Below are 43047 nucleotides of genomic sequence, written 5' to 3' on the forward strand. Positions count from 1 at the left end.
GGCGGCGGTACCGCCCTCGGCCGCGTTGGCGGCGAGACGGTCGCGCAGCGCGTCGAGGTCGCCGGGCGGCACCTCCTGGGTGAAGCGCAGCGCCTGCTCCGGGATGCCCGCCGCCTCCAGTGCGCCGGTGCCGGGGATGCGCAGGCCGTAGACGAGCTGGTCGGACCAGCCGTGGTAGGCGCCGCCGACCTTGATCACGTGGGCCTTGCCGGTGTGGGTGCGGGCGGCGCGGATGGCGGCCATGACGCCCTCGGTGCCGCTGCCGAGCATGCGGAACCGCTGGACGCTGGGGACGAGGTCGTGGATGAGCTTGGCGAGCTTGACCTCGTAGGAGTGGAGCATGCCGGTGACGGGGCCGCAGGTGGCCAGCAGCTCGGTGACCTTCTCGCGGACGGCGGGGTGGTTGCTGCCGAGCACGGTGGGGCCGCCGGCGGCGAGGAAGTCGATGTAGCGGTTGCCGTCCACGTCCGTGAGGTGGGCGCCCTCGGCGCGGACGATGTCCAGCGGCCAGGGCTCGTTGAGCGCGAGGTTGTGCTGGACGCCGCCGGGTATGTACGCGGCGGCCTCGGCGGCGGTGGCGCGCGAGCCGGCGGCGTTCTTGTCGTACCAGGCGCGGTAGTCGGCGAGCGCGGCGGCGGGCAGGCGGCGGGGCGGGGCGTGGACCAGGCGGTCGAGGTCGCGTTCGATGGCGTCCACGTCGGGCCAGGCGGAGATGGCGGCAGTGGTGCCGGTGGCGGTCTCGGCGGTCTCGGCGGTCATAGTCGTGTCACCCTCACAGCTTCTTGGTGGTGCCGTAACCGCCCGCGAGGGCCTGCATGATGACCGCCTCCTGCTCGCGCTGGTCCAGGGCGCGGGGCGTGCCGAGGGCCAGGCAGCGGGCGTACAGCTCGGCGACCCACTCGGCGAGTTCGAGGTTGGCGACGGCCTTGGCGAGGGTGGGGCCGACGGCGATCGAGCCGTGGTTGCGCATGAGCGCCGCCTGCCGCCCCTCCAGCGCCTTGACCACGTGCTCGGCCAGCTCGTCGGTGCCGTAGGTGGCGTAGGGCGCGACGCGGAGGGAGCCGCCGAGGCTGAGCATCGTGTAGTGCACCACCGGGACCTCGGCCAGCTCCTCCGTGCAGGCGATCGCGCCGGACGCCACGGCGTGGGTGTGGGTGATGGCGGCGGCGCCCGTGGCGCGGTAGACGGACAGGTGCAGCGGCACCTCGGAGGTGGGGGCCAGCTCGCCCTCGACGATCTCGCCGCTGTTCAGGTCGAGGACGGTCATCATCCCGGCCGTCAGCTCGCCGATCTCGCCGCCGGTCGGGGTGACGGCGACGAGGTCGTCCACGCGGGCGGAGAGGTTTCCGCTCGTGCCGATGACCAACCCGCGGGCGGCGAGCCGCCTTCCCGCGGCGGCCAGTTCCTCGCGTTCTCGTTGCAGCAGCACTCTTGCCCTCCACGCGCCGATAGATGAACATATCTCATGTTCACGTTACTCCCCACCTCCCCACGATGTCCCGGGAGTTCCGATGGCACTTCCCCCACCCAGCCCCTTCCCGAACTGGGGGCCCCGCCCCCAGACCCCTCCGGGGAGTGCGTGGTCCGTCGGTTCCGGGAAACGCCTGCCCACGCCCCCGGATGGGCAGGTTCGCGGGGCGCGGGGGGCCGGGCCCCCCAGCGGGGTCCGGGGCGGCGACGTCCCGGTTTCGGGAAGGGGCGGGGGCGGGAGCGTGAGCGGTGCCGGTGCCGGTGCCGGTGAACGCCCCGCCCGCAGGAGCGTGCTGCGGGGCGGCGCCGCGCTGGCCGGGCTCGGGGCGTTCGGCGGGTTCGGCGGGTTCGGCGGCCTGGCGTACGGCGCCTCCTCGGCGTACGCGGACGACGCGGACAGCCCGTACCTCGTCGGGCGCGGCATCGCCGACGTGACCGGCGAGATCGCCGAGGTCGGGATGATGGGCTACGGCCGGGTCGACCAGCAGGCCGAGGGCCTGCACGCCCGCCTGCGCGCCCGCGCCTTCGTCGTCGTGGACCGGGCGGGCGGCGAGCGCGTGGCGCTGGTCGTCGCCGACCTCGGGATGATCTTCGACAGCGTCCACCGGGCCGTGCTGCGGCGCCTGGCCGAGCGCTACGGCGGGCTCTACACCGCCCGCAACGTGCTGCTCGCCGCCACCCACACCCACGCCGGGCCCGGCGGACACGCCCACCACGTGCTCTACAACCTCACCACCCTCGGCTTCCACCGCCAGACCTTCGCCGCGATCACCGACGGCATCGTCGAGGCCCTCGCCCGCGCCCACGACGACCTCGCGCCCTCCACCCTCCGCCTGAGCCACGGCGAGCTGCGCGACGCCAGCGCCAACCGCTCGCTCGCGGCGTTCCGGCTCAACCCCGCCGACATCACCGGCCAGTTCCCCGACGGCATCGACCCGCAGACGACGCTGCTGCGCGTCGAGCGCGGCGGCCGGGCCGTGGGCGCGGTCAACTGGTTCGCCACGCACGGCACCAGCATGTCCGGCGACAACCGGCTGATCGGCGGCGACAACAAGGGATACGCCGCCTACCACTGGGAACGCCTCGTCGCGGGCGGCGACTACCTCTCCCCCGGCGGGCCGGACTTCGTCGCCGCCTTCGCGCAGACCAACGCCGGTGACATGTCCCCCAACCTCTCCCTCACGCCCCCGACCCACCCCGAGGACATCGCGGCCGCGCGCGCATGCGGCCTGCGCCAGTACGAGGCCGCCGCCGGCCAGCTCGCCGCCGCCGGGGCACCGGTGACGGGCCCGGTCGACTCACGCCTGGTGCACGTCGACCTCTCCGCCGTCACCGTGGGGCCCGCGTTCACCGGTGACGGGCGCGCGCACACCACCGCGCCGCCGGCCGTGGGCGCGGCCATGGCGGCGGGCAGCATGGAGGACGGCCCGGCGTTCCCCGGCTTCGTGGAGGGCGAGAACCCGCTGTGGGACGCGATCTCCGACGCCGTCATCTACGAGGTGTCGCCCGAGCTGCGCGAGGCGCACGCGCCCAAGGACATCGTCGTGCCGATCGGCGCGATGAACGACCTCTTCCCGTGGGTGCAGGAGATCGTGCCGGTGCAGCTGCTGCGCGTCGGGCAGCTGTATCTGGTCGGCGTCCCGGGCGAGGTGACGATCGGCGCCGGGCTGCGGCTGCGGCGCACGGTCGCGGAGGCCGTCGGCGCCGGGGTGCGCGACGTGCTGGTCGCCGGGTACGCGGGCGCCTACTTCCACTACCTCACCACGCCGGAGGAGTACGACGCCCAGCAGTACGAGGGCGGCAGCACGCTCTTCGGCCGCTGGCAGCTCCCCGCGCTCCAGCAGACGGCCGCCGGGCTGGCGCGCGCGATGGCCGAGGGGCGCGAGGTGCCGACGGGCCCCGGCTCGCCGGACATCGCGGACAAGGCGCTGTCCTTCCAGCCGGGCGTGGTGTGGGACACCCCGCCCGCCGGGTCCGACTTCGGCGACGTGCTCACCGAGCCGGAGGCGGCGTACGCCCCGGGCCAGCGGGTCACGGCCGTCTTCGCGGGCGCCCACCCCTCCAACGACCCGCAGCGGGGCGGGACCTACCTCCTCGTCCAGCGTCGGAGCGGCGACGGGGACGCCTGGGAGGCGGTGGCCGACGACGGGGACTGGTCCACCGTGCTGCGCTGGGCGCGGGAGGGCGTGGCCGCCTCGCGCGTGACGATCACCTGGGACGTCCCCGAGGACGCCGCGCCCGGCACGTACCGCATCCGGTACACGGGCGACGCCAAGGCGCTCTCGGGCCGGCTCCGCGGCTTCTCCGGCACGACGCGCGCCTTCGCGGTCGCGGGCTGACCACGCGGCCGGTTCAGGCCGGCTCGATGGACAGGCTGTGGCGGAAGGCGTTCGTGGGGTCGTACTGGGCCTTGACCTGCTGCAGGCGCCGGTAGTTCTCCTTGTAGTAGAGGTGGTGCCACGGCGTGTCCGAGGTGTTCCAGGCCGGGTCCCGCACGTCGGCGTCGGGGTAGTTGATGTACGCCCCGTCGTTGATCTCGTTCGGCACCGGGACGCCGCCGGTGTCGGCGTACACCGCCCGGTAGAAGTTCCTGACGCCCGACTCGAAGGCCTCGGCGTCCGAGGGGCCGGCCCAGGCCGTCACGTACCCGATCTTGAAGCGGGCCTCCCGGTGGGCGTACGCGGTGGCGTCCTGGGCGACGTCCCCGACCCGGCCACCGTACGTCGACACTGTCATCACGCCCGCCACGCTGCCCGGGTCGGTGCCGGTCAGGTGCGAGTGCGCCACCTCGATCTGGTCGCGGCTGAGCGTCTTCTTCGCGTAGGCCGACTTCATCTTCTGGTAGCGGCGGCTCGAGCCGTCCCCGGTGCCGATCTGCGCGGCGAGCAGCCAGGGCATCTCCTTCCTCAGCTCGGTGACCGAGTAGGCCGCGGTCCCCGCGCTGATCGCGTCGAGGTGGTCGCGCATCAGCCGCTCGGCGTTCGACTCCGCGGAGACCTGGCCCATGATGAACGGGGCGCCCAGCTGGGCCGACATCAGGAGGAAGTCGGAGTGCAGCGCCGTGGCGGGCGAGCCGGCGTCGCTGTTGGCCTCGACCCAGGCGCCGTGGTTCTCCATCAGCCGGACGAACGCCGCCTGGTCGAGGTCCTCCCAGCGCCACGCGGCCCGGAACGTCAGCACGTGCCGCGGCGGGTTCGGCAGCAGCCGCGCCGGGTCCGAGCCGCCCGCGCCGGGGGAGCGGAACCAGTAGCGGGTCACCACCCCGAAGTTCCCGCCGCCGCCTCCGGTGTGCGCCCACCACAGATCCCGGTGCGGGTCGCCGTCCTCGCGGGTGGCCACGACCGTGCGCACCTGCCCGTCGCCGTCCACGGTGACGACCTCGACCGCGTACAGGTGGTCGACGGTGAGCCCGTGCAGCCTGCTCAGCGTGCCGAAGCCGCCGCCCTGCACGTGGCCGCCGACGCCCACCGCGGGACACCAGCCGCCGGGGATGGTCACGCCCCAGCCCAGGTACAGCCTGCGGTACACCTCCCCGAGCGTGGCGCCCGTCTCGACCGCGAAGGCGTTGCGCTCCGGGTCGAAGTAGACGCCCGTCATCCCGGACATGTCGATGATCATCCGGACCTCGGGATTGTCGACGAAGTCCTCGAAGCAGTGCCCGCCGCCGCGCACCGCGACGCGCAGGCCGGCGCGCACCGCGTCCCGCAGCGCGTCCTCCACGTGCTCGGTGCTGCCCACGACGCGCACCTCATCGGGCGTGCCGGTGAAGCGCGCGTTGGTGCCGCGACGCACCAGCTGGTAGTAGCGCCGGTCTCCGCTGCCGACCTGGACGGGGCCCATCGGCGGCGGGCAGGCGGCCTCCTGGCCCGCGGCCGCCGCCCGTGCCCCCGCCTGTTCACCGGCCTGTGCCCCCGCCGCGCCCGCGGTCCCGGCGGCCGAGACGCCGATCCCGGCCCCGACCACCGCCGCCGAGCGCAGCACGGAACGCCTGGTCTGCTTCTCCCGATTCTCCGGATTCTCCCGCGTCTCCCGCATCGTCCCCGCTCCCCTTTTCTCCCCGTTTTCCGCGACTCTTGTAGATATGAGATAGGGACCAAAGATGCCGGAGGGCCGTTAAGCAGATCTAAAACCTTCCGGGTGAGCCTCCCGGAACCGGCCCCGGCCGACGGGCGCCGGGCGGCGGGGCGGGCGGCGGAAAAGCGTTCGACCGGCCGGGCCGGACGGGCCAGGATCGGCACTCGTGACGACGCCGAAGCAGCACCTGGTCCGGGCCGCCGCCCGCAACAACGCCGAGTGGTGCGCGGCGATGAGCCGATCGCACGGCGTGGCGGGCGAGTTCGCGGCAGGATTCTGGGCCGCGCGGGCCCGCACGCCGCCGTACTACCCCGACGCGGTGACGCTGACGCCCGGCGTCGACCCTGCCGCGCTGGTGGCCCGGGTCGACACCGCGGGGCCCGGCGCCTCCGTCAAGGACAGCTTCGCCGACGTCGACCTGACGGAGGCCGGCTTCCGGGTGCTGCTTGAGGCGCGGTGGATCCACCGCCCGCCCGGCGCGCCCACCGTCGCCTCCGATCTCCCCCGGGATCTCGCCTGGGACGTGGCGCGTGCCCCGGACGCCCTGCGCGCCTGGGCGCTGGCCTGGGACAACGGGCACGGCGACGCGGACCTCTTCCGGCCCGAACTGCTCGACGACCCGGCCACCTTCGTGATCGGCGGACGGACCCGCGGCGGCCGGGTGGTCGCCGGAGCGGTGGCGAGCCGCAGCGAGCAGGTGGTCGGAGTCTCCAACGTCTTCGCGCGTGACGGCGGTCCCGACGCGGCCTGGCCGGTCGTCCTGGACGCGGTCCACCAGCTGTTCCCCGCTCTGCCGGTCGTCGGCTACGAGCACGGCGACGACCTGGCGGCCGCCGTGCGCCATGGCTTCGAGCCGATCGGGCCGCTCCGGATCTGGCTGCACGAGCAGACCGACGAGACCGACGCCGACCCGCACACCCCTTGACGCACAACACATACCAGTACTAAACAACTCGGAACATCGATGTTTGCGTAAACATCGGCCACCCGGGCGCCCAGAGCCGCTCGTCCAGAGTCAAGGAAGATGTCATGACGCGAGGACCGCGCAGAGCGCGAGGAACAAGACTGGTCGCCGCGAGCGCGGCGGTGGCAGCCGCCGCAGGTGCCCTCTTCACCCTCCCCACCAACGCCAGCGCCGAGGGGGAGGACACCGGGAACGCCGCCGCCGGCTCGGCCGTCACCATCACACCCGACCCCTCCTACCAGGGCGAGGACTTCGAGGGCTGGGGCACCAGCCTGGTGTGGTTCGCCAACGCCACCGGTGACTACCCCGACGAGATACGCCAGGAGCTGGCCGACCTCCTCTTCGGCGACGAGGGCCTCGCGCTCAACATCGCCCGCTACAACATCGGCGGCGGCAACGCCCCCGACGTGCCCGACTACCTGCGCGCGGGCGGCGCCGTCGAGGGCTGGTGGCGGGCGCCCGAGGGCACCACGCGCGAGGACGTCGACTGGTGGAGCGCCGACGACCCCGCCGACTGGAACCCGGACGCCGACGCCACCCAGCGCTGGTGGGTGGACGAGATCGAGGACGAGATCGACCACTGGGAGACGTTCAGCAACTCCCCGCCCTGGTTCCAGACCGTCAGCGGCTACGTCTCCGGCGGCTTCGACTCCAGCGCCGACCAGCTGAAGACGGAGTCCGTGGACGACTTCGCCGCCTACCTCGTCGGCGCGACCGAGCGTCTGGAGGAGGCGCACGGCATCGACGTCGACACCCTCGACCCGTTCAACGAGCCCAACACGCCCTACTGGGGCACCCAGCTCGGCGAGGACGGCAATCCCACCGGCGGCCGGCAGGAGGGCGCCCACATGGGTCCGCGGCTCCAGCAGCAGGTGCTCCGCGCGCTCGCCGAGGAGCTGGACGGCGCCGGCACCGACGCCGACATCTCCGCGATGGACGAGACCAACCCCGGGATCTTCGCCACCAACTGGAACTCCTACCCGGCCGAGGTGCGCGCCCTCGTCGACCAGATGAACGTCCACACCTACGGCACCGGCCAGCGCACCACCGCCCGTGACCTCGCCAAGGCGGCCGGCAAGCCGCTGTGGATGAGCGAGGTCGAGGGCGACTGGGGCAACATCGGCCAGAACTTCGAGTCCATGACCCCGGCGCTCGGCCTGGCCCAGCACATGATCGACGACCTGCGGATGCTGGAGCCCACGGCCTGGGTCTTCTGGCAGCCCGTCGAGGACTACAACAACATGGCGCCCGGCGGCGAGTCGGAGAAGGGCGGCAACTGGGGCAGCATCCAGCTCCCCTTCGACTGCACCGCCGAGGACACCCTCGCCACCTGCCCGATCCACACCAACCGCAAGTTCGACGCGGCGCGGAACTTCACCCACTTCATCCAGCCCGGCGACCACCTCGTGAAGACCGGCAACGCCAACAGCGTCGCGGCCGTCACCGAGGACGGGGACGGCGCCACCGTCGTCCACGTCAACGCCACGGCCGAGGCGCGTGAGGTCACCCTCGACCTGTCGAAGTTCGGCTTCGTCGGGCGCGGCGCCGAGGTCACCCCGGTCGTCACGGACGCCGACGGCTCCCTCACCGAGGGCGCCCCGGTGCGGGTGCGCGACGAGAAGGCCACGATCACCGTGCCCGCCGGTTCCGTGACCAGCTTCCTGGTCGAGGGCGTCCACGGCGTGGCCGGCGACGCGGCCCTGGTCCGGCCGGGCCACGACTACCAGCTCACCGGCGCCCAGAGCGGCCGCGCCCTCGCCCCGAACGCCGCGGGCGACGGCGTCGTCATCCGCATCACCGACGCGGACGACGCAGACCAGTCGTGGCGCGTGACGAAGCTGACCCGGGGCGTGGGCAACGACGCCCGCTACGCCGTGACGAGCCCGGCGGCAGACCGCCGCCTGGCCATCCGCGGCGGCACGCTGGTCCTCGAACCGCGCGACGGCCGACCGGACGCGGCCGCCCAGTGGATCATGTCCACCACGGGCGACGGCACCTGGACCCTCGTCAACGCCGCCACCGGCCAGGTCCTGGACGTGCCCGGCGAGGCCACGGCCGACGGCTCGCCCGTCTCGGTCTGGACCCCGAACTCCGGGGCGAACCAGCTGTGGACGGTGACGGATCTGGACGCCTCCTAGCACCGACACGCCCACCGGGCGCCGTGCCGGCGGCACGGCGCCCGGCCGTCTGTGAGGATGACGGCCATGACCATCTCTGTCGCGCCCGCCAACGAGGCGAGCTGGGAGGACCTCCAGGCCGTCTTCGGCACGCGCGGCGATCCGGCCCGCTGCCAGTGCCAGTACTTCAAGGCCCCGGCCGCCGAGTGGCGGTCGCTGTCCCGGGAGGAGCGCGCCCAGCGGCTGCGGCAGCAGACCGAGGCCGGCCACCCCGAGGCGCGCGCGACGAGCGGCCTGGTGGCGTACGCCGACGGCGAGCCCGCCGGCTGGTGCGCCGTCGAGCCGCGCACGGCGTATCCGCGCCTGCCGACCATGCGGGTGCCGTGGACCGGCCGCGACGAGGACCGGGACGACGCCGGGGTCTGGGCCGTGACCTGCTTCGTCACGCGCGTCGGATTCCGCCGCCGGGGCGTGAGCCGGGCGCTGGCCCGCGCCGCCGTCGCCTTCGCGCGGGAGCGCGGGGGCAGCGCCGTGGAGGGCTACCCGATGATCGTGCGGCCGGGACAGGAGATCACCTGGGGCGAGCTGTACGTCGGCAGCCGCGGCGTCTTCGCCGACGCGGGCTTCGCCGAGGTCAGCAGGCCCACGCCCAGGCGCGTCGTGATGCGCCTCGACTTCTGACGGCGCGAGACCGGCTCTCGACTCTCGACTCTCGACTGCGACGAACCGGCGCGATCGCGGCCCGTTTCGGTGCCGTGCGTCGCACTGGTCGCGATCAAGAACGCGCCGGCCGCACGCCGCCAGCCCGGAGGGTTACCCGCCATGCTTCCCCTGCGCGTCCGCGCCGGGCGCGCTCGGCGCCCCGCCCAGCAGGTTGTCCAGCCGCCGTTCCACGCCGCCCCACCGGGCGTTGTGCTTCCGGTGCCGCCGCTCCGCCCGGGCCGCGGCGCGGGGGCGGCGGCGGTAGGCGCGCTTCGCCCACCACGACCCGGGCCGGGCCAGCCGCACCGCGCCGACCAGCGCCACCAGCGGGACCAGCACGCCGAAGAGCGCCGTGCGCGCCTTGCCCTTGGCGAGGGCGACCAGGACCAGCACGAAGTTCCCCAGCAGGGTGGAGATGACGCTGGCGCGGTCCTGCTGCTCCTCCTCGCCCAGGTCGTTGACGCCCAGCGGGGAGGCCCCGGCGAGCAGGAAGATCAGCAGCGCGGCCGTGATGACGACGACCTCCACGCTCTTCTGGCCCTGCTCGGACCAGTACACGTCCTGCATGTAGAGCATCAGCGCGAACTCGTCCAGCACCAGCCCGGTCCCGATCCCGAACGCCACCGCCGTCGCCCCGGCCACCCACCCCCGGCCCCCGGCGGCCACCCCGCCGAAGCCGCCGACGCACATCAGGACCACTCCCGGCACCATGTGGTGCACGTGCGCCCCGCCCGGGGCGACGTCGTGAAACGGGCCGCGCCCGGCCCGGATGCTCCGCGTCACGAAGCGCGTCGCCAGGAAAGTCACGATGAACGCCGTGATCGCCAGCAGCAGCGGCAGCTTCCCGGGCTCGACGATGTTGCGATACCACCAGTCCTCCATGGCCCGGCAGCATCGGCCAGCCGACCCCGCGACGGCGGGCGGCGCGCCGCCTCACCGCTTGCGGATCACTCTGGTGCTGAGCCACCGCACCAGGTCGCCGCCAGGTGCACGGCCGCCTGCGCGGCACGTCGACGTGACCACCCCGTCGGCGCCCCACGCCCCGAGGCTCGTGCGAGGGTGAGGCACGTGACCACGCCATCCACGCCCTCCACGCCACCCATGCGACCGACCCGCGAGGCGGCCCGGGAGCTCGACGCCGCGGACCCCCTCGCCCGCTTCCGCGAGGAGTTCGCCCTTCCCCCCGGCGTCATCTACCTGAACGCCAACTCCCTCGGCCCGCTCCCGGCGGCCGTGCCCGGGGCGCTCGACGACGTCGCGCGGCGGCAGTGGGGCGAGCGCCTGACGCGGGCGTGGAACGAGGACGACTGGTGGCACGCGGGCCTGCGCGTCGGCGACCGGATCGGGGCCCTGATCGGGGCGGCGCCCGGGCAGACGGTGGCCGGCGAGTCCACCTCGGTGCAGATATTCAACGCCCTGGCGGGCGCCGCGCGGCTCCGTCCGGGCCGCCGCGTGGTCCTCACCGACGCCGGCCACTTCCCCACCGACCTCTACCAGGCCAAGTCGGTGGCGCGGCTGCTGGGCCTCACCGTCCACGCCGTGCCCGCGACCGAGCTGACCGCCGCCGCCGACCGCCACCGCCGCGACCTCGCCGTGGTCTTCGCCGCCGCCGTCGACTACCGCACCGGCGAGCTGTGGGACATCCCCGGCATCACGGCGGCGGCGCACGAGGCGGGCGCCCTGGCGCTGTGGGACCTGTGCCACGCGGCGGGCGTGGTCCCGGTGCGGGCCGACGCCGACGGCATCGACCTCGCCGTCGGCTGCACCTACAAGTACCTCGGCGGCGGGCCCGGCTCCCCGGCGTACCTCTACGCCGCCGCCCGCCACCACGACGCCCTCGACCTCCCGCTGACCGGCTGGCACGGCCACGCCCGCCCCTTCGCCATGGAGCCCGCCTACGACCCGGCCCCCGGCATCGGCCGCGCCCGCATCGGCACCCCGCCCCTGCTCTCCCTCCTCGCCCTCGAAGCCGCCCTCGCCCCCCTGGAACGCGCCGGCATCGACGCGGTCCACGCCAAGAGCAGCCGCCTGGGCACCTTCTTCCTCGCCTGCGCCGACGCCCTCCTCGACGGCCTCGGCTTCACGCCGATCACGCCCCACGACCCGTCCCGCCGCGGCGGCCAGATCACCCTGCGCCACGCCGAGGCGTACCCGGTGATGGCGGCGTCGAAGGAGCGCGGCGTGATCGGCGACGTGCGCCCGCCGGAGCTGCTGCGCTTCGGCCTCGGCGCCCTGCACCTGTCGCACACCGACGTCTTCGACGCCGTCGAGACGCTGCGCGAGGTCGCGGCCGGCGGGGCGTACCGCGAGGCCCGCTTCCAGCCGCGCGGGGTGGTCACCTGAGGCGTCGCGCGGACGGCCGGCGGACGCCCTCGCTTGACCTTGTCGCGGCGTCAACGTTTCTACTGGCGTCATGCGCATCGGAGAACTCGCCGCCCTCGTCGGCGTCAGCACACGCGCTGTGCGGCACTACCACCGCATCGGGCTGCTGCCCGAACCCACCCGGCGGGCCAACGGATACCGGGACTACAGCCTGCGGGACGCCGTCGCCCTGGCACGGGTGCGACGGCTGTCGGAGCTGGGGCTCAGCCTGGAGGAGATCGGCGACGTCCTCGCCGACGACGCCGGGCGGGAGCTGCCGGAGGTGCTGGCGGAGCTGGACGCGGACCTGGCGCGGCAGGAGACGGAGATCCGGGAACGCCGGGAGCGGCTGGCCGGGCTGCTGCTGCGGGCGGAGGGCGGCGAGGGGCTGCCCGCCGAGGGGCCGGTGTCGCCGGAGCTGGGCGCGCTCTTCGGCGAGATGGCGCGCACCTCGGCCGGGCTGCCCGGGCCGGAGCCGGCGATGGCCGCGAAGGAGCGCGAGTTGCTGGCGCTGCTGGACACCGCCGCCTCCGCCGAGAGCCGGGGGTGGCTTTTGGGCCTGGTGAGCGCGATGGGCTCGGGCGAGGCGGCGATGCGGCGCGCGTACGAGATCTACGCGCGGATGGACGAGCTGGCCGGGGCGGCCGTGGACGACGGCCGGATCGACGGCGTTGCGCGGGCCATCGCGGCGGCCGTGCCGGACGAGGTGGCGCAGGCGGCGGCCGCCGCGGCCGTCCACTGGGACACGGAAGAGGGCGGCGGCTTCGCGGAGGCGTACTTCGCCGACCTCGCCCCCGCCCAGGCCGAGGCGGTGCGCCGGGCGATGCGGCTGCTGCGCGAGCGGGCGGAGCGAGCCCGATGACGCTCACGGCCCTTCTCCGCCTGGCCCGGCACGAGCTGACGCTCTACACGAGCCTGATGCGCTGGCTGTTCCGCCGCCCGCCCCACGGCGTGGACGCGGCGGCCGGCGACTCGGTCATGCCCTACTCCCGGGGCCAGTGGGCGATCTCCGCCATCTTCTTCTTCGTCTCCGTCGTCGAGACCGTGGCGCTGGCGTTCCTCATCCCCTGGCCGCTGGTGCACGGCGTCCTGCTCGCGCTAGGCCTGTGGGGCATCTTCTTCGTCGTCGCGCTCCAGGCCGCCTACGCCGTCCGACCCCACGTGATCGGCGGCGACGGCTCCCTGCGCCTCCGCTGCGGCGCGCTGCTGGAGATCCGCGTCCCGGCCGGGGGCATCGCCGCCGCCCGCCTGGAGCGGCGGTTCCCCGGCAACGGGCTGCTGCGCCTGGAAGAGGACGAGGACGGGGACGGCACGGTGGAGCTGCCGGTGGGCGGCCAGACCAACCTCACCGTCGAGCTCACCGAGCCGGTCACCTTCACCCGCCCGCTGGGCCGGCCCGCCCGCGCCCGCGTGCTGCGCTTCTACGCCGACGAGCCCGGTCCGGCCCTCGCCGTCCTGAGGGGCAGCGCCGTACGGTGAGGGCGAGACGGTGAGGGCGAGGGCGTAGGGTGACCGGCGATGTTCTCTCCCCAAGGGCCCACACTCCGTGAGCTGGCCGTGCAGGCGCTGTCCTCCGTGGAGCGCGGCTACGACCTGCTGGCGCCGAAGTTCGACCAGACGCCGTTCAGGACGCCGGACGTCCTGCTCGGGGCCGTGGCCGAGGCGCTGCGGCCGATGGGGCCCTTCGGCAGGGGCCTGGACCTGTGCTGCGGCACGGGCGCGGGCATCGGCGTGCTGCGGCGGGTGTGCGAGGGGGACGTGGTCGGCGTCGACCTCAGCGCGGGGATGCTCGCGCGGGCCCGCGCGGCGCACCCGGAGGCGGGCGTGCACCTGGTGCGGGCCGACGCCCTGGCGCTGCCGGTCGCCGGCCTCGGCGCGTTCGACGTGGCGGTCAGCTTCGGCTCCTTCGGGCACTTCCTGCCCCGCCAGCGCCCGGCGCTCTTCGCACAGGCGTACGCCGCGCTCCGGCCCGGCGGGCGCTTCGTCTTTCCCGTCGGGGCGCCGCCCCGGGTCGGCTCGCGGTGGTACTGGGCGCTGTGGGGCTTCGACGCGGCGATGCGCGTGCGCAACGCGGTGTGGCGGCCGCCCTTCGTCATGTACTACCGGACCTTCCCGCTGCCCGAGGTCCGCGAGGACCTGAGGCGGGCGGGCTTCGCGGTGGAGACCGTGGCCCTGGACGCCGTGGGCCGCCGCCCGGACGGCAGCCCCCGCTGCCGCCTCGTGGTGGCGCGGCGGCCAGGCTGACCTCTTCGTTCGCGTGTTTACTTCCGGGACGGGCGGGCACTCGGCGCGGCGTGACAGACCGCAGGCCGCCGCCGAGGCCCGAGCCACCGCCGCCGGTGCCTCCCGAGCCCGTGCCGCCGCCCCCGCCGGAGCCGGGGCCGACCCCGCCACCGGAGCCGACGCCGTCGCCGGGTCCGGACGTTCCCGAGCCGCCGCCCGAACCGCATCCGCAGCCCGAGCCGACGCCGCCGCCGGGCCCTCGGGGGCCACGAGGTCCACAAGGTCCACAAGGTCCCTGAAGGAAACGTCCCGCCGCAGAGCCCTTGATTCGACGGCGATTTACGCCACCCTGCTGGGAGCGGCGGTTCCCCCTGTCCCGCTCGCCCCACAGGAGTGCGCGATGGTTCACCCTCACCACGCACGCAACGCCCGCCCCCGCCGTGCCCGCGCCCTTGCGGCGTTCGCCGTGCTCGCCGGGCTGACGCTGGCCGCTTGCTCCGGCGGCGCGAGCGGCACCGCCGGCACCTCGGGCACCGCCGGCGAGCGCGAAACGGCCCCCGGCTCCTCCCACTCCCCCAGCGCCACCAGCCAGGCCGGCCCGACGGCGAACGACGACGACGCCGAACGCCGCCGCTGGGTGGACGCCCGGCTGGCGGAGATGACGCTGGAGGAGAAGGTCGGCCAGCTCTTCGTCACCTACGCCTACGGCGAGACGGCCGGCACCACCCGCCCCCAGGACGTGGCGAACAACCAGGAGTGGCTCGGCGTGAACAACGGCCGGGAGGCCGTCGAGCGCTACCACCTCGGCGGCGTCATCTACTTCGGCTGGTCGGGCAACTTCGCGGACCCCGCCCAGGTGGCCCGCCTCTCCAACGGCCTCCAGCGCGCCGCCCTCGGCTCCTCCCCCGAGGTGCCGCTGCTGATCACCACCGACCAGGAGCACGGCGTCATCACCCGCCTCGGCGCCCCGGCCACCCTCTTCCCCGGCAGCATGGCGCTGGGCGCCTCCGGCCGGGCCGACGACGCCCGAGAGGCGGCCCGCATATCCGGCGAGGAGCTGCGCGCCGTCGGCATCACCATGGACCACGCGCCCGTCGCCGACGTCAACGTCAACCCCGCCAACCCCGTCATAGGCGTCCGCTCCTTCGGCAGCGACCCGCAGCTCGTGGCCGGCCTCACGGCCGCCCAGGTGGAGGGCTACCAGGCCGGCGCGGCCCAGGGCGGCGGGGTCGTGGCCAGCACCAAGCACTTCCCCGGCCACGGCGACACCGACGTCGACAGCCACACCGGCCTGCCCGTGGTCGACCACAGCCTCGCCGAGTGGCGCCTGACCGACGCGCCGCCCTTCCGCGCCGCCATCGAGGCCGGCACCGGCGCCATCATGAGCGGCCACCTCCAGTTCCCCGCGCTCGACCCCTCCGGCGACCCGGCCACCCTCTCCCGGCCGATCCTCACCGGCCTGCTGCGCGAGGAACTCGGCTACGACGGCGTCGTCATCACCGACTCGCTGAAGATGGCGGGCGTGCGGCAGACCTACGCCGACTCCGAGGTCCCGGTCCGGGCGCTGCGGGCCGGGGCCGACCTGCTGCTGATGCCGCCCGACCTGGACCTGGCGTACAACGCCGTGCTGCAGGCGGTGGCCTCGGGCGAGCTGACCGAGGACCGCGTCGACACCTCCGTACGCCGCATCCTGACGCTCAAGCACGAGCAGGGCATCGTCGAGCAGCCCTACGCCGACCTCGACCGCGTCTCCGAGGTCGTCGGCAGCACCGAGCACGAGGAGGCGGCGCAGCGCATCACCGACCACACCACCACCCTGGTCCGCAACGAGGACGGCGTGCTGCCGCTCGCGGCCGAGGGCCAGAGCGTGCTGGTCACGGGCGCGGGCTCGGGCTCGACCGTCGAGAACCTGGCCGCGCGCGTCGGCGCCCGCGACGTGTCGGTCACCAGCCGCTACGCCGGCACCGACCCCGACGACGCGACCATCGCCCAGGTGGTGGCGGCGGCCCGCGACGCCGACGCCGTCGTCGTCACCACCAGCAACGCCGGCGCCAGTCCCGGGCAGGCCGCGCTGGTGGACGCCCTCATCGCCACCGGCGTGCCGGTCGTGACCATCGCCACCGACGTGCCCTACGACATCGGCTCCTACCCCGACGCCGCCACCCACCTGGCCACGTACTCGTCGGTGCCCGTCGCCCTGGAGTCCGCCGCCCGCGTGCTGTTCGGCGAGGTCGACCCGAGCGGAACCCTGCCCGTCACGGTCCCCGTCGCCGGCGACCCCGCCCAGACGCTGTTCCCGCTCGGGCACGGCCTCGGCTACCGATGAGGCCGACGAGGGAGATGACGGAGACGCGATGCGCCGCAGACAGCTGTTGACGACGACCGCCGCCCTGGCACCGCTGGCGGCGACGCCCGCCCCCGCCGTCGCCCTCGCGCCGAGCGCGCGGCGTCCGCGTACGGAGACCGGCGGCACCGTCGTCCGCACCGGCTTCGAGTCGCTGCGCGACAGCGGCTACGCCGCGCTGACCGGGCAGCGCGTCGGCGTCATCTCCAACCCCACCGGCGTCGACCGCGAGCTCACCCACATCGTGGACGTCATGGCCGGCGACGGCCGGGTCGACATCCAGGCCGTCTTCGGCCCCGAGCACGGCTTCCGCGGCACCTCGCAGGCGGGCGAGGGCGAGGACTTCTTCACCGACCCGCGGACCGGCCTGCCCGTCTACAACGCCTACAACGACGTCGCCGCCATGGAGCAGCTCTTCGACGAAGTGGGCCTGGACACCGTCGTGTTCGACATCCAGGACGTGGGTGCCCGCTTCTACACCTACATCTGGACCATGTACCAGGCGCTGGAGGCGGCCGCCCGCCTCGGGCTGCGTTTCGTCGTGCTCGACCGGCCGAACCCGCTGTCGGGCCGCGAGGCGTACGGGCCCGTCCTGCACGCGGAGAACGCCAGCTTCGTCGGCCTGAAGCCCATCGCCCAGCAGCACGGCATGACGGTCGGCGAGCTGGCGCGGCTCTTCAACGACGAGTTCGTCCCCGACGCCACGGCCGGGCGCCGGGCCGAGCTGCGCGTGGAGCGGATGACGGGCTGGCGGCGCGAGCAGCGCTTCACGGAGACCGGCCTGCCGTGGGTGCCGCCCTCCCCCAACATGCCCACCCCCCACACCGCCGGGCTCTATGTCGGCACCGCCCTGTTCGAGGCCTCGGCGCTGTCGGAGGGGCGCGGCACCACCCTGCCGTTCCAGCTGATCGGCGCCCCCGGCATCGACCACCGCTGGCAGGAGGTACTGAGCCAGCACGCGCTGCCCGGCGTTCTCTTCCGCGAGGCGTACTTCGTGCCGGCGTTCTCCAAGTGGGCGGAGGAGGCCTGCGGCGGCGTGGAGGTCCAGGTCAGCGACCCGGACGCGTTCGATCCCATCCTCACCGCGCTGACCATGATCACCGAGCAGTGGCGGTACTTCCCGGAGTACCGCTGGCGCGGCCAGGACGGCGGCAGCAGCTTCTGGATCGACAAGCTGAGCGGCGACACGCGCGTGCGGCTCGCCATCGAGGAGGGCATGGACGCCGACGGCATCGCCGCCATCTGGCAGGAGGACCTCGCAGCGTTCCGCCGCCTCCGCCGCCGCTACCTCCTCTACTGAGAGGGGCCGATGCTCACCGGCCCGCCGGCCACCACCCCCGCCGGCCTCCCCTTCCCTTCTCCCTCCTCCCCCTCCCGCTCCCGGCCCCTGCGCCACGGCACGGCGGGCGAGGCCGGGCTCCTCGCCGACCACGTGGCCCGCATCGCGGAGGCCGCCGCCGCCTTCCCCCACATCCCCGGCTTCGCCCTCGTCGCGGTGCGCGACGGCGTGATCGTCGCCCACGAGGCGCGCGGTTACGCCGTGCGCTACGCCTCCTGGGACGCCGAGGCCGCCGCCCCCGTCGACCTCCCGCCCGCCGACCGGGTTCCGATGGCGACCGGCACCCTCTTCGACCTGGCCTCGGTCACGAAGCTGTTCACCGCCACCGTCGCCGCCCAGCTCCACGAGCAGGGCGTGCTCCCGCTGGACGACCCGGTGGCCCGCCACCTCCCGGCGTTCGCCGCCACCGACCCGGCCAAGGCGGCCGTCACCGTGCGCCAGCTCCTCACCCACCGCTCCGGCCTGCCCGCCTGGCTCAACCTCTACGACCTCCCCGACGACGCCCGCCTCCCCTCCGTCTACGCCTCCGCCCTGTCCCGCGAGCCCGGCAGCGGCCACGAGTACTCCGACCTCAACCTCATCACCCTCGGCGCCCTCATGGAGCGCGTCACGAACCAGCCCCTCGACGCCCTCGTCGCCGAGCGCGTCACGGGCCCCCTCGGCATGCGCGACACCCTGTTCAACCCGCCCAGGGAGCTGTGGCCGCGTGTCGCCGCCACCGAGTACCAGCCGTGGACCGGACGCGGCATGATCCGGGGCACGGTCCACGACGAGAACGCCTGGGCGCTCGGCGGCGTCGCGGGCCACGCCGGGATCTTCTCCACGGCGTTCGACATGGCGGTCTTCGGCCAGATGCTGTGCGACGGCGGGCGGTACGCCGGAACCCGGATCCTCGCCGAGGACACCGTCCGCGCGATCCTCGGCGCCTCGCCCGGCGGCCTGGGCTGGCAGCTCGACCAGCGCTCCTTCATGGACGCCCTCTGCTCGCCCGTCACCGCGGGCCACACCGGCTACACCGGCACGTCCCTCACGGTGGACCCCGTCGCCCGCATGGTCCTCGTCCTGCTCACCAACCGCGTCCACCCCACCCGGGAGCGGAACACCGACAGCGCCTACCGCCGCCGCCCGGCCCGCGCCTTCGCCCGCGCCCTGCCGGTGCGCCCGCCCTCCGGCGGCACGGCCTGGTTCGCGGCCACCGCGGGCCACCTCACCGTCCCGGTGGCCCACGGCGCCCGCGTCGCCTTCGCCCTCTGGTACGACACCGACCCCGAGGCCGGCTCCGGCACCCTCGCCCTCTCCACGGACGGCGCCGCCGCCTGGCGCCCGCTCCCCTTCGCGCTGCGCACGCCCGACGCGAGCCACCGCTGGGAGTCCCCCGGCACCTTCCGCGGCCACGCCGCCCGCCGCTGGCTCGACGCCACCGCCGCCCTGCCCGCCGGGGCCACCCACCTGCGCTGGACCTACCGCACGGACGGCGACGCCGACCGCCGGGGCCGCGGGATCTACGTCCACCGCGTCCGCGTTCACGCCCCGGACGGCCACACCCTCGTCTTCGACAGCGAACGCCCCGCCGACGCCGCCCGCGTCACCGCCGAGGGCTTCCGGCCCTCGGCGGACTAGTCAGTCGTTCCCGGCCTCCATCGCGGCGTGGTCGAGCAGCGCGTCCGCGCCCTCGTCCCCGCCCGCGGCCTCGCCGCGCGAGGCGATCGCCTCCGCGCCGCCCTCGGGCATCGCGCCGATCAGCCCGGTCGAGGCCGCCTGCGCCGCGCCGATCAGCGTCGGCTGCGGGCTGCCGATCATGCCGAGCCCGGCGTACTGCTCCAGCTTGGCGCGGGAGTCGGCGATGTCGAGGTTGCGCATGGTGAGCTGGCCGATCCGGTCCACCGGCCCGAAGGCGGCGTCCTCGGTCCGCTCCATGGAGAGCTTGTCGGGGTGGTAGCTGAACGCCGGGCCCGAGGTGTCGAGGATCGAGTAGTCCTCGCCGCGCCGCAGCCGCAGCGTCACCTCGCCGGTGACCGCCATCCCGACCCAGCGCTGCAGCGACTCGCGCAGCATCAGCGCCTGCGGGTCCAGCCAGCGGCCCTCGTACAGCAGCCGGCCGAGCCTGCGGCCCTCGCTGTGGTAGGTGGCGAGGGTGTCCTCGTTGTGGATGGCGTTGACCAGCCGCTCGTACGCCGCGTGCAGCAGCGCCATGCCCGGCGCCTCGTAGATGCCGCGGCTCTTGGCCTCGATGACCCGGTTCTCGATCTGGTCGGACATGCCCAGGCCGTGCCGGCCGCCGATGGCGTTGGCCTCCAGGACCAGGTCGACGGCGGACGCGCACTCCTTGCCGTTGATGGTCACCGGCCGCCCCTGCTCGAAGCCGACGGTCACGTCCTCGGCCGCGATCTCCACCTCCGGGTCCCAGAACCGCACGCCCATGATCGGCTCGACGATCTCGATGCCGGTGTCGAGGTGTTCGAGGGACTTGGCCTCGTGGGTCGCGCCCCAGATGTTCGCGTCCGTGGAGTACGCCTTCTCCGTGCTGTCCCGGTAGGGCAGGCCGTGGGCCAGCAGCCACTCCGACATCTCCTTGCGGCCGCCGAGCTCGTGGACGAAGTCGGCGTCCAGCCACGGCTTGTAGATCCGCAGGGAGGGGTTGGCGAGCAGGCCGTAGCGGTAGAAGCGCTCGATGTCGTTGCCCTTGAAGGTGGAGCCGTCGCCCCAGATCTGCACGTCGTCCTCGAGCATCGCGCGCACCAGCAGCGTGCCGGTGACGGCCCGCCCGAGCGGGGTGGTGTTGAAGTACGCCCGCCCCCCGGACCGGATGTGGAACGCCCCACAGGCCAGCGCCGCGAGCCCCTCCTCCACCAGCGCCGCCCGGCAGTCGACCAGCCGGGCCACCTCCGCGCCGTACGCGGTGGCGCGGCCGGGCACCGAGGCGATCTCGGGCTCGTCGTACTGGCCGATCTCGGCGGTGTAGGTACAGGGCACGGCGCCCTTGTCGCGCATCCACGCGACCGCTACGGAGGTGTCGAGACCGCCGGAGAAGGCGATCCCGACGCGCTGGCCGACGGGCAGGGAGGTGAGAACCTTGGACACGAGTAGGAGTTTATACATACTCCTGCATGATCATGCAACCCGTTCGCCAACATTCCGCAAGTGAGGCCAAGCGGGCGGCGGTATATCCCGTTGTGGCGCCAGGAGCACGGCCATAGGGTCCCGGCATGTGCCTACGTGTTCGTATGCGTCAAGCGCTCCCGGAAGCGATGCGCGCCCGCGACAAGGCCGCGGTGAGCGCCCTGCGCGCGACCCTCGCCGCGCTGGACAACGCGGAGGCGGTGCCCGTGGACGAAGCCGATCTGCGCGGCCTGGCACTCGAACAGTCACCGGCCGGCGCCGGTGCCACCGAGGCAGCACGGCGTGAGCTGAGCGAGAGCGCTGTGGCGGACATCGTGCGAGGCGAAGCCACCGAACGACTGGAAGCCGCGGCACATCTGACGGCACCCGCCCACGCCGACCGGGTCGCACGGCTCCGCGCGGAGGCCGCTGTGCTGCTTCGCCTTCTCGACGGCCACGGCACCCCGTAGAACTCGAACTGGTCCGCGTCCTCCCGGACCACCCCACGCACGAGGATCGTTTCTTCTTCTTTGCCTGTCCATCGACCGGCCGGCAATCGGGCGTCGATAGGCTCGCCGCGTCCAGCGAGCCGGAGCACGGGGAGAGGCAGGGGCGCCATGTCGTCGCAGGGGTCACAGGGGTCGCGGGAGGAGCGGGGCGAGGAGATACTCGGCGTCCTCGACACCGCCTTCGGGCAGTTGCTGGAGGCGGACCCGGCGGCGTTCCGCGTGAAGTTCCGGAAGATGGCGGCCTCGGCGTTCGCGTTCTACCGTGGGACGGCCTGCCTCTTCTACCACGACATGGAGTCGCTGGACGCGGGGCCGTTCCTGGACGAGCGGACCTCGCGGGTGTGGATCCACGGGGACCTCCACGCCGAGAACTTCGGCTCGTACATGGACGCCAACGGGCGGCTGATCTTCAACGTCAACGACTTCGACGAGGCGTACGTCGGGCCGTTCACCTGGGATCTGAAGCGGTTCGCGGCCTCGGTGGCGCTGATCGGGTACACCAAGGCGCTCAGCGACGAGGTGATCGGCGAGCTGGTGCGGGCGTACGCCGACGCCTACCGCGAGCGGATCGGGGCGCTGGCGGGCGGGGCGAAGGACGACGAGGTGCCGCCGTTCACGCTCGACACGGCGCGGGGGCCGCTGCTGGACGCGCTGCGGGACGCCCGCGCGCGCACCCGCTTCGGGCTGCTGGAGTCGATGACGGAGATCCGCGACTACGAGCGCCGCTTCACGCCCGGCGGCGGCGCGATCCCGCTGGACGCGGCGGTGCGCGAGAAGGTGCTGGCGGCGTTCGAGGGATACCTGGCGACCCTGCCGCCCTCCAACCGCACGCGGCCCGACGCGCAGCGCGTCAAGGACGTCGTCGGCCGGCGCGGGATCGGCATCGGGAGTGCCGGACTGCCCTCGTACAACATCCTGCTGGAGGGCAACAGCGACGCCCTGGAGAACGACGTCGTGATCTACCTCAAGCAGGCGCAGATACCGGCGGTGTCCCGGCACATCACCGACGAGCGGGTGCGCGGCTACTTCCAGCACGAGGGACAGCGCACCGTCATCTCGCAGCGCGCGCTCCAGGCCCACGCCGACCCGTGGCTGGGGTGGACGGAGCTGGACGGCGCCGGGCAGCTCGTCGCGGAGGTGTCGCCGTACGCCGTGGACCTGGACTGGTCGGACATCGACGACCCGGGCGAGATCCGGTCGGTCGTGGCCGACCTGGGGCGGGCGACGGCCACGATGCACGCGGCGGCCGACGACGAGAGCGGGCACTCGCTCGTGCCGTTCTCGACGGAGCGGGCGATCGACGCGGCGATCGGCGGCGACGTCGCGGGCCTGGGCGAGGCGCTGGTGGACTTCGCCCACTCCTACGGGACGCGGGCGCGCGCCGACCACCAGATCTTCGTGGACCTGTTCCGCAACGGGCGCATCCCCGGGCTGTAAATCAGCCAGTAGATCAGCCAATCCGAACGTGGGGCCTTGACGGGCGGGAAACCTCGGCGCAACATCTGTAAACGATTACAGCGACTGGAAACGTTTACAGAAATGGCCACATAGCCGGGCGAAGAGGGGCAACGCGATGTCGGGTGGTGGTGGCAATGGTGGACAGCCGACGATCGTGTCGATAGCGGAACGCGCGGGCGTGTCCGTCGCCTCCGTCTCCCGCGTGCTCAACGGCCTCGGCGCCCGCCGCGACACCGCCGAGCGGGTGCGCCGCGCCGCCGCCGAGCTGGGATACGTGCCGAACGCCGTGGCCCGCTCCCTCAAGGGCGGCCGGACCCGGCAGCTCACCTTCGCCATGCAGGACATCGGCAACCCGGTCTACGTGGCGATGGTCCGCGCCATCCAGAGCGTCACCAAGGCGGCCGGATACCGCCTGCTGCTGCACTCCACCGACGCCGTCGCCGAGGACGAACTCGCCGTCGTCCGCAGCCTCGGCGACCGCACCAGCGACGGGCTGATCATCTGCCCGATCCGCATCACCGACGCGCACATCGAGGCACTCACCAACGCCGCCGGGCCGGTCGTCGTCATCGGCTCGCTGCCCGACGAGGTGCCCGTGGACAGCGTGCGCGCCGACTCGGTCGCCGGCGCCGCCATCGCCGTCCGTCACCTGTACGCCACGGGCCGCCGCCGCATCGCGTTCGTCAACGGCCCCCCCGACACCGTCCCCGGCCACAACCGCGACCTGGGGTACCGGGCGGCGCTGGCGGAGTGCGGGCTGGCGTACGCCGACGAGCTGGTCGTGCACACGGAGTTCGGCATCGAGACCGGGACGGCGGCGGCCGAGAAGCTGCTGGACGCCAGGCCCAAGCCGGACGCCCTCTTCTGCGCCAACGACCAGCTCGCGCTCGGCGCCATGCGCGCGCTGCTGGCCCGCGGCCTGCGCATCCCCGGGGACATCGCGGTGGCCGGGATGGACGACAGCACCCTGGCGCAGGCAGGCTGGCCGCCGCTGACCAGCGTCGACCTGCGCTCCTCCGAACGCGGCCGCCGCGCCGCGCAGTTGCTGCTCGACCGGCTCCACGATCCCGACGGCGAGCTGCCGACCCGTACGACCACCGAGCCGCCGCGCCTCGTCGTGCGCGCCTCCACCGACTCATCCGAAACGAAGAGGTCTCCATGAGCCTGACCGCTCCCCGGGACAGAGCCGTCCCGGGTCAGCGCGGCACCCCGCCGCCCCGGACCCCGGCCCAGCGCAAACGCGCGCTGGGCCTGGACCGGGGCGCGTGGTTCCTCCTCCTCCCCGCCCTCATCCCGATCCTCGTGCTCAGCGTGGGACCGCTGCTGTACGGCGTGTCCCTCGCCTTCACCGACTCGCAGGCGGGCCGCACCGAGCCCACCCAGTTCATCGGCCTGCTGAACCTCACCGACCTGCGCCACGACGACCTGTTCTGGGACTCCTTCCGTATCGGCCTGGTGTGGGCGTTCAGCGTCACCGGCCTCCAGCTGCTGCTGGCGATGGGCCTGGCGCTGCTGCTCAACGAGAACCTCCGCTTCCGCTGGCTGGCGCGGACGCTGGCGCTGGTGCCGTGGGCCATGCCGGAGGTCGTGGTCGGCGTCATGTGGCGGCTGGTCTACCACCAGGACGCGGGCATCCTCAACGACGCGCTGACCCGGCTCCACCTCATCGACGAGAACATCGACTGGCTGACGGACCTCTCCCTCGCCCTCCCCGCCGTCATCGCGGTCGGCGTGTGGGCGGGCATGCCGCAGACCACGGTGGTGCTGCTCGCCGGGCTGCAGAACGTGCCGCACGAGCTGCGCGAGGCCGCCGCGATCGACGGCGCCGGCGTGTGGCGCCGCTTCACCACCGTCACCTGGCCCGCGATCCGGCCGGTGGTCATCGCCATCACCGCGCTCAACTTCATCTGGAACTTCAATTCCTTCGCCCTGGTGTACGTCCTCACCCAGGGCGGGCCCGGCGGCGAGACCCGGCTGCCGATGCTCTTCGCGTACGAGGAGGCGTTCAAGTACGGGCAGTTCGGCTACGCGGCGGCGATGGGCCTGGTGATGGTCGCCGTCATCGCGGTGCTGCTCGCGCTCTTCCTGCGCAACCGGCTGAGGGAGGAGACGGAATGAGCACCGGAACGCGCACCGTCATGCGCACCCCGGCGAAGCGCCTCTCGCGGGCCGGCCAGTACGCGGCGCTGCTGGCGTACCTCGTCTTCCTCGCCTTCCCGCTGCTGTGGCTGGTCTCCACCTCCCTGAAGTCCCCCCAGGAACTGGGCAGGATCGAGCCGGCCTGGCTGCCGGAGGACCCCACCCTGGAGAACTACCGCACCGCCTTCGACACCCAGCCGCTGCTGCGCTCCGCCGTCAACAGCCTCATCGCGGCGGGCAGCGCCTCCCTCATCGCGGTGGCGATAGCCGTGCCCGCGGCGTACGTCCTGGTCCGCCACCGCTCGTGGATCAGCCGGGCCGGGACGGTGTGGATCCTGGTCAGCCAGATGTTCCCGCTGGTGCTGGTGATCATCCCGCTCTTCCTGGTGCTGCGGAACCTCCACCTCATCGACTCCCTCCCCGGCCTGATCCTGGTCTACGTCGTCTGGAGCCTGCCGTTCGCGCTGTGGATGCTCCAGGGGTACGTGCGCGCCGTGCCGCGCTCGCTGGAGGAGGCCGCCGCGGTGGACGGGGCCGGGCGGCTGCGGATCCTGCGCAGCGTCGTGCTGCCGCTGCTCGCCCCGGGCGTGGTGGCGACGCTGATGTTCGCCTTCGTCCTCGCCTGGAACGAGTTCTTCTTCGCCCTCGTGCTGCTCAAGACCCCGGAGAAGCAGACGATGTCCGTGATCCTGACCCACTTCATCGGCGCCGAGGGCGTGGCGGACCTCGGCCCGCTGGCCGCCGCCGCGTTCCTCGCCACGCTGCCCAGCCTGCTGTTCTTCGCGCTGCTCCAGCGGCGGCTGGTCAGCGGCATGCTCGCCGGGGCGGTGAAGGGCTGATGCGCGCGCGACGATCGCGACGATGTGCAGCCGCCGTCGGGCTGGCCGCCCTGCTGCTGTCGGGCCTGTCCGGCTGCGGTTCGGGGGACGACGCCTCGGACGGCACCGTCACGCTGGAGTTCCTCAGCCTGGCCTGGCAGGAGGAGTCCATCGAGGCCACCCAGGCCCTGGTGGACCAGTGGAACGCCGAACACCCCCGCGTCCAGGTCGAGTACGTCCAGGGCGACTGGGCCAACGTCCACGACTACCTGCTGACCTCCTTCATGGGCGGCGAGTCCCCGGACATCTTCCACGACGACGCCTCCGACCTCATCGACTTCGCCAACGGCGGGTACCTGGCCGACCTGTCCGGCCTGCTGCCCGGCTCGCTGCGCTCCGACATCCCCGACGCCTCCTGGCAGACCACCACCTTCGAGCTCGACAGCGGCGAGAGCGGGATCTACGGCGTTCCCTTCCTCCAGGAGCCGCGCGTCCTCATCGCCAACGCCGAGCTGCTGCGGCGCTCCGGGGTGCGCGTCCCGACCACCGACGACCCCTGGACCTGGGAGGAGTTCGAGGACGCCAGCCGCGACCTCACCCGCGGCGACACCTACGGCGTCGCCTGGTCGATGAGCGAGCCCGTCAGCCAGTCGGTCAACCTCTCCCTCTCCACCGGCGGCCGGATCTTCTACGAGGACGCCGACGGCGAGAACGAGATCCGCTACGGCCCGGCCGACTCCGCCGTCGCCGAGCTGATCAACCGGCAGGTCAACGAGGACCACACCGCGCCCGGCAGCAGCCTCGGCATGACCGGCTCCGACACCCTCCCCGGCTTCTTCGCCGGGCGCTACGCCATGCTGCCGCTCAACTTCTCGTACCGGCAGCAGGTGGCGCAGCAGGCCCCGGAGGGCTTCGAGTGGACCGTGCTGCCGATGCCGACCGGCGGCGAGGAGTACGGGCTGGCGCAGGGCGTGGCGCCGCAGACCCTGTCGGTGTCGGAGGACTCCGACCACCAGCAGGCCGCCGCCGACTTCATCGCCTACCTCACGCGCCCCGACCACGCCGTCGACCTGGCGCTGGGCGACTGGATGCTGCCGACCAGTTCCACCGCGCTCGCCGACCCGGCGTTCACCACCACCGACCTGGGCTGGCGTACCGGCGCCGAGGTCTCCCAGCAGCTGCGGCCCTCCCCGGTGCTCGGGGTGCGCGGCTACCCGGAGTGGAAGGACAAGATCGCCACGCCCGCCCTCCAGAACTACTACAGCGGCGCCGACGACCTGGACGACCTGCGAGAGGAGCTCGCCGACGACGGAAACCGGATCCTCGACCGCTACCAGCGCTGACAACGACGCCAGCGCCGAGGTAGCTGACGCACCGCGACACGACACAAAGGAATGAGCGCGCACACACCATGAGTCTCAGCCTCGATCAGGACAGGCAGGACACGCCCCCATCGGCAGCGAAGCCCACCGGCGTGACACGGCGACGGCGCCGTGCCACGACGCCCGCCCACGGCCCGATCGTGCCGCGCGACCGCGCCCGCGGCGCGATGCTCGGCCTGGCCGTCGGCGACGCGATCGGCGCACCCGCCGAGAACCTCAAACCCTCCCAGATCCGGGAGCGGTGGGGCCGCATCGAGGGCTTCGTCTCCGAGGACCCGATCGGGACGGACGACACCGAGTACGCCATCTTCTCGGGCCTGCTGCTGGCCGAGCACGGCTCGGCGCTCACCGTCGCCCACGTGGAGGCCGCGTGGCACGAGTGGATCGCCGACCGGGACGAGGGCCCGTTCAAGGGCGCCGGGTTCAGCGAGCGCGGCACGCTGGAGAACCTGCGCCGGGGCCTGGCCGCGCCGATCTCCGCCCAGCACCGGCACGCCTGGAGCGACGGGCTCGCCATGCGGGCGGCGCCGTTCGGGGTGTACGCCGCCGGGCGGCCGGCGGAGGCGGCGCGGCTGGTGTCGATCGACGGCACCGTCTCCCACGACGGGGAGGGCATCTACGGCGGGCGGGCGGTGGCGGCCGGTGTGGCGGCGGCCATGGTGAGCCACAACCCGGACGTGGTGGTGCAGGCCGCGCTGTCCGTCGTGCCCGAGGACTCCTGGACGGCACGCTCGCTGCACCGGGCGGTCTCGGCGGCCCGGCTGGCGCGGCGCGATCCGCAGGCCACGCCGCTGTCGATCGAGCGGGCGGTGCGCTCGGCCACGGTCATCGGCGGCTACCCGTGGACCGACCTGGCGCCGGAGGCGGTGGGGCTGGCGTTCGGCGCGTTCGCGGCGGCGCGCGGCGAGATCACGCGGGCGGTGCCGACGGCCGTGAACATGGGCCGCGACGCCGACACCACGGCGGCGGTCGCGGGCGCCCTGGCCGGCGCGCTGCGGGGAGAGTCGTCCATCCCCGCCGAATGGGCGAAGGCCATCGGCCCGGTGCGCGGCAACTGCCTGCCGTCCATGGCGGGGCGCCACATCCTGGACCTGGCCGACCAGCTCACGCCGCCCCCCGGCGGTCGTGAAGACGACGAGAGGGCCGCAGCGTGACCAGCCCCCAGCCCGGTCGTGGGCAGTCGTTCCGCAAAGGCGACGAGGGCACCTCCCAGGCCCCCGGGTCCCGGGAGAGCGCGGGCGCGGCCGGGCCCACGGACCCGCACCACCCCCACGGGGGTCGGGCGGCGGAGCCCCCGGACCAACGCGGCCGCATCGCCGGGCTGCTGCTCGGCCTCGCCGCGGGCGACGCCGCCGGCTGGCCCTCCGGCCGGCACCGCGCCGCCCGCATGCCGGACTGGACCCGGCGGCTGACGCGCGAGCTCGACACCTTCGCCGAGCAGAACGCCACGACCACGCTGCCCGTGCCGATAGCGCTCAACCAGCCGCCCGAGCCGCTGCGCCTGGGACCCTCCGACGACGCCGAGTGGGCGGCGTTCACCGCGCTGTCCGTGCTGTCGGCCACCGAGGCGGAGGCGGGCGCGGGCGACAGCGACCTGACGGCCGACCAGCGGGTGCGCTCCGCGCTCGCGCTGGCCTGGAGCGGGCTGGCCGACGAGGTCGCCGCGGCGGCGGCGCGCGCCGACGAGATCGAGTCGGCGCAGATCCCGCTCCGCGCCCGCATCTCGGTCCGCGCCGGGCTCGGCAACCTCGCGGCGGGCCTCAGGCCCCCCGCCACCGGGCACGACAACCCGCACTACTTCGACGACGCGGCCTGCGTGCGCGCCGCCGTGCTGGCGGTGGTCCACCCCGGCGACCCGGCGGCCGCCGCCGACCTCGCCGAGTTCGACGCCCGCTACACGCAGGACGGCGACGGCGTGCACGGCGCCCGCGCCGTGGCGGCGGCGGTGGCGGCGGCGCTCGGCGGCGCGGACATCGACGGCTGCGTGGAGGAGGCGTTGCGCCAGCTGCCCGAGGGCACGGAGATCCTGCGCAACGCCGAGCAGGCCGTGAAGCTCGGCCGCTCCGTCGCAGCCGCCAGCCCCGGCGCGCCGGGCAACGCCTTCGCCCTGGTGCCGGTGCTGGAGCACGAGATCGTCGACCACGTCTACAGCTACGGCATCGCGGCGGCCGAGACCGTGCCGGTGGCGCTGGCCGTCGCGCTGGCGGCGGGCGGCGACGTCACCGAGGCGGTGCCCAGCGCCGCCTGCCTGTCGCGCGTCGCCGACTCCGCGCCCGCGCTCGCGGGCGCCCTGACGGGCGTGGTCGGCGGCGCCGAGGCGTTGCCCCTCACCTGGCGCGAGGCGTGCCGCTCGCTGGCGGGCTGCGCCCTGCCGCGGCTGGCCGGCACCGATCTGACGGAGATCGCCGCGCGGCTGGCCCGCACCTCCCTCACACCTCATGCACGGAAAGGACCTGACGCATGACGACCACGCCCACGCCCACGTCCACCACGCCCACCGAACGCTCGACGCCGACGCTGGAGGACCGCATCGCGGGGGCGCTGGTCGGCGCGGCGGTCGGCGACGCCCTCGGCGGCGCGGTCGAGGGCTGGTCGCCGGAGGCCATCGCGGAGCGCTACGGCGGCCGGGTCACCGGCATCGTCGAGCCGTTCCACCGCGACCGCTGGCGCACCGCCCGCCCCATCGCCCCGTACCACAAGGGCGACGGGCACGTCACCGACGACACCCTCATGACGCACGCGCTGATCCGCGTCTACGAGAAGGTGCGCGACCACCTCGACGCCTACGCCGTGGCCGACCACCTCGTGCCGGAGCTGATCACCACCCCGCGCTGGATCCCCGAGCTGGAGGCGGAGGCGCTGCCGCTCCAGCGGGTCTTCCTCGCCGAGAAGTGGCTGGTGGCGCGGCTGCACTACGGCCACGTGGACCCGCGCGAGGCCGGCGTCGGCAACATCGTCAACTGCGGCGCGTCGATGTACATGGCGCCGGTTGGCCTGGTGAACGCCGGGCACCCGGAGGGTGCGTACGCCGAGGCGCTGGACGTCGCCGGCGCCCACCAGTCCAGCTACGGGCGGGAGGCGGCCGGCGTCTTCGCCGCCGCGGTGGCCGCCGCGTGCAAACCGGGCGCGACGCCCGATGCGGTGGTGGAGGACGTGCTGGCGCTCGCCAAGGACGGCACCCGCTCGGCGATCGAGGCGGTCTGCGAGACGGCGTCCCACTACGACGACTTCGAGGCGGCGCTGGGCCCGCTGCGGGAGGCGGTGGCGCCGTTCGACACCGTCGGCCCCGACTACCGCCAGCCCTCGCTCGGGGCCCGCCGCCCCTCCCGGCTGCACGCCATCGAGGAGCTGCCGATCGCGCTCGGGATGCTGGTGGTGGGGGGCGGCGACTTCCGCCCCGCGGTGCTCGGCTCGGTCAACTACGGCCGCGACTGCGACTCCATCGCCACGATGAGCGGCGCGCTGGCCGGGGCCCTGCGCGGCGAGGGCACGGTGCCGGAGGAGTGGAGCGCGGAGGTGGCGCGCGCCAGCAGGCTCGACCTGCACGCCCCGGCGGCGGCGCTGACGACCGTGGCGCGCGAGGTGTACGCCCGCGATGTGGAGCGCCGCCGCGCGCACGAGCGCCGCTTTGCCGCTATCGCGGGGAATCCGGGGGAGGCGTGATGCTCCGGCTGACGTGGGTGCAGCCCGAGGACCTGCTCGGGCACGAGCTGCGGCAGGCGGAGGAGGACGGGCGCGAGGAGGAGGCTCTCGCCGCGATCGAACGCCGCTGGCTCGCGTCGGGGGGCCACCTGGCCCCCGACCGGGCGGGGGCGTCCCCCGCCCCGGTGGATCCGGCGCTGCGGGCGCTGGCCGAGGAGCTCCTGGACGAACTGGCGACGCTGCGGTCGCCGCTGGCGGAGAAGGAGCCGACGGACCTCGCCGCCATCCGGGCCGCCTGCCCGTCCTGGCCGGGGCGGAGCCCCGAGGGGCGGGCGTGCGGGGATCGCCCCGCGCTGCGCGCGCGCCTGCACGCCGCGTGGCTCGGCCGCGCCGCCGGCTGCGTGCTCGGCAAGCCCGTCGAAAAGGTGACCCTCGCCGGCATCCGGGCCCTCGCCCGCTCCGCAGGCAACTGGCCAATCCGCACCTACTTCACCGCCTCCGGCGTACCACCGGAGGTCCTCGCCGCCCACCCCTGGAACCGCCGCGCCGCCGCCGTCTCCCTCGCCGAGAACCTCGACGGCGCGCCCGAGGACGACGACCTCAACTACCCCCTCCTCGGCCTGCTCCTCCTCCAGCGGCACGGCCACCGCTTCACCACCGCCGACGTGGCCCAGCTCTGGCTCGACGAGCTGCCCGCCGGCCGCACCTTCACCGCCGAGCGGGTGGCGTACCGCAACCTGCTCTCCGGCATCGAGCCCCCGGCGACGGCCGCCTACCGCAACCCGTTCCGCGAGTGGATCGGCGCCCAGATCCGGGGCGACGTCTTCGGCTGGACCCACCCCGGCGACCCGGGTGCCGCCGCCGAGCTCGCCCACCGCGACGCCGTGCTCAGCCACACCGCCAACGGCGTCTACGGCGAGATGTTCGCCGCCGCGGCCGTGGCCCGGGCGGCCGGCGGCGACGCCGACATCCACGCCTGCCTGCGCGCGGGCCTGGCCGTCGTGCCGCCCGAGTCCCGCTACGCCGAGGCCGTCCGCTTCGGCATCGACGCGGCCCGCGCCGCGCCCGCCATCCCCGAGGGCTTCGACGCCGCCGTGGACCGGCTCCACGCCCGCTACGCCGGCGACCTCGGCTACCACTGGGTCCACGTGCTGCCGAACGCCGCCCTGCTCGCCGCCGCCCTCACCCACGCCGACGGCGACTACGCGGCCTCCATCTGCCGCACCGTCTCCGGCGGCTGGGACACCGACTCCAACGGCGCCACCGCCGGCTCCCTCGCCGGGCTGCTGGCCGGCTCCCCCGAGGCGATCCCCGGGCAGTGGACCGCTCCCCTCCGCAACCGCCTGGCCACCACGGTCGCCGGATTCGACGGCATCGGCTTCGACGCCCTGGCCGAACTCACCCTGGAGGCAGCCGCATGAAGCACACGAAACACACGGAGCACGCGGAGCACACGGAGCACACGGAGCACACGGAGCACACGGAGCACACGGAGCACACGGAGCACACGGAGCACCCCACCATCGCCGTCCTGGGCTCCACCAACATGGACCTCGTCGCGTACGTGGCGAGGGCGCCCGCCCGCGGCGAGACCGTCGCGGGGCGCGAGTTCCGCACCATCCCCGGCGGCAAGGGCCTCAACCAGGCGATCGCCGCCGCCCGCGCGGGCGGCGCGGACAGCTCCGTCGCCATGATCGGCGCCGTCGGCGAGGACGACTTCGGCGCCCGGCTGCGCGCCACCCTCACCGAGACCGGCGTGGACGTGGCGGCGTTGCGCACCGTGCCCGGCCCCAGCGGCACCGCCCACATCGTGGTGGACGACGAGGGCGGCAACTCCATCGTCGTCGTCCCCGGCGCCAACGCCGCCGTCACCGCGCTCGCGCCCGGCGACGAGGAGCGCATCGCCGCCGCCGACGCCCTGCTGATGCAGCTCGAACTCCCCCTCGACGGCGTGCTCGCGGGCGCCCGCGCCGCCCGCGCCCACGGCGTACGCACCGTGCTGACGCCCTCCCCCGTGCCCGACCGGCCTCTGCCGGACGAGCTGCTGGCCCTCACCGACCTCCTCATCCCCAACGAGCACGAGGCCGCCGCCCTCACCGGCCACGACGACCCGCGCCGCGCCGCCCTCGCGCTCCTGGACGCCGTGCCCGGGGTCGTCGTCACCCTCGGTGCCGCGGGCAGCCTCCGCGCCGCGCGCGGCGCGGAGCCGGTGACGGTTCCGGCGGCGCGGGTGCGCGCGGTGGACACCACGGCCGCCGGGGACGCGTACGCCGGCGCGCTGGCGGTGGCGGCGTACGGCGAGTCGCGGCCCATGCCCGAGGCGATGGCCTGGGCCTCGGCCGCCGCCGCGCTCTCCGTGCAGCGCGCCGGCGCCTCCTCCGCCATGCCGGACCGCACCGACATCGACACATTCCACAGCCGGCACGGCCGGCACACCCAGCACCACCTCGAGGGAGCACGATGAATCCCGGGAACCCTGACAGGCCAGAACCGCCCGCCCCCCTGGACGGCCTGCGCGTCCTCGACCTCGCTACGCTCTTCGCGGGGCCGCTGGCGGCCACCCTCCTCGGCGACTTCGGCGCCGAGGTCGTCAAGGTCGAGCACCCGCGCAAGCCCGACCCCTCGCGCGGCCACGGACCCGCCAAGGACGGCGTCGGCCTGTGGTGGAAGCTGCTGGGCCGCAACAAGAAGACCATCACCTGCGACCTGTCGACCCCCGGCGGGCGCGAGGTGCTGCTGCGCCTGGTGGCCGAGTCCGACGTCGTCATCGAGAACTTCCGCCCCGGCACCCTGGAGCGGTGGCAGCTCGGCTGGGAGCAGCTCTCGGCCGCCAACCCGCGCCTGGTGCTGGCCCGCGTCACCGGCTTCGGCCAGTTCGGCCCGGCCGCGCGCCGCCCCGGCTTCGGCACCCTGGCCGAGGCCATGAGCGGCTTCGCCGCCATCACCGGCGAGCCGGACGGGCCGCCGACGCTGCCGCCGTTCGGCCTGGCCGACTCGATCGCGGCGATCAGCACCGCGTACGCCGTGATGACGGCGCTCGCGGGCCGCGACCGCACCGGGCGCGGCCAGGTCATCGACATGGCGATCATCGAGCCGATCCTGACCGTGCTGGGCGCGCAGCCGATCTGGTACGACCAGCTCGGGTACGTCCAGCCCCGCACCGGGAACCGCTCCACCAACAACGCCCCGCGCAACACCTACCGGACGGCGGACGGGCGGTGGGTGGCCGTCTCCACCTCGGCGCAGTCGATCGCGGAGCGCGTGATGCGGCTCGTCGGGCGGCCGGAGGTGACCGGCGAGGAGTGGTTCGCCACCGGCACCGGCCGGGCGCGGCACGCGGCGGAGCTGGACGAGGCCGTCGCCTCCTGGATCGCCCGCCACAGCCGGGACGAGGTCATCGCGGCGTTCGAGAAGGCGGAGGCGGCGATCGCGCCGGTCTACGACATCCGCGACGTGATGGCCGACGAGCAGTACCGGGCGCTCGGCACCATCGCCGAGGTCGAGGACGAGGAGCTGGGCCGCGTGCGGATGCAGAACGTCCTCTTCCGCCTCTCCGAGACGCCGGGCGCCATCCGCTGGGCGGGCCGCCCCCACGGCGCCGACACCGACGCCGTGCTGGCCGGTCTCGGCCTCAGCCCCGGCGAGATCGCCGCGCTCCGCGAGGAGGGCGCGCTATGACCTCCCCTGCCGGTTCTCTCCTCCTCACCTGGCTGTACGCCCCCGGCGACCGGCCCGAGGTGGTGGCGAAGGCGCTGCGCTCCGGCGCGGACGTCGTCATCGTCGACCTGGAGGACGCGGTCGCGCCCGACCGCAAGGGATACGCCCTCGACGCCACGGCCGAACTCCTCGCCGCACGCCCGCCGGTGCCGGTCCACGTGCGCCTCAACGCCCTCGACGGCCCGCTCGCCGCGTCCGAGGCCCGCCGCCTGGCGCCGCTGCCGGGCCTGGGCGCCCTGCGGCTGCCGAAGGTCACCGCCCCCGCCGACGTCGCCCGCGTCGCCGGCTGGGCGGCCACGCCCGGAACGCCGTCCCTCTACCCCCTGCTGGAGAACGCCCTCGGCGTCGAGAACGCCTACGCCATCGCCACGGCGCACCCGGCGGTGGCGGGCGTCTCCCTGGGCGAGGCCGACCTGCGGGCCGACCTGGGCGTCACCGAGGAGGCGGGCCTGGCCTGGCCGCGCGGCCGGGTCGTGCTGGCCGCGCGCGCCGCGGGCCTGCCCCCGCCGCCGCAGTCGGTCTACCCGGACGTGCGCGACACCGAGGGCCTGGCCCGCTCCTGCGCGGCGGGCCGCGCCCTGGGCTTCCTGGGCCGGGCCGCGATCCACCCGCGCCAACTCCCTGTCATCGAGCGGGCGTTCCTCCCGTCCGAGCGGGAGATCGAGGCGGCCGAGGAGATCCTGAAGGCGTCTGCCACCGGCACCGGCGCCCTGGCCCTGCCGGACGGCCGGTTCGTGGACCCGGCGGTCGTGGCCTGCGCCCACCGCACGCTGGTGCTGGCCCGCCGCGCGCGGCGTGACTCGATGACGCGGTAGACGATGCGTGAGGGGCGGAGGCTGCGTTAGCGTGGCGATCATGCGCATGGCAGTGCTCTCGCCGCCCCCGGCCCGCTAGGCGGGCCGCCCTCGACACGAGCGCGCCGGCCGCCTCTCGGCGGCTCCGGCGCGCCGGCTGGTTGTGCCCGCACACACGGGAGACCACGACCATCCGCTCCGTGGAGGAGATCCATCCGTGTCGAACGCATCCGAAGCATCCCTGCCCGGCCGGCCGGTCGGCCGGGGCCTGGCGTATCTCGCCATCGCGGGCACCGCGTGGGGGACGACCGGCGCCGCCGTCGAGGTCGTCTACCGCTCCAGCGACGTGGGGCCCCTGGCCGTGTCGTTCTGGCGGTTCCTCGGCGGCATGGCGCTGCTGCTGCTCGCGGCCGCCGTGCTGCGGCGCCCCTCCCTCGCCGCCCCGCGCCCGTCGGGCCCGTTGCGCCCGCGCGCGCTGCTCCTGGCCGGCACCGGCCTCGGCCTGGCCGTCTTCCAGGCGGCGTACTTCGGCGCGGTGCGGGACACCGGCCTGGTCGTCGCCACCATCGTCACCCTCGGCGCGGCCCCCGTCCTCACCGCCGCCGCCGGGCGGCTGTTCCTCGCCGAACGCGTCGGCCGCGGCGGGCTGCTGGCCGTCGGCGGCGCGGTGGCCGGGCTCGCGGTGCTGGTGCTGGGCAACGAGGCCGGCGTCGTGCGCCCCCTCGGCGTGGCCTGGGCATTGCTGTCCGCCGCCGGATACGCCGTCTCCAACGTCCTGGGCCGCTGGACCGGACGGCACGGCGCCGGGGAGGACCCGTACACGCTGACCGTCTGGTCGTTCGGCATCGGCGCGGCGCTGATGCTGCCGCCGGCCCTGGCCGAGGGCCTGTGGCCGCACGCCGGCCACCCGGGCCGGGTGGTGCTGCTGATGCTGTACGTCGCCGCCGTCACCACCGCCCTCGCCTACCCGCTGTACTTCGCGGGGGCGGCTGTCGTGCGGGCGGCGACGGCGGCGGTGGTGATGCTCATCGAGCCGGTGAGCGCGGCGGCGCTGGCGGTGCTGCTGCTGGGCGAGAGCCTCACCGTGGCCACGGTCGCGGGAACGGTGCTGTTGCTCGGCGCCATCGCCGGCCTGGCGGTCGCCGAGTCGCGGCTCGCTGGTGGGGTAATCCCCCGGGCGAGGCCGGGGGAGCGCCGGAGTGCCGCGCGAGACGCCGCGGCCTAGCGTAACTTCCCATGATCACAAAGAAGTTGATCGCCGCGCTCGTGTGCGCGACAACCGCGACAACGCTTCCCGCGGGCGCGGCGACCGCCGCCGGCCAGGGCGGCGGCCCCGACCGTGGCGCGCCCACAGGGCTGGAGCGCTACTACCAGCAACGCATCGACTGGGGAGGCTGCGCGCAGGGCCCCGGCGACGAGCTCGGGCAGGAGCTGGACGCCGCCGGCGTCGAGTGCGCCGAGGTCACCGTGCCGCTGGACTACGCCGAGCCCGACGGCCGCACCATCACCGTCGCCATATCCCGCATCCCCGCCACCGACACCGCCCACCGCGTCGGCCCGCTGCTGCTCAACAGCGGCGGGCCAGGCGGCACCGCCATCGACATGCCCCCCGACATCCGCGAGGCCATGGGCGAGGTCGCCGCCCGCTACGACATCATCGGCATGGACCCCCGCTTCGTCGGCCGCAGCACCCCGCTGGACTGCGGCTGGCCCACCGGCTCCTTCCTGCGCGCGCCCGGCGACACCCGCGCCGACTTCCGCGACGCCGTCGCCTTCCAGCGCGACCTGGCCGAGCGCTGCGAGCGCACCAACGCCGACGTGCTGCCGCACGTCACCACCCGCAACACCGCCCGCGACATGGACGTGATCCGGGGCGCCCTGCGCGAGGAGACGATCTCCTACCTCGGCTACTCCTACGGCAGCTACCTCGGCCAGGTGTACACCCAGCTGTTCCCCGGCCGCACCGACCGCATGGTGCTCGACGGCGTCAGCGACTCGCGCGTCTACAACCCCCGGATCCTGCGCGGCGCCGAGGCCGCCAACGAGGCGGCGCTGCGCGACTGGGCCGCCTGGGCCGCCGAGCACCCCGGCACCGGCCACGGCCTGGGCACCACCCCGGAGGCGGTGCTGGAGACGGTGGAGCGCGTCTTCGACGCGGCAAGCGAGCGGCCGCTGCGGGTGGGCGACTACGACATCGGCGAGCACGTCCTGCCCGCCATCGTCTTCAGCAGCCTCGGCACCGACCACGCCGACTCCTACACCGGCCTGGCCGCCACGGTCGGGGTGCTGGCGAAGGCGGCGAACGGGGAACCGGTCGAGCCCACGCCGCGGCTGACCGAGACCCTGACGTACCTCCTCACCGGGGAGAGCTCCCCCTACGGCAGCGCGCAGGCGGCGATCCTGTGCGGGGACGTGCCGGCCCCGCGCGACCCCGCCGTGCACTGGCGGGACGTGCAGCGCAGCCGGGCCGAGACCCCGCTGGCCGGGCCGCTCATGAACAACATCACGCCCTGCTCGTTCTGGGACCGGCCCGCGGAGCCGCCCACGGTCGTGGACGGCGACCAGGACGCCCTGCTGGTCGCCGCCACCGGCGACCCCCGCACGCTCTACGAGCGCACCCTCGCCGTGCGCGAGGAGCTGTGGCCCTCCTCCCGCCTGGTCACCCTGGACGGCGCGCACCACCACGGCGTGTACGGCGAGTACGGCAGCGCCTGCACGGACGGGCTGGTCAACGACTACCTGCGCACGGGGGAGCTCCCCGAGCGGGACGTCACCTGCCCGGCGTGAGCGGCGTGCGCGGCGTGAGCGCGTACGCCTCGGGTTAGCCCCACCACGGCTCGGGGGTGGCCGCCACGGCTTCGGCCGCCCCCGCGTCCGTAGCGTCGAAGTTGAGGAGCCGAGGAGGACGGAGGCGACGACCGGCCGCGACATCGGCCAGCGCAGCGCGAGTTCGGGCAGCGCCATGCCCAGCTCACCGGCCAGCGCGCCAGGTTGGTGACGCAGGGCTGCCGGGGCCTGAGGGCTGCCGGGGCTATAGGCTGTCGCCCATGACGTTCTTCTTCCACCTGCGTTAGCCGCCGTCGGCGAAGCGAGGAGCCCCCGTCGCCGACGAGGCGGGGCAGCGGAGCGCTGCCCCGAGTGCTGACGTGGGAGAAGAACAATCACCATGCACACGCCCCTCGTGGCGCGCTGCGTCCGTGGCCTGGAATCCACCGTCGCCGCCGAGGTTGTGGGGTCCGGGCTCGGCGTCGTCACCGACCTGCGCCATCGCGAGGTCCACTTCCACGCGTCCGGGCCCGCGCCGCGGCTGCGGACCGCGGACGACGTCTTCCTGCTCGCCGCCCAGCGACCCGATGTCGGAGCGACGAAGCGCGATCTCCAGGCCTTGGCGGAGTTGGCCGAGCTCGCCGACACCGACCGCCTCCGGAGCCTGCGCCGCGTCCTGACGCGGGCGGAGCACGACCTCACCGGCATCGACGTATCGGCGTCCTTCCTGGGCCGCCGCACGTTCAGCCGTTACGACGCCGAGGACGTCGTCGGTCCGGCCCTGGCCCGGCGGTTGGGCGTCTCCTACCACTCGCGGCGCACCGGCAGCGCGCCGCCGCCGGGTCACTGGGGGTGGCGGCTGACTCTCGATGGCGCGCGGGCCACGCTCATGCTGCGTATCACCGACCGACCGCTGCACCGCCGGGCGTACAAGCGGCGGACCATCCCGGGCACCCTGCACCCGCCGCTGGCCGCCGCCATGGCCGCGATGGCCGACATACGCCCCGGTCACCTGGTCCTCGACCCGTGCTGCGGCGCCGGCACCCTGCTGATCGAGGCCGCGCTCGCGCAGCCGGGCGCCCGCTTCCACGGCTTCGACCTCTCCCACGACGCGATCGCCGCGGCCCGCGCCAACGCCGACGCCGCCCACCTGCCGGCAGCGCAGCCCGCGGCCCTGCCCATCAGCATCCGCCGCTCCGACGCCGGCCGCCTGCCTCTCCCCGACTCCGGCGTCGACCGCGTGCTGTGCAACCCGCCCTGGGGCACGCAGGCCCACGCCGGCGGCCTCCTGGCCACCGCACCCTCCCGCTGGTGGACGGAACTGCGCCGCGTCCTCGCGCCGGACGGCACGGCCGTGCTCCTTCTCCCCGATCCCGACGCCCTGGCCACTGCCATCCGCCACCGCCTCACCCCCACGCACCTGCGGCGTGTCCGCGTCTCCGGCGCCCAGCCATTCCTCGTCCACCTGGCACCGGCCGGCGGCGACGGGAGCCGCCGGGCCACCGCAGCCTCCCTTCCCGGGCGCCCACCACGACGGCCGCGGCTTCCCACAACTCCGCGGCGGTGACGGCACCGTGCCAGGTCGCCAGGGCGAGAGGGCCGGCGGGCCGCTTCCGTCATATGCAGCGGACATGTCAAACTCATGCGCCAGCGCAGACCCCAGTCCCCCAGTCCCCCCACGTATCCCGGAGGACCCATGCGATCCCCCACGCTCGCCCTGGCCTCGGCGCTCGCGGCGTCGTTACTCGCCGCCGGCCCTGCCACCGCTGGCGACGACGACACCCGCGTCGTCAGCTACCACGGCTACGAGGTCGCCGTTCCACGCGCTTGACATCCTCCCCCTCCTGAAAGAGGGGGATTCCAGCCCTAGGTGGGTTGAGGTTCACGGGCGCTCGAACGGCTGGTGGCCGTTGTCACCCCTCCGGCACCGGCTGTGCGCCGGGGGCGGGGGATCCCGCCCTGTCCTGCCGCGACGTTGGTTGCTGAGTTCTCATCCGCGTTGCAGGTGAAGCCGCAGGATACGCACTCGAAGTCGGCTTGGCTCTCGCGCGACTTCTTCTCGATCCATGGGCAGGCGCTGCACCGCAGGGAGGTGTACGGGGCGGGAATGTCCTCCACCCGGCCGGGGGCCTTGTGCTCGGTCCGCTGGCGCAGCAGACCCCAGCCTGGGGCGAGGATGCCACGGTTCAGTCCGGCCTTGGCCCGGACGTTCTTACCGGGCTGCTCGACCGTGCCCCGGGCGGAGCGGGTCATGTTCTTGATATTCAGCTTCTCGAAACGGATCAGGTCATGCGACCCGGCGAGCATGGTGGAAGTCTTCTCGCACCAGTCCTTGCGCCGGTTCGCCTCCCGCGCCTTCAGCTTGGCAACCTTGGCGTACTCGGCCGTCTTCCGCGCGCTGCCCTTGGGGGCATGGGCGGCACGCCGCTGGAACTTGCAGATCTGGGCGCGTTCTCTGGTGGTGAGCTGGGGGCAGTTCAGCTTCCGCCCGTCGGAGAGGGCGGCGGTGATGGTCACGCCCCGGTCGATGCCGATGATCTCGCCCGTGCCGGGCGTGGCGATCGGTTCGGGGATGACGGCGAAGGCGATGTGCCACTGGCCGTTGCGGAAGGTGACCCGGAAGGTCTTCGCGCGGGGCAGCCCGGAACGGCTGAGGCGGAAACGGACCCAGCCGCAGCCGGGTACCTTCACCTGCGCCCAGCGGCGGTTGAGCTTCTGCACGACGACGCATCGGCCCATGACATGCTTGCCCTTGGCATTCAGCTTCGGCGAACCGTCCTGGTGGTACTCGGGTACGCGGTCGGTGCCGATGACGCGGAAGCCCTCGTGCTGATGCTTCTTGCGCCAGGTCGGCTCCCCGAACCCAGAGGTGAAGCAGGCCTGCTTGGCCTTGGCGAAGTCCCTCAGGGCCTGCTGCTGCACGTCCGCGTTCCCGGCGGCGAGCCACTCGTTGGCCCGCCGGGCCTGGTGAGCTGGCGGCACTGCTCGGCGAATCCGGGAGCAGGCTTCCGGCCCGGCTTCCAGTGCGCGTGCTGCTCGACAGCCAGATTCCAGACGTACCGGGCATGCGCGCAGTGATCGAGCACGATGCTCACCTGCCCGCCCGTCGGGTACATCCGGAAACGTGACATGACGTCACCGTAACGGCGCAATGGCGGCTGATCACGTTCACGCTTCGCATCCCTGAAGAGCTTCACACCCGGCTGGCCGACCGGGCGACCACCGACCGGCGAACCCTCAACTCCGAGTTGCTCCACCTGCTCGAGACCGGCCTGAGCGCCGTCTCCTCCCGGACATCGCATCACCCTGGTCACGAATCGGCCACCCCTACCCCGCTCCGCGGGAACACCCACCCACGCCGACCCTGAAGGGCTGGACACTCTGCCCGAGAGCAAGGTCGACGGCATCCTCGGCCCGCAGACCTGGGGGCGTTGCAAAGGGGACGCTGAGAAGACGCTGAGAACCGGCTCGCAAACGGCGCATCGTATACGCCGTAGACCGGGCCGTGACCGCGCCGACGGCCGCCGAAATGACGCACACGGGGAGCGAACGCCCTGCTGCGGCTGGTCGTCACGGGCCACGGCCCGGTCGTGGCGTAACACGAACGTAACCGCCACCGCCCTTGCGGGCGTCACTCTGTACCAGTGCAATGTCACCTGCCACATGTCAGCACGCACCAGAACGGACCGAGATGCCCCCTCAACAGCAGCAGGCCCCGGCCCGCCCCGAGGGCGCCCCGGCCGTCCGGGCGACGGGACCCGCCGGGCGCGTCCTGGGCACGCGCGAGGTGACGCTCACCGACGGCCTGCTGGCGCTGTGGCAGCGCCGCAACCGGGACGCGACGCTGCCCCACGCCGTCCGCGAGATCACCCGGGCCGGGAACCTGGACAACTTCCGGCGGGTGACGGACGGCACCCCCAACCCCCCGCCCTACCAGGGGCGTTACCCGTTCCTCGACACCGACGTCTACAAGACGCTGGAGGGCCTGGTCTACGAACTGGCCCGGGGCGCCGAGGAGTTCAGGGAGTTCTACGAGGAGAGCGTCGGCCTCGTCGAGCGCGCGCAGGCCGCCGACGGCTACCTCGGCACCTACTTCCAGGGCCCCGACGCCGCCAAGCCGCCCTGGCAGGACCTGGTCTGGGGCCACGAGCTGTACAACCTCGGCCACCTCACCCAGGCCGCCGTCGCCGCCGCCCGCCAGCTCGGCGACGATCGGCTGCTGCGCGTCGCCCGCCGCTTCGCCGACCTCGTCGTCGCACGCTACGGCGAGGACGGCGAGCCGCTCTACTGCGGCCACCCCGAGGCGGAGATGGCGCTCGTCGAGCTCTACCGCGAGACCGGGGAGCGCGCGTATCTGCGGCAGGCCGAGCTGTTCGTCACCCGGCGCGGCTCGCGGGCCCTCACGCACTCGGTCTTCCCGGCCGCCTACTTCCAGGACGAGGTGCCGCTGCGCGAGCTGCGCTCGGTCACCGGCCACGCCGTGCGCATGGCGTACCTCGCGGCCGGGGCCACCGACGTGTGCCTGGAGACCGGCGACGCCAAGACGCTGGCGCACCTGGAGGAGCTGTGGGACGACATGGTCGCCACCAAGCTCTACCTCACCGGCGGCCTGGGCAGCCGGCACTCCGACGAGGCGGTCGGCGACCGGTACGAGCTGCCGTCCGAGCGCGCGTACGCCGAGACCTGCGCGGCGATCGGCACGATGCAGTGGGGCTGGCGGCTGTTCCTGGCGACGGGGCGGGCGGACGTGCTGGACGTCGTGGAGCGCGTGCTGTTCAACGCCTACGCCGTCGGCACCTCGCTGGACGGGCGGGCGTTCTTCTACGACAACCCGCTGCAGCGGCGGCCCGACCACGAGCAGCGCAGCGGCGCGGAGGAGGGCGGCGAGCCGCTGCGGCGGGCGTGGTTCGGGTGCCCGTGCTGCCCGCCGAACGTGGTGCGGTGGGCGGCGCAGCTCCAGGACCACATGGCCGTCGTCTCCGACAGCGGGTTGACGATCGGCCTCTACGCCAGCGCCACGGTGCGCACGGGCGTGCTCGACGTGACCGTCCGCACCGACTACCCGTGGGACGGCCGGGTGACCGTGGAGGTCGACGCTCACCCCCGGGTGGGGTGCCGGGGTGTGGGCG

36 protein-coding genes (1 of these 36 running past the window's edge) are annotated in these 43047 nt (G+C 74.2%); 30 read left to right on the forward strand and 6 right to left on the reverse strand.

The genetic code is table 11. The features are described from left to right. Positions 1-759 carry the 5' portion of an aspartate aminotransferase family protein gene (locus ACTWQH_RS04010; protein ID WP_443284888.1) on the reverse strand. It extends 726 nt beyond the left edge of the window, so 759 of the gene's 1485 nt are visible here — the first part of the coding sequence; it begins with the start codon at positions 757-759; the stop codon falls past the left edge of the window. A gap of 13 nt (positions 760-772) precedes the next feature. Next, positions 773-1429 carry a class II aldolase/adducin family protein gene (locus ACTWQH_RS04015; protein WP_443284889.1) on the reverse strand — a complete coding sequence of 219 codons (657 nt, stop codon included), beginning with the start codon at positions 1427-1429 and terminating at the stop codon, positions 773-775. A gap of 283 nt (positions 1430-1712) precedes the next feature. On the opposite strand from ACTWQH_RS04015, the gene ACTWQH_RS04020 reads away from it, so the two are divergent. Further along, entirely contained in the window at positions 1713-3809 is a 2097-nt protein-coding gene (locus ACTWQH_RS04020; protein ID WP_443284890.1) for a neutral/alkaline ceramidase, read from the forward strand. A gap of 13 nt (positions 3810-3822) precedes the next feature. Here ACTWQH_RS04020 and ACTWQH_RS04025 read toward each other — a convergent pair whose 3' ends face one another. After that, on the reverse strand, positions 3823-5505 hold the full coding sequence (locus tag ACTWQH_RS04025; protein WP_443284891.1) for an FAD-binding oxidoreductase: 1683 nt from the start codon (positions 5503-5505) through the stop codon (positions 3823-3825). A gap of 205 nt (positions 5506-5710) precedes the next feature. Here ACTWQH_RS04025 and ACTWQH_RS04030 point away from each other — a divergent pair, with 205 nt between their 5' ends. The 3 genes from ACTWQH_RS04030 to ACTWQH_RS04040 all read left to right on the forward strand — a co-directional run bounded on the left by ACTWQH_RS04030 (position 5711) and on the right by ACTWQH_RS04040 (position 9306). Then, entirely contained in the window at positions 5711-6469 is a 759-nt protein-coding gene (locus ACTWQH_RS04030) for a hypothetical protein (protein WP_443284892.1), read from the forward strand. A gap of 104 nt (positions 6470-6573) precedes the next feature. After that, positions 6574-8646: an RICIN domain-containing protein gene (locus ACTWQH_RS04035; RefSeq protein ID WP_443284893.1), complete on the forward strand. Its 2073-nt coding sequence runs from the start codon at positions 6574-6576 to the stop codon at positions 8644-8646. Between the two features lie 66 nt (positions 8647-8712). Further along, complete coding sequence (locus ACTWQH_RS04040) at positions 8713-9306, forward strand: GNAT family N-acetyltransferase (protein WP_443284894.1); 594 nt, start codon at positions 8713-8715, stop codon at positions 9304-9306. A gap of 132 nt (positions 9307-9438) precedes the next feature. On the opposite strand, the gene ACTWQH_RS04045 is transcribed toward ACTWQH_RS04040, so the two are convergent. After that, positions 9439-10209, reverse strand: coding sequence for a hypothetical protein (locus tag ACTWQH_RS04045; RefSeq protein WP_443284895.1), 771 nt, complete (start codon positions 10207-10209; stop codon positions 9439-9441). A gap of 219 nt (positions 10210-10428) precedes the next feature. Between ACTWQH_RS04045 and ACTWQH_RS04050 the strand changes: the two genes are divergently transcribed. From ACTWQH_RS04050 to ACTWQH_RS04080, 7 genes are all read left to right on the forward strand, one after another. Beyond that, the gene (locus ACTWQH_RS04050; protein ID WP_443284925.1) at positions 10429-11670 is read left to right on the forward strand and encodes a kynureninase; all 1242 of its coding nucleotides are present in this window, start codon (positions 10429-10431) and stop codon (positions 11668-11670) included. A 70-nt stretch (positions 11671-11740) separates the two neighbouring features. After that, a complete protein-coding gene (locus ACTWQH_RS04055) occupies positions 11741-12550 on the forward strand; it encodes a MerR family transcriptional regulator (RefSeq protein ID WP_443284896.1) in 810 nt (269 codons plus the stop codon). Then, complete coding sequence (locus ACTWQH_RS04060; protein ID WP_443284897.1) at positions 12547-13167, forward strand: hypothetical protein; 621 nt, start codon at positions 12547-12549, stop codon at positions 13165-13167. Before ACTWQH_RS04055 ends, ACTWQH_RS04060 begins: the two co-directional genes overlap by 4 nt. Before the next feature lie 39 nt (positions 13168-13206). Continuing rightward, positions 13207-13932 (forward strand): class I SAM-dependent methyltransferase, encoded by a 726-nt coding sequence (locus ACTWQH_RS04065; RefSeq protein ID WP_443284898.1) that lies wholly within the window; start codon positions 13207-13209, stop codon positions 13930-13932. Positions 13933-14311: 379 nt separating this feature from the next. Next, positions 14312-16237, forward strand: coding sequence for a glycoside hydrolase family 3 protein (locus ACTWQH_RS04070; RefSeq protein ID WP_443284899.1), 1926 nt, complete (start codon positions 14312-14314; stop codon positions 16235-16237). A gap of 28 nt (positions 16238-16265) precedes the next feature. Next, positions 16266-17555, forward strand: a complete 1290-nt coding sequence (locus ACTWQH_RS04075) for an exo-beta-N-acetylmuramidase NamZ family protein (RefSeq protein WP_443284900.1) — start codon at positions 16266-16268, stop codon at positions 17553-17555. A gap of 9 nt (positions 17556-17564) precedes the next feature. After that, positions 17565-19214 (forward strand): serine hydrolase domain-containing protein, encoded by a 1650-nt coding sequence (locus ACTWQH_RS04080; protein ID WP_443284901.1) that lies wholly within the window; start codon positions 17565-17567, stop codon positions 19212-19214. On the opposite strand, the gene argG is transcribed toward ACTWQH_RS04080, so the two are convergent. Then, positions 19215-20675, reverse strand: a complete 1461-nt coding sequence (argG, locus tag ACTWQH_RS04085) for an argininosuccinate synthase (protein ID WP_443284902.1) — start codon at positions 20673-20675, stop codon at positions 19215-19217. It lies immediately after the preceding gene. A 167-nt stretch (positions 20676-20842) separates the two neighbouring features. Here argG and ACTWQH_RS04090 point away from each other — a divergent pair, with 167 nt between their 5' ends. The 17 genes from ACTWQH_RS04090 to ACTWQH_RS04170 all read left to right on the forward strand — a co-directional run bounded on the left by ACTWQH_RS04090 (position 20843) and on the right by ACTWQH_RS04170 (position 39749). Beyond that, entirely contained in the window at positions 20843-21163 is a 321-nt protein-coding gene (locus tag ACTWQH_RS04090) for a hypothetical protein (protein WP_443284903.1), read from the forward strand. A gap of 147 nt (positions 21164-21310) precedes the next feature. Continuing rightward, positions 21311-22639: a DUF2252 domain-containing protein gene (locus ACTWQH_RS04095; RefSeq protein WP_443284904.1), complete on the forward strand. Its 1329-nt coding sequence runs from the start codon at positions 21311-21313 to the stop codon at positions 22637-22639. Between the two features lie 175 nt (positions 22640-22814). Beyond that, positions 22815-23822: a LacI family DNA-binding transcriptional regulator gene (locus tag ACTWQH_RS04100; RefSeq protein WP_443284905.1), complete on the forward strand. Its 1008-nt coding sequence runs from the start codon at positions 22815-22817 to the stop codon at positions 23820-23822. Next, a complete protein-coding gene (locus ACTWQH_RS04105) occupies positions 23819-24778 on the forward strand; it encodes a carbohydrate ABC transporter permease (protein WP_443284906.1) in 960 nt (319 codons plus the stop codon). Before ACTWQH_RS04100 ends, ACTWQH_RS04105 begins: the two co-directional genes overlap by 4 nt. Before the next feature lie 20 nt (positions 24779-24798). After that, positions 24799-25638 (forward strand): carbohydrate ABC transporter permease, encoded by an 840-nt coding sequence (locus ACTWQH_RS04110; protein ID WP_443284926.1) that lies wholly within the window; start codon positions 24799-24801, stop codon positions 25636-25638. Continuing rightward, positions 25638-26960 carry an ABC transporter substrate-binding protein gene (locus tag ACTWQH_RS04115; protein ID WP_443284907.1) on the forward strand — a complete coding sequence of 441 codons (1323 nt, stop codon included), beginning with the start codon at positions 25638-25640 and terminating at the stop codon, positions 26958-26960. The genes ACTWQH_RS04110 and ACTWQH_RS04115 overlap by 1 nt, the downstream gene beginning before the upstream one ends. 206 nt (positions 26961-27166) lie before the next feature. Further along, positions 27167-28153, forward strand: coding sequence for an ADP-ribosylglycohydrolase family protein (locus tag ACTWQH_RS04120; protein ID WP_443284927.1), 987 nt, complete (start codon positions 27167-27169; stop codon positions 28151-28153). Beyond that, entirely contained in the window at positions 28150-29463 is a 1314-nt protein-coding gene (locus ACTWQH_RS04125) for an ADP-ribosylglycohydrolase family protein (protein ID WP_443284908.1), read from the forward strand. Before ACTWQH_RS04120 ends, ACTWQH_RS04125 begins: the two co-directional genes overlap by 4 nt. Further along, positions 29460-30662, forward strand: coding sequence for an ADP-ribosylglycohydrolase family protein (locus ACTWQH_RS04130; protein WP_443284909.1), 1203 nt, complete (start codon positions 29460-29462; stop codon positions 30660-30662). The genes ACTWQH_RS04125 and ACTWQH_RS04130 overlap by 4 nt, the downstream gene beginning before the upstream one ends. Continuing rightward, the gene (locus tag ACTWQH_RS04135; RefSeq protein WP_443284910.1) at positions 30662-32062 is read left to right on the forward strand and encodes an ADP-ribosylglycohydrolase family protein; all 1401 of its coding nucleotides are present in this window, start codon (positions 30662-30664) and stop codon (positions 32060-32062) included. The genes ACTWQH_RS04130 and ACTWQH_RS04135 overlap by 1 nt, the downstream gene beginning before the upstream one ends. 125 nt (positions 32063-32187) lie before the next feature. Continuing rightward, positions 32188-33105 carry a ribokinase gene (locus ACTWQH_RS04140; RefSeq protein ID WP_443284928.1) on the forward strand — a complete coding sequence of 306 codons (918 nt, stop codon included), beginning with the start codon at positions 32188-32190 and terminating at the stop codon, positions 33103-33105. Beyond that, positions 33102-34319: a CaiB/BaiF CoA transferase family protein gene (locus ACTWQH_RS04145; protein ID WP_443284911.1), complete on the forward strand. Its 1218-nt coding sequence runs from the start codon at positions 33102-33104 to the stop codon at positions 34317-34319. The genes ACTWQH_RS04140 and ACTWQH_RS04145 overlap by 4 nt, the downstream gene beginning before the upstream one ends. Beyond that, positions 34316-35173, forward strand: a complete 858-nt coding sequence (locus tag ACTWQH_RS04150) for an HpcH/HpaI aldolase/citrate lyase family protein (protein WP_443284912.1) — start codon at positions 34316-34318, stop codon at positions 35171-35173. The genes ACTWQH_RS04145 and ACTWQH_RS04150 overlap by 4 nt, the downstream gene beginning before the upstream one ends. 196 nt (positions 35174-35369) lie before the next feature. Next, positions 35370-36377, forward strand: coding sequence for a DMT family transporter (locus ACTWQH_RS04155; RefSeq protein ID WP_443284913.1), 1008 nt, complete (start codon positions 35370-35372; stop codon positions 36375-36377). An 11-nt stretch (positions 36378-36388) separates the two neighbouring features. After that, positions 36389-37939 carry an alpha/beta hydrolase gene (locus tag ACTWQH_RS04160; protein WP_443284914.1) on the forward strand — a complete coding sequence of 517 codons (1551 nt, stop codon included), beginning with the start codon at positions 36389-36391 and terminating at the stop codon, positions 37937-37939. A 379-nt stretch (positions 37940-38318) separates the two neighbouring features. Continuing rightward, positions 38319-39485, forward strand: a complete 1167-nt coding sequence (locus tag ACTWQH_RS04165) for a methyltransferase domain-containing protein (RefSeq protein ID WP_443284915.1) — start codon at positions 38319-38321, stop codon at positions 39483-39485. Between the two features lie 129 nt (positions 39486-39614). Then, positions 39615-39749, forward strand: a complete 135-nt coding sequence (locus ACTWQH_RS04170; protein ID WP_443284916.1) for a hypothetical protein — start codon at positions 39615-39617, stop codon at positions 39747-39749. Between the two features lie 35 nt (positions 39750-39784). On the opposite strand, the gene ACTWQH_RS04175 is transcribed toward ACTWQH_RS04170, so the two are convergent. Then, positions 39785-40840 (reverse strand): RNA-guided endonuclease InsQ/TnpB family protein, encoded by a 1056-nt coding sequence (locus ACTWQH_RS04175; protein ID WP_443284917.1) that lies wholly within the window; start codon positions 40838-40840, stop codon positions 39785-39787. A gap of 257 nt (positions 40841-41097) precedes the next feature. On the opposite strand from ACTWQH_RS04175, the gene ACTWQH_RS04180 reads away from it, so the two are divergent. Both ACTWQH_RS04180 and ACTWQH_RS04185 read left to right on the forward strand, forming a co-directional pair. After that, entirely contained in the window at positions 41098-41286 is a 189-nt protein-coding gene (locus ACTWQH_RS04180; RefSeq protein WP_443284929.1) for an Arc family DNA-binding protein, read from the forward strand. A 323-nt stretch (positions 41287-41609) separates the two neighbouring features. Further along, on the forward strand, positions 41610-43047 hold a 1438-nt coding region (locus ACTWQH_RS04185), incomplete at its 3' end, for a glycoside hydrolase family 127 protein (RefSeq protein ID WP_443284918.1).

The organism is Streptomyces sp. 6N223 (assembly GCF_052246635.1).
Taxonomy (GTDB): domain Bacteria; phylum Actinomycetota; class Actinomycetes; order Streptomycetales; family Streptomycetaceae; genus Streptomyces.

Bases quoted from the DNA above. Each gene is read 5' to 3' on its own strand.
- ACTWQH_RS04025 (WP_443284891.1), bottom strand. From the start codon at position 5,505: ATGCGGGAGACGCGGGAGAATCCGGAGAATCGGGAGAAGCAGACCAGG.
- ACTWQH_RS04035 (WP_443284893.1), top strand. From the start codon at position 6,574: ATGACGCGAGGACCGCGCAGAGCGCGAGGAACAAGACTGGTCGCCGCG.
- ACTWQH_RS04040 (WP_443284894.1), top strand. From the start codon at position 8,713: ATGACCATCTCTGTCGCGCCCGCCAACGAGGCGAGCTGGGAGGACCTC.
- ACTWQH_RS04045 (WP_443284895.1), bottom strand. From the start codon at position 10,209: ATGGAGGACTGGTGGTATCGCAACATCGTCGAGCCCGGGAAGCTGCCG.
- ACTWQH_RS04050 (WP_443284925.1), top strand. From the start codon at position 10,429: ATGCGACCGACCCGCGAGGCGGCCCGGGAGCTCGACGCCGCGGACCCC.
- ACTWQH_RS04055 (WP_443284896.1), top strand. From the start codon at position 11,741: ATGCGCATCGGAGAACTCGCCGCCCTCGTCGGCGTCAGCACACGCGCT.
- ACTWQH_RS04060 (WP_443284897.1), top strand. From the start codon at position 12,547: ATGACGCTCACGGCCCTTCTCCGCCTGGCCCGGCACGAGCTGACGCTC.
- ACTWQH_RS04065 (WP_443284898.1), top strand. From the start codon at position 13,207: ATGTTCTCTCCCCAAGGGCCCACACTCCGTGAGCTGGCCGTGCAGGCG.
- ACTWQH_RS04070 (WP_443284899.1), top strand. From the start codon at position 14,312: ATGGTTCACCCTCACCACGCACGCAACGCCCGCCCCCGCCGTGCCCGC.
- ACTWQH_RS04075 (WP_443284900.1), top strand. From the start codon at position 16,266: ATGCGCCGCAGACAGCTGTTGACGACGACCGCCGCCCTGGCACCGCTG.
- ACTWQH_RS04080 (WP_443284901.1), top strand. From the start codon at position 17,565: ATGCTCACCGGCCCGCCGGCCACCACCCCCGCCGGCCTCCCCTTCCCT.
- ACTWQH_RS04090 (WP_443284903.1), top strand. From the start codon at position 20,843: ATGCGCGCCCGCGACAAGGCCGCGGTGAGCGCCCTGCGCGCGACCCTC.
- ACTWQH_RS04095 (WP_443284904.1), top strand. From the start codon at position 21,311: ATGTCGTCGCAGGGGTCACAGGGGTCGCGGGAGGAGCGGGGCGAGGAG.
- ACTWQH_RS04105 (WP_443284906.1), top strand. From the start codon at position 23,819: ATGAGCCTGACCGCTCCCCGGGACAGAGCCGTCCCGGGTCAGCGCGGC.
- ACTWQH_RS04110 (WP_443284926.1), top strand. From the start codon at position 24,799: ATGCGCACCCCGGCGAAGCGCCTCTCGCGGGCCGGCCAGTACGCGGCG.
- ACTWQH_RS04115 (WP_443284907.1), top strand. From the start codon at position 25,638: ATGCGCGCGCGACGATCGCGACGATGTGCAGCCGCCGTCGGGCTGGCC.
- ACTWQH_RS04120 (WP_443284927.1), top strand. From the start codon at position 27,167: ATGCTCGGCCTGGCCGTCGGCGACGCGATCGGCGCACCCGCCGAGAAC.
- ACTWQH_RS04130 (WP_443284909.1), top strand. From the start codon at position 29,460: ATGACGACCACGCCCACGCCCACGTCCACCACGCCCACCGAACGCTCG.
- ACTWQH_RS04135 (WP_443284910.1), top strand. From the start codon at position 30,662: ATGCTCCGGCTGACGTGGGTGCAGCCCGAGGACCTGCTCGGGCACGAG.
- ACTWQH_RS04140 (WP_443284928.1), top strand. From the start codon at position 32,188: ATGGACCTCGTCGCGTACGTGGCGAGGGCGCCCGCCCGCGGCGAGACC.
- ACTWQH_RS04145 (WP_443284911.1), top strand. From the start codon at position 33,102: ATGAATCCCGGGAACCCTGACAGGCCAGAACCGCCCGCCCCCCTGGAC.
- ACTWQH_RS04150 (WP_443284912.1), top strand. From the start codon at position 34,316: ATGACCTCCCCTGCCGGTTCTCTCCTCCTCACCTGGCTGTACGCCCCC.
- ACTWQH_RS04160 (WP_443284914.1), top strand. From the start codon at position 36,389: ATGATCACAAAGAAGTTGATCGCCGCGCTCGTGTGCGCGACAACCGCG.
- ACTWQH_RS04165 (WP_443284915.1), top strand. From the start codon at position 38,319: ATGCACACGCCCCTCGTGGCGCGCTGCGTCCGTGGCCTGGAATCCACC.
- ACTWQH_RS04170 (WP_443284916.1), top strand. From the start codon at position 39,615: ATGCGATCCCCCACGCTCGCCCTGGCCTCGGCGCTCGCGGCGTCGTTA.